The 54,366-nt window shown below is 63.2% G+C and carries 61 protein-coding genes and 1 pseudogene (2 of these 62 cut by a window edge); 23 read left to right on the plus strand and 39 right to left on the minus strand.

The features are described 5' to 3' along the window. From SVXhr_RS13270 to SVXhr_RS13300, 7 genes are all read right to left on the minus strand, one after another. Window positions 1–46, minus strand: partial view of a metal-dependent transcriptional regulator gene (locus SVXhr_RS13270; RefSeq protein WP_275737816.1) — the 5' portion only. Its footprint begins 434 nt before the window's first position; only the first 46 of its 480 coding nucleotides appear in the window; its start codon is at window positions 44–46; its stop codon lies beyond the left edge, outside the window. A gap of 173 nt (window positions 47–219) precedes the next feature. After that, a complete protein-coding gene (locus SVXhr_RS13275) occupies window positions 220–918 on the minus strand; it encodes a TMEM165/GDT1 family protein (protein ID WP_275737818.1) in 699 nt (232 codons plus the stop codon). Continuing rightward, window positions 915–1,613, minus strand: coding sequence for a metal-dependent transcriptional regulator (locus tag SVXhr_RS13280; protein ID WP_275737820.1), 699 nt, complete (start codon window positions 1,611–1,613; stop codon window positions 915–917). Before SVXhr_RS13280 ends, SVXhr_RS13275 begins: the two co-directional genes overlap by 4 nt. A gap of 75 nt (window positions 1,614–1,688) precedes the next feature. Continuing rightward, the gene (locus SVXhr_RS13285) at window positions 1,689–2,507 is read right to left on the minus strand and encodes a hypothetical protein (RefSeq protein WP_275737822.1); all 819 of its coding nucleotides are present in this window, start codon (window positions 2,505–2,507) and stop codon (window positions 1,689–1,691) included. A 97-nt stretch (window positions 2,508–2,604) separates the two neighbouring features. Continuing rightward, window positions 2,605–3,081, minus strand: coding sequence for a 6,7-dimethyl-8-ribityllumazine synthase (gene ribE, locus SVXhr_RS13290; RefSeq protein ID WP_275737824.1), 477 nt, complete (start codon window positions 3,079–3,081; stop codon window positions 2,605–2,607). Between the two features lie 51 nt (window positions 3,082–3,132). Continuing rightward, on the minus strand, window positions 3,133–4,371 hold the full coding sequence (gene ribB / locus SVXhr_RS13295; RefSeq protein ID WP_275737826.1) for a 3,4-dihydroxy-2-butanone-4-phosphate synthase: 1,239 nt from the start codon (window positions 4,369–4,371) through the stop codon (window positions 3,133–3,135). Continuing rightward, window positions 4,368–5,003 (minus strand): riboflavin synthase, encoded by a 636-nt coding sequence (locus tag SVXhr_RS13300; protein WP_275737827.1) that lies wholly within the window; start codon window positions 5,001–5,003, stop codon window positions 4,368–4,370. Before SVXhr_RS13300 ends, ribB begins: the two co-directional genes overlap by 4 nt. A 1,004-nt stretch (window positions 5,004–6,007) precedes the next feature. Here SVXhr_RS13300 and SVXhr_RS13305 point away from each other — a divergent pair. Next, the gene (locus SVXhr_RS13305; protein ID WP_275737830.1) at window positions 6,008–6,937 is read left to right on the plus strand and encodes an ArsR family transcriptional regulator; all 930 of its coding nucleotides are present in this window, start codon (window positions 6,008–6,010) and stop codon (window positions 6,935–6,937) included. Next, window positions 6,934–7,737 (plus strand): DUF6036 family nucleotidyltransferase, encoded by an 804-nt coding sequence (locus SVXhr_RS13310; protein ID WP_275737832.1) that lies wholly within the window; start codon window positions 6,934–6,936, stop codon window positions 7,735–7,737. Before SVXhr_RS13305 ends, SVXhr_RS13310 begins: the two co-directional genes overlap by 4 nt. 100 nt (window positions 7,738–7,837) lie before the next feature. On the opposite strand, the gene SVXhr_RS13315 is transcribed toward SVXhr_RS13310, so the two are convergent. Beyond that, window positions 7,838–8,656 (minus strand): aldo/keto reductase, encoded by an 819-nt coding sequence (locus tag SVXhr_RS13315; RefSeq protein WP_275737834.1) that lies wholly within the window; start codon window positions 8,654–8,656, stop codon window positions 7,838–7,840. A gap of 82 nt (window positions 8,657–8,738) precedes the next feature. Continuing rightward, on the minus strand, window positions 8,739–9,080 hold the full coding sequence (locus SVXhr_RS13320) for a DUF393 domain-containing protein (protein WP_275737835.1): 342 nt from the start codon (window positions 9,078–9,080) through the stop codon (window positions 8,739–8,741). A 109-nt stretch (window positions 9,081–9,189) separates the two neighbouring features. Here SVXhr_RS13320 and SVXhr_RS13325 point away from each other — a divergent pair, with 109 nt between their 5' ends. From SVXhr_RS13325 to SVXhr_RS13355, 7 genes are all read left to right on the plus strand, one after another. Beyond that, window positions 9,190–9,399 (plus strand): hypothetical protein, encoded by a 210-nt coding sequence (locus SVXhr_RS13325; RefSeq protein ID WP_275737837.1) that lies wholly within the window; start codon window positions 9,190–9,192, stop codon window positions 9,397–9,399. 66 nt (window positions 9,400–9,465) lie between these two features. Beyond that, window positions 9,466–9,834, plus strand: a complete 369-nt coding sequence (locus tag SVXhr_RS13330; protein WP_275737839.1) for a DUF5518 domain-containing protein — start codon at window positions 9,466–9,468, stop codon at window positions 9,832–9,834. A gap of 47 nt (window positions 9,835–9,881) precedes the next feature. After that, entirely contained in the window at window positions 9,882–10,874 is a 993-nt protein-coding gene (gene mvk / locus SVXhr_RS13335) for a mevalonate kinase (protein WP_275737841.1), read from the plus strand. A 31-nt stretch (window positions 10,875–10,905) separates the two neighbouring features. Next, window positions 10,906–11,640 (plus strand): isopentenyl phosphate kinase, encoded by a 735-nt coding sequence (locus SVXhr_RS13340; protein WP_275737843.1) that lies wholly within the window; start codon window positions 10,906–10,908, stop codon window positions 11,638–11,640. 66 nt (window positions 11,641–11,706) lie between these two features. Continuing rightward, window positions 11,707–12,813 (plus strand): hypothetical protein, encoded by a 1,107-nt coding sequence (locus SVXhr_RS13345; RefSeq protein ID WP_275737845.1) that lies wholly within the window; start codon window positions 11,707–11,709, stop codon window positions 12,811–12,813. A 303-nt stretch (window positions 12,814–13,116) separates the two neighbouring features. Next, window positions 13,117–14,460, plus strand: a complete 1,344-nt coding sequence (locus SVXhr_RS13350; RefSeq protein ID WP_275737847.1) for a ribonuclease J — start codon at window positions 13,117–13,119, stop codon at window positions 14,458–14,460. A 10-nt stretch (window positions 14,461–14,470) separates the two neighbouring features. Further along, the gene (locus SVXhr_RS13355) at window positions 14,471–15,511 is read left to right on the plus strand and encodes a polyprenyl synthetase family protein (RefSeq protein WP_275737849.1); all 1,041 of its coding nucleotides are present in this window, start codon (window positions 14,471–14,473) and stop codon (window positions 15,509–15,511) included. Between the two features lie 35 nt (window positions 15,512–15,546). Here the strand turns inward: SVXhr_RS13355 and SVXhr_RS13360 are convergent, their stop codons facing one another. After that, entirely contained in the window at window positions 15,547–15,960 is a 414-nt protein-coding gene (locus tag SVXhr_RS13360) for a universal stress protein (protein ID WP_275737851.1), read from the minus strand. A gap of 166 nt (window positions 15,961–16,126) precedes the next feature. On the opposite strand from SVXhr_RS13360, the gene SVXhr_RS13365 reads away from it, so the two are divergent. The 3 genes from SVXhr_RS13365 to SVXhr_RS13375 all read left to right on the plus strand — a co-directional run bounded on the left by SVXhr_RS13365 (window position 16,127) and on the right by SVXhr_RS13375 (window position 20,861). Further along, on the plus strand, window positions 16,127–16,771 hold the full coding sequence (locus SVXhr_RS13365; protein ID WP_275737853.1) for a hypothetical protein: 645 nt from the start codon (window positions 16,127–16,129) through the stop codon (window positions 16,769–16,771). Between the two features lie 625 nt (window positions 16,772–17,396). Further along, window positions 17,397–18,608, plus strand: coding sequence for a hypothetical protein (locus SVXhr_RS13370; protein WP_275737854.1), 1,212 nt, complete (start codon window positions 17,397–17,399; stop codon window positions 18,606–18,608). Window positions 18,609–18,677: 69 nt separating this feature from the next. Further along, the gene (locus tag SVXhr_RS13375; RefSeq protein WP_275737856.1) at window positions 18,678–20,861 is read left to right on the plus strand and encodes a pentapeptide repeat-containing protein; all 2,184 of its coding nucleotides are present in this window, start codon (window positions 18,678–18,680) and stop codon (window positions 20,859–20,861) included. A 567-nt stretch (window positions 20,862–21,428) separates the two neighbouring features. Here the strand turns inward: SVXhr_RS13375 and SVXhr_RS13380 are convergent. The 5 genes from SVXhr_RS13380 to SVXhr_RS13400 all read right to left on the minus strand — a co-directional run bounded on the left by SVXhr_RS13380 (window position 21,429) and on the right by SVXhr_RS13400 (window position 25,247). Continuing rightward, complete coding sequence (locus SVXhr_RS13380; RefSeq protein ID WP_275740952.1) at window positions 21,429–21,785, minus strand: hypothetical protein; 357 nt, start codon at window positions 21,783–21,785, stop codon at window positions 21,429–21,431. 377 nt (window positions 21,786–22,162) lie between these two features. Then, window positions 22,163–23,305: a hypothetical protein gene (locus tag SVXhr_RS13385; RefSeq protein ID WP_275737859.1), complete on the minus strand. Its 1,143-nt coding sequence runs from the start codon at window positions 23,303–23,305 to the stop codon at window positions 22,163–22,165. Window positions 23,306–23,393: 88 nt separating this feature from the next. Next, a complete protein-coding gene (locus SVXhr_RS13390) occupies window positions 23,394–23,672 on the minus strand; it encodes a hypothetical protein (RefSeq protein ID WP_275737861.1) in 279 nt (92 codons plus the stop codon). A 253-nt stretch (window positions 23,673–23,925) separates the two neighbouring features. Next, complete coding sequence (locus SVXhr_RS13395; protein ID WP_275737863.1) at window positions 23,926–24,981, minus strand: S8 family serine peptidase; 1,056 nt, start codon at window positions 24,979–24,981, stop codon at window positions 23,926–23,928. Beyond that, window positions 24,981–25,247 carry a hypothetical protein gene (locus tag SVXhr_RS13400; protein WP_275737864.1) on the minus strand — a complete coding sequence of 89 codons (267 nt, stop codon included), beginning with the start codon at window positions 25,245–25,247 and terminating at the stop codon, window positions 24,981–24,983. The genes SVXhr_RS13395 and SVXhr_RS13400 overlap by 1 nt, the downstream gene beginning before the upstream one ends. A gap of 1,010 nt (window positions 25,248–26,257) precedes the next feature. On the opposite strand from SVXhr_RS13400, the gene SVXhr_RS13405 reads away from it, so the two are divergent. After that, a complete protein-coding gene (locus SVXhr_RS13405; protein WP_275737865.1) occupies window positions 26,258–26,998 on the plus strand; it encodes a hypothetical protein in 741 nt (246 codons plus the stop codon). Between the two features lie 39 nt (window positions 26,999–27,037). Here SVXhr_RS13405 and SVXhr_RS13410 read toward each other — a convergent pair whose 3' ends face one another. From SVXhr_RS13410 to SVXhr_RS13430, 5 genes are all read right to left on the minus strand, one after another. Continuing rightward, window positions 27,038–28,045, minus strand: coding sequence for a hypothetical protein (locus tag SVXhr_RS13410; RefSeq protein ID WP_275737867.1), 1,008 nt, complete (start codon window positions 28,043–28,045; stop codon window positions 27,038–27,040). A gap of 113 nt (window positions 28,046–28,158) precedes the next feature. Continuing rightward, on the minus strand, window positions 28,159–29,310 hold the full coding sequence (locus SVXhr_RS13415) for a hypothetical protein (RefSeq protein WP_275737869.1): 1,152 nt from the start codon (window positions 29,308–29,310) through the stop codon (window positions 28,159–28,161). A 108-nt stretch (window positions 29,311–29,418) separates the two neighbouring features. Beyond that, a complete protein-coding gene (locus SVXhr_RS13420; RefSeq protein ID WP_275737871.1) occupies window positions 29,419–30,693 on the minus strand; it encodes a MarR family winged helix-turn-helix transcriptional regulator in 1,275 nt (424 codons plus the stop codon). Then, a complete protein-coding gene (locus tag SVXhr_RS13425; protein ID WP_275737873.1) occupies window positions 30,690–30,863 on the minus strand; it encodes a hypothetical protein in 174 nt (57 codons plus the stop codon). The genes SVXhr_RS13420 and SVXhr_RS13425 overlap by 4 nt, the downstream gene beginning before the upstream one ends. Window positions 30,864–31,053: 190 nt before the next feature. Further along, window positions 31,054–31,251, minus strand: coding sequence for a ribbon-helix-helix domain-containing protein (locus tag SVXhr_RS13430; protein ID WP_275737875.1), 198 nt, complete (start codon window positions 31,249–31,251; stop codon window positions 31,054–31,056). A 147-nt stretch (window positions 31,252–31,398) separates the two neighbouring features. On the opposite strand from SVXhr_RS13430, the gene SVXhr_RS13435 reads away from it, so the two are divergent. Together SVXhr_RS13435 and SVXhr_RS13440 are read left to right on the plus strand one after the other, a co-directional pair. After that, a complete protein-coding gene (locus tag SVXhr_RS13435) occupies window positions 31,399–31,593 on the plus strand; it encodes a hypothetical protein (protein ID WP_015789808.1) in 195 nt (64 codons plus the stop codon). A gap of 147 nt (window positions 31,594–31,740) precedes the next feature. Further along, entirely contained in the window at window positions 31,741–33,489 is a 1,749-nt protein-coding gene (locus SVXhr_RS13440) for a glutamate--tRNA ligase (RefSeq protein WP_275737878.1), read from the plus strand. A gap of 11 nt (window positions 33,490–33,500) precedes the next feature. Here SVXhr_RS13440 and SVXhr_RS13445 read toward each other — a convergent pair whose 3' ends face one another. The 6 genes and pseudogenes from SVXhr_RS13445 to SVXhr_RS13470 form a co-directional block, all read right to left on the minus strand. Beyond that, window positions 33,501–33,731, minus strand: a complete 231-nt coding sequence (locus SVXhr_RS13445; RefSeq protein ID WP_275737880.1) for a hypothetical protein — start codon at window positions 33,729–33,731, stop codon at window positions 33,501–33,503. Window positions 33,732–33,916: 185 nt separating this feature from the next. After that, window positions 33,917–34,054: pseudogene (locus SVXhr_RS13450) on the minus strand (peptide-methionine (S)-S-oxide reductase); the annotation flags it as partial. Between the two features lie 30 nt (window positions 34,055–34,084). Continuing rightward, a complete protein-coding gene (locus SVXhr_RS13455) occupies window positions 34,085–34,339 on the minus strand; it encodes a type II toxin-antitoxin system HicA family toxin (protein WP_275737882.1) in 255 nt (84 codons plus the stop codon). 10 nt (window positions 34,340–34,349) lie between these two features. Next, window positions 34,350–34,631 (minus strand): type II toxin-antitoxin system HicB family antitoxin, encoded by a 282-nt coding sequence (locus tag SVXhr_RS13460; protein WP_275737884.1) that lies wholly within the window; start codon window positions 34,629–34,631, stop codon window positions 34,350–34,352. Window positions 34,632–34,683: 52 nt separating this feature from the next. Next, the gene (msrA, locus tag SVXhr_RS13465) at window positions 34,684–35,208 is read right to left on the minus strand and encodes a peptide-methionine (S)-S-oxide reductase MsrA (RefSeq protein WP_275737886.1); all 525 of its coding nucleotides are present in this window, start codon (window positions 35,206–35,208) and stop codon (window positions 34,684–34,686) included. Window positions 35,209–35,311: 103 nt separating this feature from the next. Further along, window positions 35,312–36,364, minus strand: coding sequence for an FAD-dependent oxidoreductase (locus SVXhr_RS13470; protein ID WP_275737888.1), 1,053 nt, complete (start codon window positions 36,362–36,364; stop codon window positions 35,312–35,314). 185 nt (window positions 36,365–36,549) lie between these two features. Between SVXhr_RS13470 and SVXhr_RS13475 the strand changes: the two genes are divergently transcribed. Beyond that, window positions 36,550–37,728 carry an Ig-like domain-containing protein gene (locus SVXhr_RS13475; protein ID WP_275737889.1) on the plus strand — a complete coding sequence of 393 codons (1,179 nt, stop codon included), beginning with the start codon at window positions 36,550–36,552 and terminating at the stop codon, window positions 37,726–37,728. Here SVXhr_RS13475 and SVXhr_RS13480 read toward each other — a convergent pair. From SVXhr_RS13480 to SVXhr_RS13505, 6 genes are all read right to left on the minus strand, one after another. After that, window positions 37,676–38,836 carry a hypothetical protein gene (locus SVXhr_RS13480; RefSeq protein WP_275737891.1) on the minus strand — a complete coding sequence of 387 codons (1,161 nt, stop codon included), beginning with the start codon at window positions 38,834–38,836 and terminating at the stop codon, window positions 37,676–37,678. The two genes, SVXhr_RS13475 and SVXhr_RS13480, sit on opposite strands and share 53 nt — an antisense overlap. Before the next feature lie 243 nt (window positions 38,837–39,079). Then, a complete protein-coding gene (locus SVXhr_RS13485) occupies window positions 39,080–39,484 on the minus strand; it encodes a VOC family protein (RefSeq protein ID WP_275737893.1) in 405 nt (134 codons plus the stop codon). A gap of 62 nt (window positions 39,485–39,546) precedes the next feature. Next, on the minus strand, window positions 39,547–40,227 hold the full coding sequence (locus SVXhr_RS13490) for a DUF1641 domain-containing protein (RefSeq protein ID WP_275737895.1): 681 nt from the start codon (window positions 40,225–40,227) through the stop codon (window positions 39,547–39,549). Window positions 40,228–40,237: 10 nt separating this feature from the next. Further along, window positions 40,238–41,377 (minus strand): FAD/NAD(P)-binding oxidoreductase, encoded by a 1,140-nt coding sequence (locus tag SVXhr_RS13495; protein ID WP_275737897.1) that lies wholly within the window; start codon window positions 41,375–41,377, stop codon window positions 40,238–40,240. Then, window positions 41,374–41,613 (minus strand): sulfurtransferase TusA family protein, encoded by a 240-nt coding sequence (locus SVXhr_RS13500; RefSeq protein ID WP_275737899.1) that lies wholly within the window; start codon window positions 41,611–41,613, stop codon window positions 41,374–41,376. Before SVXhr_RS13500 ends, SVXhr_RS13495 begins: the two co-directional genes overlap by 4 nt. Before the next feature lie 10 nt (window positions 41,614–41,623). Next, window positions 41,624–42,025, minus strand: coding sequence for a DsrE/DsrF/DrsH-like family protein (locus tag SVXhr_RS13505; RefSeq protein WP_275737901.1), 402 nt, complete (start codon window positions 42,023–42,025; stop codon window positions 41,624–41,626). 158 nt (window positions 42,026–42,183) lie between these two features. On the opposite strand from SVXhr_RS13505, the gene SVXhr_RS13510 reads away from it, so the two are divergent. Next, window positions 42,184–42,759 carry a magnesium transporter gene (locus tag SVXhr_RS13510; protein WP_275737903.1) on the plus strand — a complete coding sequence of 192 codons (576 nt, stop codon included), beginning with the start codon at window positions 42,184–42,186 and terminating at the stop codon, window positions 42,757–42,759. Window positions 42,760–42,803: 44 nt separating this feature from the next. Further along, window positions 42,804–43,322 carry a magnesium transporter gene (locus tag SVXhr_RS13515; protein ID WP_275740954.1) on the plus strand — a complete coding sequence of 173 codons (519 nt, stop codon included), beginning with the start codon at window positions 42,804–42,806 and terminating at the stop codon, window positions 43,320–43,322. A 13-nt stretch (window positions 43,323–43,335) separates the two neighbouring features. Here the strand turns inward: SVXhr_RS13515 and SVXhr_RS13520 are convergent, their stop codons facing one another. Next, complete coding sequence (locus tag SVXhr_RS13520) at window positions 43,336–43,950, minus strand: HAD family hydrolase (protein ID WP_275737905.1); 615 nt, start codon at window positions 43,948–43,950, stop codon at window positions 43,336–43,338. Window positions 43,951–44,373: 423 nt separating this feature from the next. Between SVXhr_RS13520 and SVXhr_RS13525 the strand changes: the two genes are divergently transcribed. Then, window positions 44,374–44,877 carry a hypothetical protein gene (locus SVXhr_RS13525; RefSeq protein ID WP_275737907.1) on the plus strand — a complete coding sequence of 168 codons (504 nt, stop codon included), beginning with the start codon at window positions 44,374–44,376 and terminating at the stop codon, window positions 44,875–44,877. A gap of 93 nt (window positions 44,878–44,970) precedes the next feature. Here SVXhr_RS13525 and SVXhr_RS13530 read toward each other — a convergent pair whose 3' ends face one another. From SVXhr_RS13530 to SVXhr_RS13550, 5 genes are all read right to left on the minus strand, one after another. Then, window positions 44,971–45,393 carry an RNA-binding domain-containing protein gene (locus tag SVXhr_RS13530; protein ID WP_275737909.1) on the minus strand — a complete coding sequence of 141 codons (423 nt, stop codon included), beginning with the start codon at window positions 45,391–45,393 and terminating at the stop codon, window positions 44,971–44,973. Continuing rightward, on the minus strand, window positions 45,390–45,986 hold the full coding sequence (locus SVXhr_RS13535) for an AAA family ATPase (RefSeq protein ID WP_275737911.1): 597 nt from the start codon (window positions 45,984–45,986) through the stop codon (window positions 45,390–45,392). Before SVXhr_RS13535 ends, SVXhr_RS13530 begins: the two co-directional genes overlap by 4 nt. Before the next feature lie 516 nt (window positions 45,987–46,502). Continuing rightward, complete coding sequence (locus tag SVXhr_RS13540; RefSeq protein ID WP_275737913.1) at window positions 46,503–46,736, minus strand: hypothetical protein; 234 nt, start codon at window positions 46,734–46,736, stop codon at window positions 46,503–46,505. An 83-nt stretch (window positions 46,737–46,819) separates the two neighbouring features. Continuing rightward, a complete protein-coding gene (locus SVXhr_RS13545; RefSeq protein ID WP_275737915.1) occupies window positions 46,820–47,530 on the minus strand; it encodes a DUF47 family protein in 711 nt (236 codons plus the stop codon). 646 nt (window positions 47,531–48,176) lie between these two features. Further along, window positions 48,177–49,037, minus strand: a complete 861-nt coding sequence (locus tag SVXhr_RS13550; protein WP_275737917.1) for a sulfurtransferase — start codon at window positions 49,035–49,037, stop codon at window positions 48,177–48,179. Window positions 49,038–49,301: 264 nt separating this feature from the next. On the opposite strand from SVXhr_RS13550, the gene SVXhr_RS13555 reads away from it, so the two are divergent. Beyond that, a complete protein-coding gene (locus SVXhr_RS13555) occupies window positions 49,302–50,078 on the plus strand; it encodes a rhodanese-like domain-containing protein (RefSeq protein WP_275737919.1) in 777 nt (258 codons plus the stop codon). 22 nt (window positions 50,079–50,100) lie between these two features. Here SVXhr_RS13555 and SVXhr_RS13560 read toward each other — a convergent pair whose 3' ends face one another. After that, window positions 50,101–51,099, minus strand: a complete 999-nt coding sequence (locus SVXhr_RS13560; protein ID WP_275737921.1) for an AI-2E family transporter — start codon at window positions 51,097–51,099, stop codon at window positions 50,101–50,103. A 263-nt stretch (window positions 51,100–51,362) separates the two neighbouring features. Between SVXhr_RS13560 and SVXhr_RS13565 the strand changes: the two genes are divergently transcribed. The 3 genes in view from SVXhr_RS13565 to SVXhr_RS13575 are tightly spaced (at most 4 nt apart) and all read left to right on the plus strand, a layout consistent with a single transcriptional unit that may run on beyond the window. Continuing rightward, window positions 51,363–51,935, plus strand: a complete 573-nt coding sequence (locus tag SVXhr_RS13565; RefSeq protein WP_275737923.1) for an NAD(P)H-dependent oxidoreductase subunit E — start codon at window positions 51,363–51,365, stop codon at window positions 51,933–51,935. A gap of 2 nt (window positions 51,936–51,937) precedes the next feature. Then, entirely contained in the window at window positions 51,938–53,827 is a 1,890-nt protein-coding gene (locus SVXhr_RS13570) for an NADH-ubiquinone oxidoreductase-F iron-sulfur binding region domain-containing protein (protein WP_275737925.1), read from the plus strand. Between the two features lie 4 nt (window positions 53,828–53,831). Continuing rightward, on the plus strand, window positions 53,832–54,366 hold the 5' end (the start) of the coding sequence (locus SVXhr_RS13575) for a 2Fe-2S iron-sulfur cluster-binding protein (protein WP_275737927.1). The gene runs 1,316 nt beyond the window's last position; only the first 535 of its 1,851 coding nucleotides appear in the window; it begins with the start codon at window positions 53,832–53,834; its stop codon lies beyond the right edge, outside the window.

A 54,366-nucleotide genomic window follows, 5' to 3' on the forward strand; every position in this document is an offset into this window, starting at 1 on the left:
GTGCCGTGAGCGATACGTCGGTCGGGTCCATTCGATCCTGTGTCATGTGTCTCCCCTCACCGCCACTGTTTGTCCGCTCGATCGCAGTGCTCACCGTTGTCGAGCAGGTATCATGATACTTCGAAAGATAGATGCATAACGTTTCTGGGAAACGCCAGCTGGCGAGAACCGGTCACCGCAGCGAACCGGCTCGATCTCACTCCCTGGCACGCCGACGGATCAGATTGCCGCCAGCACGACCGAGGAGACCGTCGTGACGATCGCCTCCCACAGCGAGAAGTCGGCCACGATCTTCAGGACGTTGTCCGCGGCGAAAAAGCCAAACAGCGCCGCCCCGCCGAAGTGTGCCTTCCGGAGATTGACCATGTGGGAAAACCGGTGGAAGAAGTAGGCGTTCAGCAGGCTGATCGGGATGATCGCCAGCATCTCGCCGACCCAGATCGCCGAGGTCGCGCCGTAGTCGGCTGCCAGCCCGATGGTCACGAGCTGGGTCTTGTCGCCGAACTCGCCGGCGGCCATCATCGCGAAGATCGGAAGCCACCCGCCGAGCAACGCCGGTACCTTGTAACCGAAAAGCGAGACGTCGAGTTCACCGACCGGTTCTGTGACGCCACCGTCGGTCTCGGCCGTCGAGTCACTGGGGTCGGGGGCCGACCGGATCATCAGCGCAGCGAACAGCACGAACAGTCCGGCCGTGAACGCGGTGAGATATATCTCGGGAAGCGCGTTCTGGAGCGCGTTGCCGAAACCAATCTCCAGGGCGGTCCACCCGGCGAAGGCGGTCCCGGCGGCCGAGACCACGACCAGCGGATGGTATCGCGTCGAGAGGCCGGCGATGATGAACTGGACCTTCTCGCCCGGGAGCACCGCCAGTTGCATGCCGAACGCGACGACGAGAATCTCAAGGTACGCCGTCATAGCCCGGGCACCTCCTCCGGCACGGACTCCCCTTCCGCAGGCGGCGTCTCGACGTAGACGGACTCGGCGACCGCTGCCGAGAGATGCTGGGTCCCCTCGTCGTGTTCGAGGGCGTAGACGTCGACGGGGGTGACATCGGTCACCGCCACTTCCCGACCGGGGACGATCCCGCTCTCGGCCAGGTACTGCAGGGTCTCCTCGTCGCGGTCCCGGACGGTCGCGACCACGACTGTTTCGCCGGCTTCACACGCCGACAGCGGACGGGTGTCGGCGGCGGCCGGCGGTTCGAGATCCACGCCCGGGATCGGCTCGCCGTGGGGATCGACCGGTGGATGGCCCAGCAGGTCGGCGATGCGCTCCTCGAAGGATTCGCTGATGTGGTGTTCCAGCCGCTCGGCCTCGTCGTGGACTTCCTCCCACTCGTAGCCGAGGTGTTCGACGAGGTACGCCTCCAGCAGTCGGTGATGACGAACCGTTTCGAGTGCAATCGCCCGCCCGTGCTCGGTCAATTCGACGCCGCTGTACTTCTCGCGTTCGATCAACTCCTCGTCGGCCAGCTTTTCGAGCATCCGTGTGGCCGTCGGGGCCGTCACGTCCAGGGCGTCGGCGATGGCCGACGTGCCGACCGGCGTGCCATCCTCGCGCTCGAGCCGATAGATTACCTTGAGATAGTCCTCCATGACATCGGTCTGCATTGTTGTCGGATTTAGCCGCATCAAAGTATTAAGTCTGGCGGAGACAACTTCTTGGTTCGAGATCAGCAATACGTCTTAGCGCGTTCCCGGAATCCCGACGCGATCCCGGAACGCCCCGCCCGACAGATCGAAACACATGGCTGGTTTCCGGGTCAGTGCGACGGGATCGGCGTCGGGTGCACGCAGGTGCCACTCGTCGGCAATCTCCTCGCGGAGGTAATATCCGACGCGCTCGTTGCCCGGTTTGACGTAGCGCTCGCTGAGTCGGATCGGATCACGGTCGAACAGGCCGCCGGGCTCGCGGCCCGCGACGATGGCGACGTACTTGTCCTCGGCACCGACCCGATCGTAGTAGAGTGTGCCTTCGTGGGAACGCTTGGCGTGGGCGTTCTCGGGATGGTCGGCGAGGAGATCCCGTTTCTCCGCCGGGGAGCGTCCGGCGGTCGTGACGACTGATTCGACGGTGAAATACCCGATCAGGTATCGGTGTGGATGTCCCCCGGGCGGCGCGAGTCCGGCGTAGAACCCGACGACATCGCCGGGATCCAGCGCTTCGAGCAGCCGCACGTATCCCTGTCTCCGATCGGCGCTGCCGCGGTGTTCGCCGTAGGTGAGCGCGTCGAAGTTCGGATCCCGATGGAGCGGCCAATCGGCGATCCGGTCGGGGTCGGTGACCCACTCTTCCTCACGGCCCGGAGCCGGCCGGATCTTCGAGAGGAGATCTGCGGCGACGCCGCCGTTCCGAAGCGGCCAGGTCCCGAACGTCTCGGATTCGTCGGTTTCGGGCGTCTTCTCCGGGATCGGGATGTACTCGAAGGTCCCGTCGTCGTACAGCGGGAGGTTTCGGCCGACGTTTGACTGATCCGCGCCGACGCCTGCGAGAACGACTGTCATCACTCCCGGTTGGGGATTCCCGGACAAAAGCATCCGTGGGATGCACTATCGGGAACTCCTCTTGGCCGGCGGACTCCACGCTGAAAGCGTCGTCCGCTCAGAACTCGCCGAGGAGGTTCGCCATCTCGATGGCACTTTCGGCGGCCTCGCTCCCCTTGTTCCCCTGCTTGACGCCCGCGCGATTGATCGCTTGCTCGGTCGTGTCGGTCGTGAGCACGCCGAAGGAGATCGGAACGTCGGTGTCGAGAGTCGCCTTCGCGACCCCCTTGGTCGCCTCGTTGGAGACGTATTCGAAGTGTGGCGTCTCGCCGCGGATGACCGCGCCGAGTGCGATCACGGCGTCGTAGTCGCCGCTTTCGGCCATTCGCTTTGCGACGAGCGGGATCTCGAAGGAACCCGGGACCCGGGCCACGTCGATGTCGTCCTCACTTGCGCCGTGACGAGTGAGCGTATCGAGCGCGCCGTCGAGCAGCTTTCCGGTGATAAGGTCGTTGAAGCGGCTGAGGACGATACCGATGGTCAGTCCGCTCGCGTCCAGTTCGCCTTCCAGTTCGGTGACGTCGTAGTCTGTCATGGGTTGTAGAGTGTTGTGTCGGGTGGTAAGTGTGGCGTTGCGCGATCGTCTTCAGTCGGAGTTGAACACGTCGAGTTGGTGATCGAGCTTTTCGGCTTTGGTTTCGAGGTAAGCCTCGTTTTCGGGGTTGGGTTCGATCTGCAGGGCGTCGATCTCGACATCGAAGTCGAACCGCTCGAGCGCGGCGGCCTTCCGCGGGTTGTTCGTCAGCAGGCGCACGCGGTCCAGCCCGATGTCCCTGAGCATCTGGGCGGCAGCGTCGAATCGGCGTTCGTCGGGTTCGAACCCGAGTTCGACGTTAGCCTCGACGGTGTCGTAGCCGTGCTCCTGTAACTCGTAGGCTTTGAGCTTGTTGAGCAGGCCGATCCCGCGTCCCTCCTGATCGAGATACAGCAGGACGCCACCTTCCTCGCTGATACGCTGCATGGTCTCTTCGAGCTGGAACCCGCAATCGCACTTCAGGGAGTGCAAGGCGTCGCCGGTCAGACACTTCGAGTGGATCCGGACGAGCGGCCGGTCGGTCGCGGGATCGACGTCCTCGAAGTTGACCAGGGCGACGTGGGTCTCCCCGCGGTAGTCGTACCCGTACATGTCGAAGGTGCCGAACTCGGTCGGCAGGCGAGTGTCGACCTCCCGGGAGACGAGCGTCTCCGTCAGGTGGCGATATTCGAGGACGTCGGCGACGGTCACGATCGGCAACCCGTGTTCGTCTGCAAACTCCATGAGACGGTCCTCCCGGGCCATCGTGCCGTCGTCGTCAACGACCTCGCAGATCACGCCGCCCGGCCGATAGCCGGCGATTCTCGCGAGGTCGACGGCTGCCTCTGTGTGCCCCTCCCGGTCGAGGACGCCGTCGGATTTGGCCTCCAGGGGGAAGATGTGCCCCGGTTTGTCGAGATCAGCCGGCTCGGTCTCGGGATCGACCAGGGCCTGGATCGTCTCGGCGCGGTCGTACGCCGAGATCCCAGTCCCCGTCGAAGCAGCGTCGACCGAGACCGTGAAGCGCGTGGACATCTCTTCGGTGTTCTCCGAGGTAGGGACCATCTGTTCGAGGCTGAGGCGGTCGGTAATCTCCGGGGCGACCGGCGCACAGACCAGTCCGCGGCCGTGCTTGAGCATGAAGTTGATGTGCTCCGGTGTGACTGCTTCGGCCGGGACGTACAGATCGCCTTCGTCTTCACGGCTCTTTTCGTCGACCAGCAGGATCATCTCGCCGTCCTCGATGGCGTCGATCGCGGTCTCGATGTCGTCGAAGCGCGAGCGATCCCGATCCGATGCGATGACTGTCATTGATTGAGTTCTTCGAGTTTACGCATGAGGTCCGTCTCTCCTTCGCTTTCCCCGGCCAACCGCTCGACGTACCGCGCGATCACGTCGACTTCGAGGTTGACCTCGTCGCCGACGCCGGTCTCCGTGAGGACCGTCTCGTCTTCCGTGTAATCGGTGATCGAGACGCTGAAGGTCCGATCGACGTCGACGACCGTCAGACTGACGCCGTCGACCGCCACCGACCCCTTCTCGGCGAGGTAGGGCAACAATTTCTCCGGCGGTCGGATCGAATAGATCCGGGCCTTCTCCTCGCGGCGGAGATCGGTCACGACGCCGGTCCCGTCGATATGACCGGTCACCAGGTGGCCGTCGAGGCCGTCGTTCAACTGCAGCGCCGACTCGAGGTTGACCGGACTGCCCGGCTGTAGCTCCCGAAGGTTGGTCCGCCGGTAGGTCTCGGGCGTCACCTCGACGGTGAACGTCTCGGCCGACTCGTCGATTTCGACGACGGTGAGACACGGGCCGTTGACCGCGACGCTGTCGCCGAGTTCGAGGTCGGTCAGTTCCGCCGAGTGGACTGTCAGGACGAGCGCGTTCGCCCGCCGGTCGATGGCCTCGACGGATCCGACGTCCTCGATTATGCCCGTGAACATCGCTCCCCTCGTGTCGCAGGAATTCCGGTTTGAGCCCGGATCGATCGGTCCCGTGTGACGGGGCCGTTCGACGCCGGGAGTGTCGCGTTCGCGTCACCTCGATGCATTCCCATAACAGTTGGCCGCGCACCCGTATAAAATAATTGGAATCGGTCCCAATTGTGTATGGGCTATAGTCGAGGTTGGTCGGCCACCGGGTGCGTGTGACGAGTAGTCAGTAGCCGCTACATCGTGATATCTGGGATACGTGACCGTGACAGGTGTCTCGATTGCTGTCGGAAACAAGGGCACGAGTGCTGTCGTCAGTCGCCTCTCCTCGTCGAGTACACGGATCGGCAAAGCGATGCGGGCGCTGGAGGCTGCGAAAACGTCGCTGAAGGCCGGCATCTCGACGAAGACGATGGCGCTTGCGGGCCGGGTCAACGGCCGCCTTCCCGACGTGGATCTCGACACGGGTCAGATAGCCAACCGCTTGAGCGAGGTGTCCCAGCCCGTCCGGCTGCGGACGACTCAGCAGTTGCGCGAGATGGATACCGGGACCTTGCGCTGGATCGACGACAACGGGATTGTCTATAAGTCAGCGTCGAAGGCCACCCGCGTCGTGCGGGCGACCGGCGAGACGGGCAAGCAAGCGCTCGAATCGCTCGGAAGGGACGGCAGGGCCACAATCCTGGAACTCTCCGAAGCGACTGCGACCGTGCGAACGTCGCTTCGTGCCTGGAATCGCAGCGATCTCTCGGATACTGAACTCTCGACGGTCCTGCGACGGACTGATCCGATGGGCACCGCGGAGCGACGCGCCGCCGACGATGTCCTCGAAGCGACCGGCGACGACGCGGTCGAAGTGATGGCAAAGAGCGACGGGCCCGCTCGAAACGCGATGACAGGCGGCGGAACGAATATTGACTTCCAAACTCCGGATCTGGTCGCGTCGGCTCCGATACCCGCCAACCGTAACATTACTCGAAACTTTTTTATATATACGTTTCGTACTATGTTACACCGTGCTTCGACGCATCGAACTCGCGGTCCTCGCCACGGTCGACCGCGGCGACACGATATCCGAACTCGCCTCAAAGCTCGACCACAGCGAGAGTTACCTCTCGCGTGCCGTTGGCGACCTCGCCCAGAATGGGCTCGTCTACACGGAACGCGACGGTCGCCGGAAGCGTGTTGTCCCGTCAGATGCCCGCGCCGTTGAGATCTATCAGGACCTCGTTCGCCAGCACTCCCACATCGACTTTGCCGAGTTGCTGACCGGCAAGGCGATCGAGGTACTGTACTACCTCGATCAGCCGCGGACGGTCTCCGAGATCGCGACCCGGAGCGATAACTACCGCAACACGGTCAACCGAGTTCTCAAGCGGTTTCGCGATCGCGGTCTCGTCGGGACGGACGACGGCCGGTATGACTTCAACGCCGACTTCGACCGCCTTCAGGAGTTCGCCCGTGAACTCGTACACCATCTGCATCGCCAACGCCTGGAATCCGTCGCCCCACAGGGCACGATTCTCTGGGAAGATTACGACGAATTCCTCGCCCAGGCAGAGACGGAGATCGACGCAGAGGGATTCCAGGAAACCGGCCTCGCCCGATTCGCGGCCTTCGACCTCCAGTTCCTGCTCACGAGCCACCGGTACTACCGATTCTCCACGGAACTCGACGAAGTCTCGCCGGCGGAGCTCTGCTGCCACACTCTCTTGATCGATGACGGCAGCCGGCACCGCTCGTACTGTCTCCTCCTGCTCAGCCACGTCGACGTCGACGAAGAGGATCTCCGAGACCAGGCGGCGAAGTATGATCTTGAAGCCGAAATCGACGCTTTGCTCCGCTACATCGAGACACAGGGGGAGGTCAAGGACGACGACCGGCTCCCGGAGTGGGACGAGTTCCAGGAACTGGCGGCTGACTACGAGGTGGATCTCTCACAATGAGACCAACATTCGGACGAGAATATATCGAGAACGAATTCCAGCGAGTCACGGACGGGCTTTCAGCCCCGCTCACGGTCTACCTGATCGGCGGTGGCGCGATGGCACTGCGCAACCTCAAGGGGGCGACGAAGGACATCGATCTGGTCGTCTCGGATGGCGACGCGTACGGTCAGCTGTGGGCCGTCCTGATGGACCTCGGGTACGCGGAGATCCAGTCGTTGGGTCCAGAGTACCGGGTGCTGGGGGCAACGAGCTGTGTCGAGAACGACGATGGGTGTCGCCTCGACATCTTTAACCAGCAGGTCGCGAACAAGCTCGTCCTCACCGACGGCATGCAAGAGCGCAGCGAGCCGTTCCGCAACACGGATCAGCTGACGGTCCGGCTGGTCAGCAGCGAGGATATCTTCCTGTTCAAACTGATCGCAGGCCGCGACGACGACATCGAGGATATGAATATGCTGGTGCAGGCCGGTCTCGACTACGATATCGTGGAGGAGGAACTCGAAGCGCAGATCGATCGGGTCGGCGACGATCAGTTCGTCACGTTCGCGAACGAGGCTCTGGTCGAACTTGAAGAGCAGTACGGAGTGGCCACACCGATCGAGGACCGCATTCAGGAGCTGACGACCCGATACTACCGCGGGCTCGAAGTCCTCCAGGCACTCGACGAGCCGATGTCCGTCGACGAACTGGCCGCTGAACTGGAGCTGGATACCGACGAGATTCACGACCGGATCACGTCTCTCTCAAGATTCGACCGAGTCTATCGGGATGGCAACACAGTCCGTCCGAAGGAGTAGTTCGTCCCCACGTGGATGGAGGACGGCCATCTGGTCGGGTAACACGGCCTCGTTTGAGTGCGTGGTCGACGCGACTCGCGACGACGCGGTCGAACGGCGTTTACCCGCTGAGCATGCCGCCGAACAGCGCCTTCCCCGTCTGCAAGTACGATGGCCGCGTCACGCGGTCGTGTTCCGCGCGCGTGAGTTTGAAGTCGAAAATGTCGAGGTTCTCGGCGATGTGGGCCCGGGAGGTCGACATCGGAATCGTGGCGACGTTCTCGTGTTGGGTCGCCCACCGGATCGCGACCTGTGGGCCGGTCTTGCCGTAGCGCTCGCCGATCTCTTCGAGCAACGCGTCGTCCAGCAAGGCGCCGTTGGCCAGCGGGCTGTAGGCCGTCAGCATGACGTCCTCGCGCTGGCAGTAGGCGAGCAACTCCCGCTGTGGCCACCAGGGGTGAAACAGGACCTGGTTAGTCAGGATCGGCGCGTCGGAGAGTTCACGCGCACGGTCGAGTCGGTCTTTCCCGAAGTTACTCACGCCGATGTGGCGCGTCATCTCGCGGTCGACGGTTTCGTTCAGGCCGTCCATCACCGTCTCCAGATCGGCCAGGGGGTTCGGCCAGTGGATCAGCAGTAGATCGACGTACTCGGTTCCGAGCGCTGCGAGGCTGTCCGCGACGCTGTCGACGATCGACTCGACCGATCGGTGGCGGGGATTGACCTTCGTCGTGAGGAAGACGTCCTCGCGATCGACGTCGGCGTCGGCGATCGCTCGGCCGACACCGGCTTCGTTCTCGTAGAGCTGGGCGGTGTCGACGTGTCGATAGCCGATGTCGAGCGCGTCGCTGACAGCGTCGTAGGCGGTCTCGGGCTCCATCTGCCAGGTACCGATGCCGAGAGCGGGAACCTCGGTGCCGGCGACGGTTACGTGTTCCATGCTCGAAGCAAGGGGGCCGACGGCCAAGAAGGTACGGGCGGGCACCTGCTCGTCGACAGTGTTTCCCCTAGCCACGTCGGCACTACGGCAACAACCGACCGATCGGCCCGCGATTTTCCGCGATCCGGCGGTAGCCCCACTCCCGGAGGGAGGGGTATCCCGGAAGCGCCCGGAAGACGCCAAACAGCGGGGCCGGGACGAGTTCCGTTTCGGCCAGCGCGCGCTCGATCGATTCGCCACACGAGTAGACGGCGTCCTCAGTCACGAGGTGTGCACACGTCCGGTAGTCCGGCGGAAGCCGGTCGCGAAGCGACGGCGACAGCTCGGAGAAGCCGACGATCTCGACGGCCCCGTGGCGAGCGACAAACCTCGCGGACCGCGTACAGAAGCCACAGTCGTCGTCGTAAACGAGCGTCGGTGCCATACGGAGTTTACGGGCGCGACCACTATATGGATGTGGCCACACGGATGCTACGACGGGACCGTCGGTACAAGCCGACACCTATACGGACGCGGTCGGCATACGTGGGGGTATGGAAACCTGGAAAGCAATGGCGTGGACGGCTGTCGTCGTTGTCCTTTTCGGAGCCGTCGTCTCCGTCGTCGACATTTCGGTGTCGGGGCCGACTGTGCTGGCGATACTGGCCGGGGTTGCCGTCGGGAGCGTCATTTTCTACGCGATTTCGAAAAAGGGGTACCAGTTCGGTCGCCGGCTTGGCGAACAGATGAGCGAGGACGAGTAAGGCCACCGCGGGCGGCCAACGCCGTCCGGGGGAAGTTTCTTGTCGACAGCCGGCAATCCCGAACGCATGGCTGAAGGTAATACGTTGCTCAATGCGGTCATTGGGGCGGTCGCTACCGTCGTCTTCACGTTCGTACCGTTCTCACCGCTGGTCGGCGGGGCCGTCGCGGGATATCTTCAGGGCGGTGACGAGTCGGCCGGAATCCGGGTCGGAGCACTGTCGGGGCTCATCGCTGCGATCCCGCTGGTGTTCGCGCTGACGCTGCTGGCGACGATCATTCCGTTCCTGCCGGCGTTCGGAACGGCCGGCTCGATCACGGCTCTGTTTGGCATCTTGGGGATCATCGTGCTCATGTTTGCCCTGGTGTACAGCGTCGGGCTCAGTGCCCTCGGTGGACTTCTCGGCCGTTATCTCGCTCGGGAGACAGATATCTGAGCGGGGACTCCGGAACGCCCTTGGCAGTCGCTGTTCCAACCCCTACCATGGTCACTTCGAGCGCCCCGGGCAAGGTGTATCTCTTCGGCGAGCACGCCGTCGTCTACGGCGAACCCGCCGTCCCCTGCGCGATCGAGCGCCGCGCGTCGGTGACGGCGACACTTCGAGACGACGAAGCGCTCCGGGTCGATGCCGGCGACCTCACACTCGATGGCTTCACTGTCGAGTACAGCGGGGACACGGCGGGAACGCCGGACGTCGACGTCCAGCAACCGCTGCTGGAGGCGGCGATGGGCTACGTCAACGAGGCGATCGAGCAGGCCCGCGACGCGACCGGCCGGCCCGACGCGGGCTTCGACGTCCACATCGACAGTGCGATCCCGCTCGGTGCTGGACTCGGCTCCTCGGCGGCGGTTGTGGTCGCCGCGATCGATGCCGCGACCCGTGAGCTCGGCGTTACCTTGGACTCCGAGGAGATCGCCGATCGGGCCTACCAGGTCGAACGTGCCGTCCAGGACGGGGAGGCCTCGCGGGCCGACACCTTCTGCTCGGCGATGGGTGGTGCCGTTCGCGTCGAGGGCGAGGACTGCCGGCGACTCGATGCCGTCCCGAACCTGCCGTTCGTGATCGGCTACGACGGGGGATCCGGCGATACGGGCGCGCTCGTCTCGGGCGTTCGCGGGTTGCGCGAGGAGTACGACTTCGCGGCCGATACTGTCGAAGCGATCGGTGACGTGGTCCGTCGCGGCGAGGACGCACTTGCCGACGAAGATTTGGACGAACTCGGTCGACTCATGGATTTCAACCACGGACTACTCGCGGCGCTTGGGGTCTCCTCGCGGTCGCTCGACGCGATGGTCTGGGCCGCCCGCGACGCCGACGCCCGCGGCGCGAAACTCACCGGTGCGGGCGGTGGCGGCTGCATCGTCGCGCTCGACGACACCGACGGCACGGAGACCGCCCTCCGGTACACGCCAGGCTGTGAAGACGCCTTCCGGGCGGAACTCGACACCGAGGGGGTCCAGGTGGAGGACCGATGACCGCTTGTGGCGTTCCGGGGGGTGAGTCCGCATGACGACGATCCTCAAACTCGGTGGCAGCGTCATCACGGCGAAGGACACGCCCGAGACCGTCGATAGCGAGGCGCTCGCGGCGGCAGCCGAGGCCATCGGGGCGGCCGACCTCGAGGACCTCGTGGTCGTCCACGGCGGCGGGAGTTTCGGCCACCACCACGCCGAGGCTCACGGCGTCACCACGACGGATGGCACCCACGACGCGGCGGGCGTCTACGCCATCCACGACGCCATGCGCCGGCTCGACGATCACGTGGTCGAGGCCCTCCAGGCAGCCGGCGTGTCCGCCCTTCCGGTCGACCCGTTCTCGGTGGCTTCCCGGGACGAAACCGGCGGGACGACCCTGCCGACTGCTGTGGTCGAGCGCCTGCAAGCCGAGGGGTTCGTGCCCGTCCTCTTCGGCGACGTGGTCGTCCAGGCCGGCGCGGGCGCGACGATCCTGAGCGGCGACGAGATCGTCGTCTCTCTCGCCCGCTCGCTCGGGGCCGACCGGATCGGGCTCTGTTCGGGCGTGCCGGGCGTCCTCGATTCGTCCGGGGCGGTGATCGACCGGATCGCGGACGTCGGGGCCGTTGGCGACGCCCTCGGGGAGAGCGAGGCGACCGACGTCACCGGCGGTATGGCCGGGAAAGTGCGTGCCTTGCTCGACCTGGAGACCCCGGCGTCGATCTTCGGTCCCGCGGACCTGGCGTCGTTTCTCGCTGGCGAGGATCCCGGCACATTGATCGAGTGACCGATCGCGTCGCTCGCTGTGCAACTCCCCGAAATTTACTTCCCTCCGGTTTGCGTTGGGCCCGACATGGTCGCACTCACCTTCAAAGCAAGTTTGCGCCACTGGGCGCGACTGTTCGGGTACTTTCTAGCGGTCGCCGTCGCCGGCGGTGCCGTCGCCGGTGGTGGGCTTGTCCTCCTCCGTGACGTTCCCGGGTGGATGCCCGGCGGGCGGGCACCCGATGTCGGCGTGAAACTGCTCGCCGGCGCGGGGCTTCTCGCCGTCGGCGCACTCGTCTTGCTCGCCGGATTTTTCATGATCGTCCTCGCGATCGTCGCCGATGGCGTCCGGGTCGGCATCGAGGCCGCAAGCCTCGAACCGGCCGGCGAAGACGGGACTGACGACGGCCCAGCCGAACAACCCGTTTCCGACCCAGCCGAGCGGAACCGTGCCCGGCGACGGGCCGGGCGTGCGCCGGTGGGCGGTCAGCCACACCGACCCCAGCGAGACCGCACGCGGGCGCAACCGACTGCGGAATCGACATCGGAACGACGTGCGCCCACGGAACCCGACGAGGAGCACTGGATTCGTGAAGTCGAACGCGACCTGGAGGGCGAGGAGGGGCCCGAAGAAGCCCGGAGGGCGTCCTCAGGTGCGCCCCCGGCCGAGGGGGCCGAACCGACGAGCCAGCCACCGGATCGACGAGCCACTTCCGAGGAGGAACCCGTCGAATCGCCAGCCAGCGAACGGGACCGGTCGAGGACCGAAACCGACGGGGCCCCGCCAGCGGATCGTGACGAGTCGGGTGACGACGAGTGGGTGAGTGGCAGTGCGATCGATGCGTCCGAGTCGACCCGCGAGGTCGAATCGGCGGACACGACAGGGGCTGTCGAGACGGACGTGTCTCCGCCAACGGATACCGCCGCGGTCGATGCGCCCGTCACCGACGTGACTGGCGATACCGACACCTCCGAGGACGACAATGCCATCCCGGAGTCGGCTGACGGTTCCGATCCGGCTCCGGAAGCGGATGACCCGCTTGCCCCGGACGATTTCGAGCCCGAGGCCCCCGCCGACGAACCGGCGGACACGGCCGAGGAGCGCGATGAGACGACTGGTGCGTCCTCGGACGCGGCGGTGGAAAGCGCGGATTCAGTGCCCGATTCCACGGATAGCGACGACGAACAGGGGTAATTTCGGCGTTGGCCCCAACCCGCACGGTTTTTACCGCCGCGCCACATACCGGGTAGTAACCGAGCGCTCGGCCGCCCGTACGGACCGGCGGCCGACGGATGGACGTCGAATGCGATCGTCGCGACGGCGTCGGGCACTGCTTGCCCACGTCGTCGCCGGGTCGCGGGCCAGTGAGGAACGCTGGCTCGCGCCCCAGTCAGTCCGGTCGATCCGGATGGCGGTCGACGCTGCCGACACACTCGATAGCACCGTGCTGTCGGACGTTGGGAACCTCCGTCGGGTGGCCCACTCGGAGGCACAACTATGGAAATCGAGATTGCCACCATTGGCGGTTACGAGGAAGTGGGACGACAGATGACTGCGGTGCGGGCGGGCGAAGACGTCGTGATCTTCGACATGGGCCTGAACCTCTCGAAGGTCCTGATCCACGACAACGTCGAGACCGAGCGGATGCACAGCCTGGACCTGATCGACATGGGTGCGATCCCGGACGATCGCGTCATGAGCGAGATCGAGGGCGACGTCAAGGCCATCGTGCCGACACACGGCCACCTCGATCACATCGGCGCGATCAGCAAGCTGGCCCACCGCTACGACGCCCCGATCATGGCGACGCCCTTTACGATCGAACTCGTCAAACAGCAGATCCAGGGCGAGGAGAAGTTTGGCGTCGAGAACGACCTGGTGAAGATGGACGCCGGCGCGACGACGTCGATCGGCGACGACGGCGTCGAACTCGAGTTCGTCAACGTGACTCACTCGATCATCGACGCGATCAACCCGGTCCTCCACACGCCCGAAGGCGCGGTCGTCTACGGACTGGACAAGCGCATGGACCACGATCCGGTCGTCGGCGACCCGATCGACATGGAGCGCTTCGGCGAACTCGGCGACGAAGGCGTCCTCTGTTACATCGAGGACTGTACGAACGCCGGCAAGAAGGGGCGAACGCCGAGTGAGTCCGTCGCCCGTCGCCACCTCAAGGACGTCATGTACAGCATGGAGGACTACGACGGCGGCATCGTCGCGACGACGTTCTCCAGTCACATCGCCCGCGTGAAGAGTCTCGTCGAGTTCGCCGACGACATCGGTCGCCAGCCCGTTCTTCTCGGTCGCTCGATGGAGAAGTACTCCGGGACGGCCGAACGGCTGGACTTCGTCGAGTTCCCCGAGGACCTGGGGATGTACGGTCACCGCAAGTCCGTCGACCGCACGTTCAAGCGGATCATGAGCGAGGGCAAGGAGAACTTCCTGCCGATCGTCACCGGCCACCAGGGCGAACCCCGTGCGATGCTCACCCGGATGGGCCGTGGCGACACGCCCTACGAACTCGAAGAAGGCGACAAGGTCATCTTCTCGGCCCGGGTCATCCCGGAGCCGACCAACGAGGGCCAGCGCTACCAGAGCGAGACGCTGCTGAAGATGCAGGGGGCCCGCATCTACGACGAGGTCCACGTCTCGGGTCACCTCAACCGCGAGGGCCACTACGAGATGCTCAACACACTCGAACCCGAACACATCATCCCGGCCCACCAGAGCATGGGTGGGTTCGCGCCGTACGTCGAACTCGCCGAGAGCGAGGGCTACGAGCTCGGCGAGGACCTGCACGTCACGCGAAACGGTAACGTGATCACCCTGGTCGAATAATCCGTTGCCGATGACGGACACTGTCGACTCGACGGCGGTCATGGAGGCCATCGAGTGGCGACGCGGGCAGGTCAACGACGCGATCCCCGAGAATCTCCCGGTCGTCGAGCCCAAGAAGCTCTATGAAGCCTCGCGATACCTGCTCGACGCCGGCGGGAAACGACTCCGGCCGACGATCCTGCTGCTTGCGGCCGAGTCGATCGCCGACGTCGCTCCCCGGAGCGAGCCGTATCGGGAGTTTCCGACCGCGGAGGGCCCGATCGACATGATGTCGGCTGCGGTGAGCATCGAGATCATCCAGTCGTTTACGCTCATCCACGACGACATCATGGACGACGACGACATGCGCCGCGGGGTCCCGGCCGTCCACCGGGAGTTCGACCTCTCGACGGCGATTCTCGCGGGCGACACCCTCTACGCGAAGGCCTTCGAGAACATGCTCGAAACCGGGTCGACCGGCGACCGGTCGGTCCGGGCGCTGTCGGAACTCGCGACGACCTGTACCCAGATCTGTGAGGGCCAGTCGATGGACATCGAGTTCGAGACCGACGAGACGGTCACGACCGAGGACTATCTGGAGATGGTCGAACTCAAAACCGCGGTGCTGTACGCCGCCGCGGCGTCGATCCCCGCGATCCTGATGGGCGAGGACGACTACGTCGATCCGCTCTATCAGTACGGGCTCAACATCGGGCGTGGCTTCCAGATCCAGGACGACCTGCTGGATCTGACGACGCCGAGCGAGAAACTCGGCAAGCAACGGGGCAGCGACCTCGTCGAGAACAAGCGGACGATCATCACCGTCCACGCCCGCAATCAGGGCGTCGACGTCGAAAATCTCGTCCCGACCGACGACGTCGACGCCGTCGACGAGGCGACCATCGACGAGGCCGTTGCCGAGCTAGAGGAAGCCGGCAGCATCGACTTCGCCCGCGAGACGGCCGAGGGACTCATCAGGGACGGCAAGCGGAACCTCGAAGTGCTCCCCGACAACGAGTCCCGGGATCTGCTGGAAGGCATCGCCGACTTCCTGATCGAACGCGAGTACTGAGTGGCCGTGCGATCCAGCAGTTTTGTCCGCGCCAGTCACTTTACGACCGTCACTGACACGGGCGAGCGGTAGACCACGCCCTTCGTCACGTTATCGAAGAGGAACCGAGCCAGACCGGTCCGCTTGCAGTTCCCGATGACGATGTGATCGGTGTCGGACTTCTCCGCGTACGCGACGATCTCCCGGACCGGACAGCCGACGGCGGTGATCGTCGTCAGCAGGCGACCGTGAGCACTCGCCGTTCCGTTCGCCATCTCGAACAGCTGGTCGGTGTACTCCCGTTCCGCCTCGACCGGTGGTCCGTGGACGTACATGCCGCCCATGCCATGCGTTCCGCTCCGCGGTGTCACGTGTATCACCGTGATCGACGCATCGGGGTACTCGCGAAGGGCGTATTCCACCGTCTCCCGGGCCGAATCTCGACTGTTGATGGGGACGAGAACCTCCATGGAGAACAGTCGCTACTGTTCGCTCATGAACGACGGAGGTACCCGAGGGCATCTAGCGTATCTACCCGTCCTATTCCCTGATTCGGCGATTTGCGTGGATCGTCCGGCTACTCGAACATCGGGGTGGGCTATCCCTTCGGCCACCGTTTCCCACTCAACGATGGTCATGGACGCACTGGCAAACCTGGGACTGGTCGCCACCGGCACCGCCGCCGCCGGATTGATCGCACGGTACGGCATCCAGCGGTTCTCCACTCTCGTCGAGGACGGAATCGACCGCTCCGCCGAGGTCGCAGAACAGGGGATCGACCGGTCCGCAGCGGTGGTCGAAGACGGGATCGAGCAGTTCTTCGAGACGAAACTCGCCGGCCAGCGGGCCGAGATCGAGGCACGGCGCGTCGCCTCCTCACGGATTCACGAGAAGCGGGTGAGTGTCGTCCGCGAACTGTACCGGCGATTCGTCCAGTTCGACCGGGACGTCCGAGCGCTGGAGACGAGAGCCTCGAACGAGCAACGCCGCCGGCAGGCCACCGAGTCCCGCAACGATCTCGAAACCTACTACGCGGAACACAAGATCTACTTCCCCTCCGAGACGTGCGAGGTCGTCGAAGCGCTCCTGGACGCGATGACCCACGTCGTCGACGGGGCCCGTGACACTGGGTCTCAGGACGGTCGTTCCGAGGGGGCAACGACCGTCGGAAGCGGCCTCGGCGGGCGGCGCGACCTGGCTGGGGCGGACATCGACGAACTCACGGACACCCTCGAGAACCACTGCAGAGCACTGCTCGGGGTCGACCGTGACGGACCTTGACCGAGTGATCGCTGACAGCCTGGGGAGGGTCGCTGGCAGATACTGGTCACCGTGTGCCGGGTCGCTGGCAGATACTGGTCACCGCGTGCCGGGTCACTGGCGTCAGTCAATGACCCGTCGCCACCCAGCCGGCGTCTGCCGGCGTCCCATCGCTACCGGCATCTGCCGGCGATCCGGTCGCCATCGCGCCGGCGGATACCGGGTTAGCGTGCTCCGAAGGTACTGCGACAGCACCCCGAGAGCCCCCGAACCCTCGAATCGCGGGTCTCCACCCGTTCGGCGACGACGCTCGTTCATGAGCGTTCGGGCGTAGTGTGCTCCCGTGGCCAAGCAGGATCGTTCAGCGCGGGGCTCCCACCTCGGGGGAGGCCAGTTCGCGTCGCGTGTCGACGTGGCGACATCGTACTGGCTGAAGGGGGCAATCGAACTCGAGGTCCGGAGCGACACCCCGTGGGAACGATCCCCTGGCGGCCATCCCGACTGCACGGAATACCGTCGAAACTGCCGTACTTCGATGCGTTCGACGGCGATCGGGACGACAGACAGTGCCGGGTGTACAGTGCGCGGCCGGGCGACGGTCGACGGAACGAGAGACGACAACCAATGACATGACGGACTCACACGAATGACGGACGAACGAACGAGATTACGCAGAAAACGCGAGGAGCTCGACGCCGAGCTGTCGGCACTGGGCGCTGTCCTCGACGGAATGGAGGTCAGCACGGACGCGATGGACGACGCCATCGCGGCGGCGACCGAGGCACGCGATACGGCGACGGACGCGTTCCTCCCGGCCGATCGACTCCCGGAGACAGTGACCGCCGACACCCGTGGCGTCGTTGCCTCGTACCTCGATTCGATCGGGGAGTTGCAGGACGTGCGATCCGACGAGGTGGAGCTGACAGACGACCGGCTGCAAGCCGAGGCCAAGCGGGCGACGGACGCTCGTGCCGATATCGAGGAGATCTCGGCGGCCCTCGATCGCATCGGCGATCGGATCGACGAGGCCGAGACGACGGTCGCGGACGCCCGCGAGGACCTCGACGACACCCGGTCCCGGTTTACGGACGACCTGGCCGTGCTCGCGGCACGATTCGAGACATTCGACATCGCACTCTCCCCGGAGACCCTCGGCGCAGTCATCGACGACCGGCTCCCGGAACGCAGGAGTGAGATGCGGGCGTCGGTCGAGCGTATCGAGGAACGCGTCGTGGACCTCACGACGCGGCAGTCCACCCTGGCGACCGAGCGCGACGAACTCCAGTCGATCGACGGTGGGGGGAGCTGTCCCACGTGCAACCAGACCGTCGGGTCCGATCGCACGGCCAGCGAGTTGGAGGCGATCGAGGAGGAACTGGGCCAGATCGAACACCGGCTCGAGACGGCAAGGCGGGAACGCGAGGAGTTGCTCGCCGGCATCGAGGAACTGGAGGAGCTCCGGGGCACGGCGATCAGCCTCCGCTCGCTCAAATCCGAGACCGTCGCGTCGGCGGCGGGCCGCGTCGAGGATCGCGAGGCCAACCTCGCGGACCTTCGGGCCGATCACCGGGAGGCACGTTCGGAACGCGCCGAGGCGAAAGCGGAACGCACGCGGGCGGACGCCACGGTGGCGACCCTCGAGATCGAGCGTGCCGGTCTCGAGGCCGACATCGACAGATTGGGGGCCAAAACGGACGCGGGAGCGACCTGTCTCGACGCGTTCGAACTCGTCGAGGACCTCCAGGCAGAGCTCGAAACACGGGTCGAGGAACGCTCAGCGCAAGAGGCGGCCTACGAGGAGACTGAAGCGGAACGTGCGTCGATCGACGTGGAACTCGAGGCGCTCACAGATGAGTGACTGTTCCCCCACGCGGGCCACCCCGGCTTCGGGCATCGTGGGTCCCAATCCACGACGGACGGTGAACGAGTGACCCCCTCATCCAACGACAGCACATGTGCGTTCGTCCTCAAGGACACGTCGACGGCCGCGCTGGCGGGCCCCTGGCACTGTCCACACGACGCACTCGCTGACCAGAAGCGGTGCGTGTTTCACCACACGGCCGCCGAGCGAGCAGAACTCGACATCGCTGACGAGGCGGTTCGCGAGCATTTCGAGGCGGCACTCGGGAGCGGCGACCCCGAGCGGCGGGCCTTCGTCGGTGCGACGCTGCCGAGCCTGGACTTCGATCATCTCGACTTCGACCACGACGATCAACACCTGCTCGATCTTCGCCACGCATGTATTCACGGCGACTTCGTGGCGAGTTACGCCCGGTTCGAGGAGGCTGTCGATCTCCGCGACGCGAAACTCGGGACGCTCGAACTCGACGGCGGCACTTTCCATGACGGATTTTTCTGCAAGCGAACGACCTTCGAGGGGGACGTCGACTGTGACCGCGCGAGCTTCAGCGGCCACGTGGCCTTCGACGGCGCGACCTTCGAGGGTCCCGTGCGATTCGACCAGGCCACCTTCGGCGATCCCGCCACCTTCGACGACGCGACGTTCCGCGAGCGCGCGACGTTCCTCGGATCGGCGTTCCGCGGCCGGGGGATCGACGTCGACGACTACACCTCCTTCGAGGGTGCCACGTTCGAGGACGTCGTCCGGTTCGATTACAGCCGATTCGAGGCTGCCAGTTTCGAAGCGACGCGGTTTTCGGACGCAGTACACTTCGAGGAAGCGACGACGACCGCGCCCGTCAGGTTCGACCGGGCCACCTTCGAATCGGCAGCCACCTTCGACGGGTCGACCTTCGAGGACGACGCGTCCTTCGCGGCGGCCACCTTCGACGGCGAGACGAACTTCCGGGGCGTCACGTTCGAGGGTGGCGGGACGGTCCTGCACCGCGACGCCGACTTCTCCGGCGTTCACTTCGCGCGGGCAGTCAGCTTCGCATCGGGGGAGATCGGCGCGGTGACCTTCGAAGACGCGACGTTCGACGGCGACGCTCGCTTCCATGACGTCCTGTTTCAGGAACGGGCGAGTTTCCAGGCCACGACTTTCGCCGGTGAGGCCGTCTTCGACGCGGCCACCTTCGACGACGAAGTCACCTTCGAGGGGGCGACCTTCGAGGGGCCCGCGAACTTCCCCGGCGTCGAGTTCGAGGGCTCGAACAATTACGACAGCGCCAGCGTGACCTTCGACGAGGTCCGCTTTTCGGGTAACGCGAACTTCCATCACGCCTGGTGTACCTCCGCGAGCTTCTGGGAGGTCCACTTCGAGCACGCGGCGTGCTTCACCGAGGCCAAGTTCACGAAGCACCTCGACCTGAAGGTGAGCGAAAACGGGGGCGATACCGTCGTCAACTTCACCGACGCCGTCCTCGCGGACGGGGAGATCGTCCAGCCGGACGGTGTGGGAATCCGATATGACCTCACCATCGCGACGCTCGGCAGTGTCGGCTTCAGCGTCGAGAGTGGTGCCCACCGGGATCTTTTCCAGTATGTCCGCTTCTGTGACACCACCTTCGAGAACTTCGACTTCACCGCCCACGCCCACTTTCTCACCCGATCGGACTGGCGACTCCACGACTTCGACGACGACGGCCTCGCCTACGAGTACGCCGTCGAGATGACGTCACTGAACGTCGAGAAGACCTACCAGCGGGCCAAGACAAGCGCCTCGACGGCGGGGAACGTCGAAGCCTCCGGGAAGTTCCGGTTCAAGCGCCAGCAGTTCGCCCGCCGGAACTACAAGGACATCGCCCGCGATCCCGCGGAACCGTTCCGGACCCGGATCCGCAACGGCCAGCGCGTGGCCGAGAACCTGTTTCTGGGACTCACCTGTGGCCACGGGATGCGACTGTACCGGATCGCCGCGATGTTCATCTTCTTCCCCGTCGTCCCAGCGTTGCTGTACACGTTCGGCGGCCCCCCGTTCCGGACCGGGGCCGGCCAGGTCCACTCGATCACCGATTTCATCTCAATGGGCGGCATCGAGACGTTCGCCGCAAACCTGCACTTCAGCTACATCACGTTTCTGACGATCGGGTACGGGAACGTCGTCGCCGAGGGCAACCTCGGACTCGTCCTGGTCAGCATGGAGGCCTACGCCAGCGTCGTACTGGGTGGCCTGTTCATCTACGTCCTCATCAAGCGGAGTGAACTCTAAGCCCCCATCTTTTTCCGCCTTGGGTTCGCGCTTCGCGCGAACCACTCGGCGCAAAAACATGGTCCACGCGAACGGAGTGAGTGTGGGCTCGGGAGCGCTTGCGCTCCCGGTGGTGAAAACGGCCGCCTCCGCCGTCTTCGACGGCTCCGGCGGTGAAACGCCTCGCTTCGCTCGGCGTATGCTTGTGGCCCCAACACGCAACACCCAATCATACTTACCGGCTGTTTCACTGTAGATGGTGTCTGACCAATCGAATTTCAACAGAGCCGCGCGTGTCTGTCAGAGGAAAATCAATCGGCCAGCGTATCTGCAGGGACGACACTGATGGAATGTTCGTCCGTTCCAGAAAGCCGACGCCGGGAGTCGAACCCGGATAGCTGTCCAGGGAGCACGTTCTCGGTTCTTTCTCGTGCGCCGTATCCATACTCGGCACGCCGGCTCGTGGCGGGACTGTATTCGGCCGCCCTGGTCGGTCTCTCAGGCTGCCGCCGAATTATCGTCGGGGCCATACTCCCATAAACCACGTTCTCGAATGTCCGAACGCGCCCGTTCGACGGAGTCGAATGCTCAGCGGAGCCGACGCAGGACGAGGCCACAGACGAACCCCACGGCGAGGAGAACCAGCGATCGCCGTCGGTCGACGGGGCGGACGAACCGCGCTCCGCGGTCGGTCACTTCGAGGGCACCCGCCGGTCGTGCGGAGAGCCCGCCACCGAGTCCGCCGCCTTCGGTGTCATCGTCGTCGCCGCTGGTGCCGCCACCGCCGCCGACGCCGTCCGCACCGCCGCCACCGCCCCCGCCACCCCCACCGAGGCCGTACTCGACGCGCGTCATCGGCACGACTGTCCGATTGCCGCACTCGATGGGCGTACCGTAGACCGTCTCGGCGGTCGTACCCGCTTCGATGGCCTCACTCAAGGACACAAACTCTTCGGGGAAATCCACGTCAGTCACCCACGTTCGTGACGGTTGGCGTCCGCCCCGGGGCAATTCCCTGCGGTGGTCTCTGGCTGATCGATTCCTCGCCGTGGTCACGCCCCGCCTCTCGACGAGGCTGTGCTCCAATCATCGACGTGACGTTCGATCGGCGGACGCATAGTGACGGCTGGTAGTCCAAGCGCACGATGCCGTTCTTCGACGAGAACGCGGTTTATGGACGCCTGGACGTGACAACATCTATTCTGAGCGCGAACAGGATCAGCAGCATCTCTCTGGCTGGTCTCGTGCAAGAATACCCGAATCGGTAGATCCCGATTGTGCGTTCAGCAATACCGGTGGGTGAAACCGACGAAGGTGGGCCGTCAGAGTAAGTCTTCGAACTTGCTCGACCGTGATTTCAGATTCCTGGAAACGTCACGGTGCAACTGCTGGAAGTCCATCTTCTGTGAGTAGAAGTTCGGGAAGTAATGACCGGAATCCGACTCATCGATAAACAGGACGCCCGCAATCCGATCGAACGTCCGATCTGCGAAAAGCCCCTCATCGCCACGACAGATACATTGGTCACCCTCGTAGTTCGGATCACCAGTCTCAACCTGCGTCAAATACGTCGTCTTTCCTGCTTCGGGGATATACCCACTGTCCCGTAGATAGTCGCCCCACACGTTTCGATGCTGATACACCCTCTCGGAAACCTCCCGATCCTGGCCGCCCGTCCTCGTTCCATGCAGTAACTGCCGCATATCCTTCGGTTCAAGGAACGAGACATCCGCATCATAGACCAGAAGAATCGGACGCCCTCCACGCTGCTTTGTTGCATCAGTTTCAATCTGGTCTACGATACTCCCCATCGGATCCAACGGGATTCGCTCAGCATCCTCCCACCGAACGACCGGGCTATCACCGCCTGTATCCTCAAACTCGATTCGAAGCCCGTCGTTACTGATCGAAGACGGTAGGTTTGACGTATCAAGATTGTGACTCTCGGCGACGATATCACTGACCAGTTGTTCATTGTGCGCAATCCCCCGTTCCGTGCCAGGATTTTTGATGAAATTGTCTTTCAGCATGACATGGGCGGTGTACGGCGTCCCGTTCAGCTTCTCCTGTAACGCCACACTCACGTTGTCCACCTGGTCCCACGAAGTTCTGGTGAGGACCTCGACATCGAGATCGCCGATTCTGGACTCGTAATCCGGCTCACCGTGGGTGCCTTGGACATCGGCAGGATTCGGTGCGAATACCCAGTGTTTCACCGCGAGATATGCTTTCATCTCGGAAACAAACGACTGAAATCCGGTTTTACTGGTCAATCTATGTGGATCTTTCCGCATTTCCTGTGACGGAGTTTTCCTGGCGAGCGTCTCGAGGACGTCGAGGTACTCAGTGCGGTCCCCTAGTACAGCTAGCCGAAGCTTGTTTTCGGTATCCGCAGCGGCTATGAAGTTCCGCGGCAGCAGCGCTGCTATGTTGGGGTAGTCGGATTTGAATTGGCTGTCTTGCATGGGCATTTCCCATATTGAAGATAGGATACAATGATCATAAACAAGAACGGTAGCCGAATCCTAGATCAGCCGTCTACCCGCGGTCTCGCTATGATTTGCTCACGATCGAGGCTCGGCATGTGCTGACTGTCCAACAGAGTCCGAACAGCCGGCTACAAAGCCCACAACCCAGGCCGTGATTGCTGTCGTCTGTCCCGCCACCGTCACCGATATCGCTCCTGCTGAGTCCGAAATCGACCCGTATGATCGGAACGACCGCCCGGTCGCCGCGCTCGATGGGCGTGCTGTAGACCGTCTCGGCACTCGTGCCCGTTTCGATGGCTTCGCTCAACGACGCGAATTCCTCGGGGATATCCACGTCAGTCACCCGCGTTCGTGACGGCTGGAGTCCGCCCCGGGGCAGTTCCCTGCGGAGGTCTCTGGCCGATCGATTCCTCGCCGTGGTCACGCCCTGTCCTTCGACGAGGCTGTTCTCCAATCATCGACGTGACGTTCGATCGGCGGACGCATAGTGACGACTGGTAGTCCAAGCGCCATTGGAAGTTCGACGAGCAGAATATACGTGATATTCCCTGAATGTGGCTCTGTTCGACGGGAATGTTCTACCGGAGAGCGGGGAGCTAAGTCTGTACCGGCAGCTCAAACAATCTGTTCCGGAGATCTAGTGCGTTCAATTTCCCTGCCGGACTATCCGTGTCTATCGGAGTAGTGGCCTTCGCAACTATTTCCCGGGCTATTGACGGAGCAGGGAGCGAATGACCGTTTGCACGCAATTCTCCAAAAATCGAACCTAACGCCCCAGAAACGACAGGTGCTGCATAACTGGTCCCCGTATTGATCTTACATCTCTCACTTATCTCTCCAATTGGATACAACACTGGTGCTAACACATCGGGTTTACCATCCGTGGGAATCGGGTTATGTTCCCATACTTTCTCAGTCCGGTGTTCAATGCAGTCATCGCCATTAACACACTCTTGATAACCGCAAAATGGTCGGTCTGTTGTTCCAAGATACTCCTCATCTTCGTCAGGGAAAATATAATAGGGCCCAGTTTTTGGATCCGTATCCTTAGCTGGCTTGGGATCTGCAGGACATTCAGCCACCAGTCCCCCTACTGAGATAACATCTTCATGAGCGCTCGGGCAATGAATAGGTAGATCATCTGACCTTTCCTTCTGATTTCCGGCAGCAGCTACCACTGTAATATCATTCCGAATCGCTCTTTTAGTTTGTCTCACGTATGCGTTCGCGTCGATCGGTCCTCTCCACGCTTCTCCTGCGGAAACATTAAGCAGATCTATATCGTCGCTAATCGCTTCATCAATCGCATCAGTATACGCCTCTATCGGGACCTGCCGATTTTCGTTAACAGCTTGATATAAATAGAACTGTGCACCACCTGAATATGCTGATAATATACTGAATACTCTTACCCCATGATCATCGGTCCAGTCTTCTGCTCTCTCCTCATTATTGAGTGCAGAGTATCTTCTGTTGATAGTGTATTCATTCTCGAAACTATCTGTCAGGCTTCGAGCTGAATCGATGATGCCGATTTTAACGCCCTCACCAGAGTGTCCAGTGTGTGGATGGTTGACGCAGTGACCATGTGCACGGATTGCTACACTCTGTAGTTCGCTAATAGAATCTGCCCACTGTGGCACTGTACTCATTATGTGAGTACTTGCATACCTTCATCAGGCGAGATGGACACCAAACCCGAGTATTCACATACTGTTCCCATCCCGGTTTCAGGGATAGTCGCAACTAGCGAATTGTCGGGCAGGTGTTTCACAACGTCACCGTCTGCTGCGTCGATGATTTCCGAAATCTGAGATTCATCCACCCTCTCTTCATACACCACCACCACCTGTTGCAGTTCCCCAGGCTCGGGAGAATCGCGGAACTCCTCAATCTTAGGGTGGATGTATCCTGGCATCACAGTAAAACCGTACACACAACTTACTAATTAACTTGTTGTCCGAGGTATTCCCGTCTTGAAATGGGGGGTGAAAAGTACATACTAGATCCACTCGTTTGACTGCCTTTTATTAACCTTGATAATATACACATACGTTATTAATCGGTTTTTGGGCGCTGCGCCCAGAGCGCGCGTCATCGTACATTCCGGAATATTGCCCAATTTTCATCAGTAGCCACCCCTCATCCCGAGTTTGATATTCATGACAAAGAGACGCCGACAGGTGTCCGGGTGGAGATCGGATACGTCAAAGAGTTCGCGAACGGCAGCGGCGCTGTTTCAGAAGGACTCTCCTGGGGTTGATTTCGTGTGATCACATTCTTCGACGCTCTTGTGTAGTACATTGTTGGTAGATTTTCCTCTTGCGATTCGTCGGGTATTAAGAACTAGACGAAACTGGGTCAAATCGCGGTTGCCACCGACTGAATATGGGGTCGAACGGGCACAGGACGAGGGTCGGCAGTGATACCAACAACCTGCTTCCCAAGAGCGTTCCCTTTTTATTGTACGCCGTATCCATACTCGGCACGCCGGCTCGTGGCGGGACTGAATTGTGGCCGCCCTAGTTCACCATTTATGCTGCCGCCGGATTGTCTTCCGACTTTCGCATCAGGAAACACGTCTTAGCATGTTAGTGCGCTATCGTTCGGTGGATTCCGACCGCTCACCGAAGCCTGCCCAGAACGAACCCACAGACGAATCCCACAACAAGGAGCGCCAGCGCTCGCCGTCGGTCGATAGTCCGGCAGATCGCGTGCCCTGATCGGTCCTTCGAGGCCCTGCCGGTCGCGCCGAGAGCCCGCCGTCTTCGGTGTCGTCGTTGGCGCCCGTGTTCGCTTTGATGGCTTCGCTCAACGACGTGCACTTCGATCGGTGACGGTATAGCGACGACTGGTAATCGAAGTGCACGATAACGGTCTTCGAGGAGAACGCGGTTTATTGACGTCCGCACCTGATAGACAAATTATATGTCGGGCGCGACCGGGACCAGCAATATTGGTCTCCTGTGTAAGCGAAACAAGCCAGTGTTCACGGAGGTCGCCGGACGTCTCCGCAACGCGGGCCACCGGGTCAGGTTCTTCCATCCACAATCCGGACTCAGTCCACGCCAGGCTGCCGACCTCTCGTTGATCGTCAACAAGAAGACACTCCCGGTCGCCCTGCCGGCCCTTTGGTGTGCTCGACGAAGCGCGACGCCGCTGTGGAACAATCTCCAGGCGACGATCGTTCTCAGTTCACGGCTGGTCGGGCTTCGAGCAGCGTCGAAGATGGGTCTGCACACACCCGACATCAGTTTCGAGAAGCCCACGGGCGAGTACGTCGCGAAGGGGGCCTATGTCTGGGGCAGCGACCCCGAACTCAACGGTGCGGGGGACTTCTATCAGGAACTGATCCCGACGGAGCCGGTCGATTACAAGTATTACGCTGTCAACGATGGGGACCGAACGCACGTCGAGGGGCGACGCGTCACCTCGAAGCTGTACGGTCGGAAACGATTCCTTGGCCGAGTACAGCGTGAACCGACCATCACCGCCGCGCTTCGGAACCTCCTCGAGCGGTTCGACCTCCGGGGTATCGGCGTCGACTTCGTCAAAGGCGAGGCTGGCCAGTACTGGGCCGTCGACGTCAACCTCGCCGCAGGATACCGGGATACGGACCTCGAAGCCGCTCTCACCGACTCGATCATCGGGAGTCTGCCGGGGGAATGAGGCGTCGGCTGTCCCCCCGAACGAACGCGTCCAGCGTTCTCAGGACTGGCGCGGGATCAGCGGATCGATCGCGAGCGTGCGCTTTGCGACCGTGAAGATGCGGAAGATGTAGGAGATAAAGATCATGAACGGGAGCAGCGACAGCGAGAAGGCAGCACCAGTCACGGGAATGACGTGCTCGACGCCCATCGTCTCGGAGGGGAACGTCTTCCCGTCGAGGGAGACAAGCATCGTGCCTGCGATGATCAACGCCGGCACCGCTGTCGTGAGAATGACCTGCGAGAGCACGATCAGCGACCACTGGAAGTACAGCGTCTTGACGTACTCCCGCGCCGGTCCGTACAACATTAGTGCGTCTTTTAGCTCTTCGAGAGACTCGATCTGCTCGCTCGTGAGGTCATCACTGTGTTCGTGGATGATGCGCTCGACCTGAAACACCTTCCAGCTGTAATCGAAGTCCAGCGCGGCTGATACCACGTCGAACGTCCCGAACTCGGCGGGTTCCAGTTGCGCCCTGACGTTCTCTGCGTTCTCGAAAATTCCTTCCGAAAGGTCCTGAAGGTCCGTCTCAAGTTGTTTGTTGCCAGTGTCCTCGATGTCGTGAATCCGATCGGCCCGCTTCGAGGTGGCTCTGAGGATGTTGCTGAGAAAGATAGATGGTTTCGTCGAACAAGGTGCGCCGATCAGCACCGAGGCGCGTTCCCGAAACTCCATCGCACCGTCCAACCGTTCGAACTGGTCGCCGAGCGGACCGTTCTCCTGCGTTAGGATGAGCTGTCCGAACGTGACGACGATGGTCGTCCCTGTCACGATAACGATGATCATCGTCGAGAACAGCCGCTCGGCTAGGTCACCTTCCGCATCCACCTGGTACAGCGACGGACGGATGATGAAGACACCGGTGGTGAATATGATGAAAAAGGTGAGCGCTATGAGCCCGGCGATGACCAGCCGGTTCCCGGACAACAGCAGCCACGACACGACCCGACTTGTGTCGGCCCGTTCTCTGACCGTGTCGTGTGTATTGACCTCGGTCTCTGGACACATACTACGTCACCTCCAAGTCTCCGTCTGAATCGATCGTGTGCCTGAATCCGGAGTGGGACCCATTGTATCCCGCGAACGAATGGACCATGCGGACCCGACGGCCGTACTGTCCGTCACGACTGGATCGGCCCCCCGTGTCTCCCCCCGTCGCGGACGTCGTACTGGATGCTGACAGTCGCGTCGCCATCGACGGAGAGCGATTCGAGGTTTCCCCGGAACCAGTACGCCTCGACGGTATCGTCGACGACACCCTGGACGGCCCGGTGCCCGCCATAGCCGTCGCTGATCCGTGCGTCGTGGTGACCCGCCGTGACGACTGCGTCGGCCTCGAAGGCGTAAGCACTCGGCTCGCCGGACCCCCCGGCCGCGAACACGATGCTGTGGGGGAGGTCCACGTCGGTGTCGACTCGCCGCCGATCCGATGGGCGGCCGAACCCACCCGACGCCGCCTTCGCCGAAGTCGGGACGCCGTCGGGGATCGAGAGGTCGGCGTCGTCGGACACCGCCGGACTCACGTCGACGGTGGACCCGCACGTCCGCTGGATGGGGCCCCGGTAGCCGCCGCTCTCGAAGCTGATCCGACCGGGGGCGTCGTTCGCGCCGGCGACGACGGCGTTGGGGTAGGGGCCGTCGGCGAAATGCGAGTCCCTGATCGTCACGGTGCCGCCGTTCCAGACCCAGACCGGCCGGCCGTTGGTTTCGAGGTACTCGTCATCGTCGTGGCCGTAGTCCGTCCCGTCGGTGTAGGCGACGCAGTGCTCGATCAGGTCCTCGCCACCGCCACAGCGAAACGTCGCGACGCCGTTGTTCTTCCCGAAACAGCGATCGAAGTGCACGCTGCCCGCCCCGGCGGCGGTGTTCGAACAGTGAAACCCGTTGTTCGGGAACCCCTGGACGTTACACCGGTGTAAGCGGACGTCCGCCTCGTTGCCGTGGTGCAAAAAGACCCCGCCGGGGCCGCGGACGCTCGTCCCGTCCCGCCTGGCGCCGTCGCCCATGTAGACGTTCTCGACGAGGACGTCACCGGGATCGCCGTCGATCCAGAGCAGGAACCGACCGCCCCGGTAGCACCCCTCGAACCCGACGTTTCGGATCACCGAGTTTGATCCGGTGACGCGGAGGCAGATGCTGTCACCGGTCGAGAGGTCGATCAGTTTGTTTGCGAACGTTTCCCCACGATCGACGTGGATCTCCTGGCCCCTGGCAGGGATGACGCCGTACTCCTCGCTGCCGTTGGTCTCCGATGCTGACGGTTCGATTGCCATGTTTCCACGAGCGTGTTCAGGATGATAAACGACCCAACCGAGAGAACAGGCGAATCCGTGAACGTCGTCGGATCGAGGGTTCTCGAATGGCAATACGGCTCCCCGACCCTACGTGGGCGGGACGTGTTCGTGAACCACCGATTTCGCGCGGTCGAGCGATACGTGTCCGCCGCCGTCGAGGGTCTCGAAGACGCCCAGGTCCCGGAGCAGGGCCTCGGTCTCGTCGCGGGGGAGTGTGAGATCGCGCTGGACGTGATAGATCGCCGTCGCCGCGTCAAGCGCTTCGATGACTGCCTCGCGGTCGAGGTCGTTGCGGTCGCAGAGTTCCGCGGCCATGGAGACATCGTCTGCGTCGGCTTTCTCTTCATCGGACCCGTCCTCGTCAGTATCTTCATCGCGCTCCTTTTCGTCTTCGTCGTGGTCGCTCGTCCGATCCCCGGAGACGCAGTCGGCACAGGGATCGAAGTCCCGCACGGTCTCCCCATCCACGACAGTGATGTCGGTCGCCGACGCGAGTCGGGGGCAGTCCGCCCGCTTGTGGTAGGTCCCGGTCGGTGAGTTCGAGATCGCGACGAGCCCGTCCGCGAGATCCGTCGAGACGCACGTCCCGCACGGGCGATGGTGGGGGACGACCGAGCGGTCCTTCTCGACGAAGTCCTTCGCTCGCCGCAACTGCGGACAGTCCGGGCGGACGTGAAACACCTGTGAGGGGCTGCCGCCACCGGTCGCAACGTACACCGTCCCCGCCACGTCGGTGGTCTCCTCCACCGTGTCGTCTTCGGATCGGTCGACCGGATTGTCTTCGGACCGGTCGACCGGATTGTCTTCGGATCGGTCGATCGTGTCGTCCTCGTCCGCCGATTCTTCGTCGGTGGCCGACTCCTCGGAGACGACCGGCGAGTACAGCTTCCGCCGGCCGTCCGTGGGGTCAGGGACGGTCTCGATGAGGCCGGCCCCGGCGAGTTTCGGCAGCCAGGACCGCACACTCTGGATCGTGGCGTCGACCTGGTCCGCGATGTCACCCGACGCCCTGGGGCCACCCAGCGTCCGGAGTGCGTCGAGCGTCTCACGCTCGCCGTCCGTGAGCTCTTGCCCGGCGACGCTGGGGTATCCGTCCTCCGATGGGTCGGGATCAGTTTCGTGATCCGACTCATTGGGTTCACTCTGCTTCTCGAGCTCCCTGATTCGGGCTTCGAGGGTCCCCGTGGGATCGGTGGCTTTCTGCCTGATCGGGTCGAAGTCCGGCGGGAGTCCGAGCGTCAGGGTGAGACGGAGCGTGCCGTCGTCAGTGGTCCGCTCGTCCACCGTGGCGTCGATCCCCATCCGTTCGAGCGGTTCGAGGATGTCGGCGATCTGCCGGTGTCGCTCGGCGAGATCACTCATGACTCGCCTCCGGTTCGTTCGACGTCCACGCCCAGCGCTCCGTGGCCGGTCAGTCCCCGGAAGCGGTCTGTCCCCATGCTCCCGTCGGTCACGTCTCTCGGTTGCTCCACCTGGCGCGTGTCCCCGCTGGCCGTGCCGGTCGCGCTCGCACTGCCTGTTCCCCCAGCCACGCGTCGAAACGAAACGCCCCTGCTGTCCCACGCCAGGGTCGGCCGGTCGCCGCTTTCCCGCCGGGACTGCTGACTGTTCGTCGGACGATTCCTCGGGTCGGACGTGGAGTATTGCATCTTGGATGCCTCGTGTTCTCTCCGCCGCCGAGTTGACCACAGCCGCCTGGAACGGTCCACTCGGCCGACGGCGTCAGTCGGCCGGATCTCCGTCCGTCGAACCGGAGATTGTCCCGAACAGCACGCTGTCGTCGATATCGTCGATATCCTGCAGCCCGAGTCTGACTAGCCGATTGATCACTTCGGATTCGGGTAATCCGGTTCTGTCGGCGATCTCGTCGACATCGGCGGCAACCGAATCTTGACACTGGAATGTGAGTCTGTCTGTCATACGTATTCAACATATTAGATAATGTACTGGTGCATGATAAACCTGTTCTACTGTTCTACTGATGCAGTAAATAGATGTGTCTAAGTACCACCTCTCTAACGCTCCGATGACCCAGAGTTTTTGTGCACCTGCAACCTTCCATTGGGTATGGAGCGAACTGAAAAAATCAGTACAAGTGTCACGGAGGACGAGAAGAGCCGATTTCGCGTCCTCGCTGCGGAACGGGACATGACCATGGCCGAGTTGCTCCGAGAACTCGTTTATGAGGAGATCAAGGGGGATGACGAGCGGACATTGGGGCCAGAAGAGAATCCGAATCCAGAGGCGAAAACGACCGATTGAGAAGGCTCCGCTCACTCCGCAATCGCCGTCCTTGGCGGGATTTCAGCGATGTCAACCGGGGGCCTGCTGTCCTCCTCGCCATCGCGTGAGTCTCGGGTAACATCGAACCCGACGACGTTTTGACGACCGCCCTGCAACCGCCAGGTAATGAACGAAGACCTTCGCGAGCGCGTCGAGGCGGCCGCCGAGGCCGACGCACTGTTCAACGCGCTCAAACACGACAGCGATGCCCAGGTCGGAGCGATCATGGGGCCGTTGATGGGCGAGAACCCCGAATTCCGGGAGTATGGCGACGAGATCCCGGGCGTCCTCGCACCGGTCGTCGAACGCGTCAACGGGCTTTCGACCGAGGAAAAACGCGAGCGACTCGCCGAACTCGCGCCCGAACGGGTCGAAGAACTCGACGCCGAGGAGGACGAAGACGAGCAGGCACTGCCGGACCTGCCCAACGTCGATGCGTACGACGAGGTTCGGATGCGGGTCGCGCCGAATCCAAACGGTCCCTGGCACGTCGGCCACGCCCGGATGGCCGCAGTCGTGGGCTCGTACAAGGACCGCTACGACGGCTACTTCGTCTGCCGGTTCGACGACACCGATCCCGAGACCAAACGCCCGGATCTGGACGCTTACGACGAGATCCTCGATGCGATCGAGTACCTCGGGTTCACGCCGAATCGCGTCCTGAAAGCCAGCGACCGACTGGAGACCTACTACGCCTACGCGCGGGACCTCATCGATCTCGGCGGGGCCTACACCTGCTCGTGTCCCGGCGAGACGTTCTCCGAGTTGAAAAACAACGGCGAGGCCTGCCCGCACCGCGAGAAGGACGCCGCGACCGTCCACGAGGAGTTCGACGCGATGGTCGACGGCGAGTACGATCCCGGCGAGATGGTGCTTCGCGTGAAGACCGACATCGAGCACAAGAACCCCGCGCTGCGGGACTGGGTCGCCTTCCGCCTCATCGACACCCCGCATCCTCGCCCGGAAGCCGAAGACTATCGCTGCTGGCCGATGCTCGACTTCCAGAGTGGGATCGACGACCATCTCACGGGCATCACCCACATCATCCGCGGGATCGACCTCCAGGACTCCGCCAAGCGCCAGGGATTCGTCTATGACTATTTCGACTGGGAGTACCCCGAGGTCATCCACTGGGGCCACGTCCAGGTCGAGGAGTACGACGTTCCCATGTCGACCTCGACCATCAAGGAACTCATCGAGGCCGGCGACCTCGATGGCTGGGACGACCCCCGCGCCCCGACGATCGCCAGCCTCCGGCGACGGGGCATTCGCGGCGAGGCCATCGTCGACGCGATGACCGAACTCGGCACCTCGACCAGCAACGTCGACCTGGCGATGTCGTCGATCTACGCGGCCAACCGCGAACGCATCGACGACGACGCCGACCGGGCCTTCTTCGTCCGGGACGGCGTCGAGATGGACCTCTCGGGTGGGCCCGAGCGCGGCCAGCCGCCGATCCACCCCGACCACGAGGAGCGCGGCAAGCGGACGATCCCGGTCGGCGGGGCGGTCCTGGTCGAGGAAGAGGACCTGCCGCCGGAGGGAGAGCGTGTCTGGCTGAAAGGATACGGCTGTGTCCGCCGGACGGGCGAGCGAGCGTTCGAATACACCGACGACGACATCGACGTGGTCCGGGAGGGTGACGTGGACGTGATCCACTGGGTGCCGGCGGCGACGGGCGTCTCTGCCCGACTCCGGACGACCGAGGGCGACGTCACCGGCCACGTCGAACCGGGGCTGCTTACTCACGGGGCCGACGAGATGGTCCAGTTCGTCCGCATCGGCTTTGCGCGTCTCGACGCGGTTCCCGAGGCGAGTGATCCGATGGACGTCGGCGAGGACGACGAGCTAGTCGCGTATTTCTCCCATCCCTGAGTGCGGGTGCGTCACTGGAGGAGAAAGCCAATGACGATCACGGAGCTGTAGACGACCAGCACGACGCCGACTGATTTCACGAGCCCGACGTGCCAGTCGGCCGGTTCGACTCGTCCGGCGCGTTTCCGGCCGATCGCGTCGATGATCTCTCGCCACCTGGCGATCGTGTAGCCCCACCTGATCAGGACCAGTCCTACGACCAGTCCGATCACGGCTACCGCGACGGTACCAGCATTTGCCATGTTCGCCACTGTTCAACTACCGGGAGTATATAGCTATCGTCGAAAAAGGTATTTTCGCAAATACCATCCGCTATCACGTCACCCGTCGATCGAGAGAAAATCTCTCGTGCTTATGGGCAGAAGCAGGACTGACGTCGGTCACGACTTCGTCCTCACGGTCGGTCGTAAGTACGGAACCAGAGCTCTCAGACCTCTGCAACCAGTTCCTCGAACCGTTCGCGGACTTTCTCGACTTTCGGCGCGGCGTGCATCTGACAGTAGGCGTCTGAGGGGTTCCTCTCGGAGTAGTCCTGGTGTTTCTCCTCGATGCGGTAGAAATACTCACCACGGTCGAACACAAAGAAATTGCTCGATTACCGATTCCGATCGATCCACTCACAGAACTTCTCGAAGTCCTTCGCACCTGCCTGCTCCGCGATACTCCGAAGGGTTCCAGTATCGATTTCATCGTGCAGTGGCACGGGCACGGTCCGGGCGTCCGTATCGTGGTTTTCTGGCGGTTCCCACCGGAGAATGGCGTGGTCGCCATTTGTCCGATCCCACACGTAGATCCCACTGTTTACCATCACTTTCACCACTGCTTCACCGGAGAACGGTCCTCGGGACATGTTCACCGACTTACTCAAAAACGTCAGAATCGTCGAGAGAACCGGGTTCGTTTTGCTCCGGTTTGATACCGAGATCCCGCAGCTCTCCGTCGGTCGGTGCATCGCCTGCACCGTGATAGCCCGCCACTGCTTCGTCTAGATTTTCGAGCGCGGACTGTCGGGTCTGTCCCTGTGAGGTGACGCCAGTGTCCTCATCGCGTGCGATCCACCGGTCATCATCTTCCCCGAGAAACAGCGAGATGTTCACCGGCGGCGTCCGTTCGTCGCCGGGATTGTCCACGTCTGTACTCATACTATGGAAAACGTTCGGTTGATAAATAAAGCTATTGTGAATATGGCAGGCATCAGTCGGCCAGTAATTGTTCGAAGCGTTCACGGACTTTTTCGACCTTCGGCGCGGCGTGCATCTGACAGTAGGCGTCAGTCGGGTTCTTCTCGAAGTAGTCCTGGTGTTTCTCCTCGGCGCGGTAGAACGTCTCCAACTCGGTGAGTTCCGTCACGACCTCGTCGTCGTACTCGGCGTCGAGCGCGTCGATGTAGGCGGCGGCCGTCTCGCGCTGGGTCTCGTCGTGATAGAGGACGATCGAGCGATACTGCGTCCCTACGTCGGGCCCCTGGCGGTTGAGTTGCGTTGGGTCGTGTGTGGCGAAGAACACCTCCAGCAACTCGTCGTAGGCGATCACGTCGGGATCGTATTCGACCTGCACCACCTCGGCGTGGCCGGTGTCGCCCGAACAGACTGCCCGGTAGCTGGGGTTCTCGGCGTGCCCGCCGGCGTACCCGGATGTCACCGAGGCGACTCCGTCGAGTTCCTTCATCGCGGCCTCGGTACACCAGAAACACCCGCCGCCGAACGTCGCAGATTCCATACCACCTGGTAGGGTCGCGACGCGTATCAGGGTGACGAGCGCGGCGAAAGCCGCGGAGACCGAGCGCGGCGAAAGCCGTGGAAAATATCGACTCGGATCGGCTTCAGTCGTCGGTCTCGGCGACGCTTGTTTCGGCGGTCTCGGCCGGTTCGAGGTCATCCAGGTAGTCGTCGGCGTCCAGTGCGGCCTGGCTGCCCATCCCGGCGGCTGTGACGGCCTGCTGGTAGTGGTAGTCGACGACGTCGCCTGCCCCGAAGATGCCGGGGACGTCCGTTTTCGTCTGACCGCCGCCGTGGCCGCCCACGGTCCGGATGTACCCCGTCTCGTCGAGTTCGACGTCGGTGTCCTCCAGATAGCCGGTGTTGGGCGTGTGGCCGATCGCGAGGAAGACCGCGCCGACGTCGTGCTCGAAGTGCTCGACCTCCTCTGCCTGTTCGGAGTCGAGTTTCTCCTTGGGGTGGCCATCGGGATGGCGGATCAACGAGACGCCTTCGATCCCATCTTCGCGGGAGCCGTGGATCTCGGTCGCCTCGGTGTTGCGCATGATCTCGACGTCGCCCGCGTCGACGTGTTCCATGATTCGGTCGACCCAGTAGTCCTCGGCGCGGAACTCCTCGCGACGGTGGGCGATGTAGACCGTGTCCGCGAACTTCGTCAGGAAGGAGGCCTCCTCCATCGCGGCGTCGCCCCCACCGATGACGAGCATGTCCTCGTCGCGGAAGAACGCGCCGTCGCAGGTCGCACACGTCGAGACGCCATAGCCCATCAGATCGCCCTCGCCGGGGATGCCCAGTGTGCGCGCGCTCGCGCCGCTGGCGGCGATGAAGGCGTCACAGGTGTAGACCGTCCCGTCGGCGAGTTCGACTCGAAACGGCCGCGAGGAATCGTCGATCGACTCGACGAATCCCGTCTCGACGTCGGCCCCGAATCGCTTGGCCTGCTCTTTCATGCGGTTGATCAGCTCCGTGCCGTTGATCCCCTCCGGGAACCCGGGGAAGTTCGCAACGTCCGTTGTCAAGGTGAGCTGGCCGCCGGGTTCGTCGCCTTCCAGCACGAGCGGGTCGTTGTTCGCCCGCCCGGCGTAGACCGCGGCTGTCAGCCCGGCGGTGCCCGAGCCGGCGATGATGAGTCGACGGTGTTCGATCTCGTCAGTCATGACCGTTCCTATCGGTGGCGAGCGTTTGTAGCTTGCGTCCCAGGGAAGGCTCGCGGGATCGATCGCTGGCCCGGCCGGCACCCGATCCCCCCGCTCCGATCCGATTTCGGGACGCTGCGATCGTCTAAAATCAACTCGTTTCAGCCGAAATTGATTTGTGAGTGCTCTTTGATTGTTCGATCATTGTGCAACGGGGTGCCTTCATCGCCGTGGCCGTCCTCTGTGTCCTCGGTGGGGCCATTGCGGTCGGTCCGGGCGCAGCCATAAGTTGTTTTCCCGAGCCTGCTGTCGGCATCCACGTCGACGACGGGGGCGGGTGGTGGATTCCCGTGGAGCGATACGACGCCAACGTGACGATCTACCACCTTCCGGATCGGCGATCAGTCGCCGACAGCCATACCGTCTCCGTGCCCGCAAACCACTCGGAGCCGTCAATACTCGGTCTCGAACGCGGGGACGACGATCAGTGGTACGTACTCACGACCGACCGCGTCCACGTGTTCGGAGCGGATTGGGAGCCGACAAATCGCTCGATCGATCTGCCGTCGTCCACTGGAGTACGGAACGGAGAGGGAGGTATTGCTAGAGACGATGCGGGACGATGGTGGGTTGCCCTGGGCGATATCCTCTACCGGTATAGCGACACCTGGGAACGCACGGCGACGCTGCACGTCTCGGCCGACGGCGTGAGTGCGATCGACGGCGACGTCCAGGTTCTCCAGGGAAAGACGGTTGCCCGTATCGAGGATCCGGACGGCGATCCGTCCGTTCGGTCGACCTGGTCGATGGGTAGCGAGCTTTCCGACCCGGCGGCGATCACCCAGCCCGACGGTGGCTGGAACGTGCTCGACTCGGACGGAACGGTCTATCGGTACACACCCTATGGACAGTACACCGGGGCTGCAACCGAATTACCGATCGACGCCGGCGACTGTCGCTGGTCGTTCGCGCTGTTCGGTGTGTTGTATTTCCTGTCGCCAGTCCTCATCGCGATCTGGGTGCTCCTCCCGCTCGCAGTGGTCACATTTTTCCGTCCCGAGCGGTGGCTCGAAGTACTCGGTACGTCCGCGGTCGGTCTCGTGGGCGCGTTGGCCGTCAGCAACTACTGGCTTCCCTGGCCGTTCGCAGTGATCTACTGGCTGCCGGATCTGCTCATCGGGACGCTGGTAGTACTCACAGTGATCTTTCTCGTTACCCGGTTTATCGACGACGCGCGCCTATCGGTGGTGGCTCTCGTCCTCGTCTCGCCGCTCGTCCTCGTCGCGTTTACTACCTCCCCGTTCGCCCTGCTGGTCGGACCGGCGATTGCACTCACGGTATTCCATTTGCTGGACCGCCGCCGAACGCCACCACAAGCAGGATGAACAGCCCCAGGAGCGCGCCGGCGGCGAACTGCTGTCGCGCTCGCTCGTCCAGTGGTCCCAAACTCGTCCGCGAAAGGAGGCTTCGTCCCCATCCCGCGAACGGCAGCGTCGTCACGACGGTTGCGACACCCAGCCCGACCGCGACGATCGTCGCATACCCGACGAGCACCGTCGGCCCCGCCCCTTTCGGCTCGCCGAGGAGTGCCGCCGGAACCAGCGCGAGCCAGGGGACAGCGCCGGCCCCGATCCGGAGTGCCTGCTCGCGGAGCGACGCCATTGTCTCCTCGGCGCTGGCGTCCGTGCCACCGGCAGTCGCCTGGTCGACCGTCATTTCAAGGGCCGTATCGACCACCGACTGGACATCGAAGAACGCCGACACTCGATCGACCGCGACGACGATCACGACCACGACGAGCGCACCCGTCCCAGCTGCGCCCAGTGCCCTGCCGAGGTGTGCGAGCACGGCGAGTGGATCGCCGCCGACCGCGACCGCCAGCCCGGGCGACCAGGAAAAGAGCCCGACGACGGATAGCAATCCCCCGCCGTAGCGGATAAGGAGCCACCCGGCCAGCAGACTCACTGCAAGCCACCCGAACAGCACCCCTTCGAGTACGACGCGCAACGGTGGAGTGACGAGTAGAACGCCGATCATTGCGCCGGTTACCCATCCAAGGGCAGTCACGCGCCAGTCGCTATGCAGGAGTCGCCCTTCGATCGGCGCGGGTCGGTGATCCCGTCGCAGCCGGGCGAGGCTTCGGGCGACCGCATAGACCAGCACGGTGAAGCCGATCCAGTGCGAACTGAACAGGTAGATCGGCGCACTCAGCCTGTAGAGAAACACGAGCACGGAGAATCCAGTGTCGGCGGCGGTAACCGGGACCACGATCGCCGCGTAGACGACGAGCAAGCCGCGGTTCCGGTACGCGATGAGCAGCGCTGCGGGGACCGCCACTGCGAGGTATGCGCCCGTCACGCGGATCGGCGGATAGCTGATCTCGAGAACGTTTTCACCCGCAACTACCCCGAGCAACACCACGACGAGGAGGTAGATCGCCGATTCCCCGACGCGATCGCCCAGTAACTCCGAGAAGACGGCTTCATTCTCCATGGATCCGTTCACCCCCTTCGAGCAGTATCTCGCGTCGCCGGCCGTCCGTGGTCGCCATTTGGACACCCGGTGTCGTCGGACGGAATCGCGGGTCCGCGACCGGATCAGATTCCATGGCGGCCCCGAATCCGTCCATTGTTCTTACTGTTCACCCCTGTTATATTAATCATAGGGGTGAATCCGCAGGATCTATCTCGTCACCAGCAAACCCGCCCCGGTGACGGGCTGCGATCGGTCACACTCTCAGACGAAGCGCTCGAACACTTCGGCACCCGTCGCGACCTCCCAGAGGTGACCATCCGGGTCGGTGAAATACGCCGAGTACCCGCCCCACTCGGTCTCGGCTGGCGGCTTCGTGATCGTCGCCCCGGCCGCCGCCGCTTCGTCGATGAGTGCCTCGACTTCCCCGCGCGTCTCGACGTTGTGTGCCAACGAGACGTCACCGGTGCCGGTCTCCGCGGGATCGAGGTTCGCTCCCGTGGCGTGGTCGTCGCGTGGATACAGCGCGAGCGCAAAGCCGTTCAGTTCGAACGCGACGAACTCGCCCATCCGTTCGAGGACCGGGAATCCCAGTCCGTCGCGGTAGAATTCGACCGACCGGTCGAGGTTCTCGACGCCGAGCGTGATGACCGTCAATCGTGGCTCCATGCCCGCCACTCTCGTGGCGTTGCAGTAAATTTTGCCGTTACCCGCCGGCCGAACCGCGCGAGTCAGGCCTCGGTTCGATCGCGCGTCTGCTGTCCGAGCGCCCGAGCGAGGGCGATCACGACGCCTAGTCCGGCCTGGACGTCCGGGTCCCGGACGGCCTTCACCAGCCCGATCGCGCCGACTCGCTCGGGGTCGTCGCTGCTCGCCTCGCCGAGTGCAGCCAGCACGTCTTCCAGCCCACGGGCGACGTCGTCGTCCGCGGCGGTGTCGGCGACCTCTCCGAGCCGGGAACCGGTCGAGGCCAGGGACATCACCATCTCGTCGTCCATGGCTGCGCTTGCGAGCGAGGCCAACTCGGCCAGTTCCAGCAGATCGTCGAGCGTCCCCGTCCGCTGGAGCTGTGCGACCGTCTCGACGCCCTCGGCGAGGTCGTCGGCATTTTCGCCGACCGCTTCGCCGAGCTGAACGGTTTCGTCGGTCGCCATGCCGTCGGCGGCCATCGCGAGATTGGTGCCCGTGCCGGCCAGCGATTGGACCATCTCGTCGTCCATCGCCGACGTGGCGACGTCGGCGGCGTCCAGCAGGTCGTTGACCAGCCCGAGGCGTTCGAGCAACCGGGCGACTTCTTCGGGATTGTCTGCAACCAGGGATTCGAGATCCGCAGGCTGGTCGGTGCCAGCCTCGGTCGCGTCGTCCGTCCGCTCGGTTGCGCCATCCGTCGGTTCCGATTCGGAATCACTCATGCGAACCACCTCACAGGAGTCCCCTGGCGGTCAGCCAGTAGGACTCGTTGTACCCCAGTTTCGCCCAGTGGACGGGTTTCGAGGGTTCGCGCATCGTCGGCTCGCTACCGTATCCGAACTCGACGAAGGTGGCCTCGTCCATCCCGGTCTCGATGAAGCAGACCGTCTTGCCCTCGTAGACCGAGGTTGGCGTCTCCCCGCGAACCCGGCTGGCGATGCGGTCGGCGACGACGCCCGCCTCGTAGTGGGCGACACTACCGGCCTTGCTCGTCGGGACGTCGGCGACGTCACCGATGGCGTAGACGTCCTCGGCGTGTTCGGCTTCCAGCGTCGCGCGGTCGACCTCGACCCAGGTATCGCCCAGGCCCGCCTCACTCACGAGATCGCTGGCCGTGTGTGGCGGGATGGCGACGAGGAGATCGTAGTCGAGTTCGGTGCCCTCCATCGTCTCTAAGACTCCTTCGTCGGGATCGACCGCCTCGGCGTTGAAGAACGTCTCGAGGGTGATGTCCCGCTCGTCGAGTTTGGGCGTCGCCCAGTCGGCGATGGATTCGAGGCCGTGGGCCCGCTGAATGGGATAGGTGTAGGTTATCTCGACGTCCTCCCGGAGCCCGCGCTTGCGGAGCCAGTCGTCGGCCATGAAGACGAACTCCAGGGGGGCCGCCGGACACATGTGCGGGACGCCGATGACCGACAGCACGAGGTGACCTTCCTCGAACTCGGCGAGTTCGTCCCGCAGGGACTCGGCACCCTCGGGGCCGTAGAAGTGATGCCCGCCTTCCGCGAGACCCGGGACTGCCTCGGGATCGAGGTTCGCGCCTGTAGCGAGCACCAGGTGGTCGTAGGCGAGTGACTCGCCGCCTTCGAGCGCGACGGCCTTGTCGTCGGTGTCGATCTCCGTCACGCGGTCGACGCGCAGATCGACGCGTCGATCGAGGAGATCCGAAAGCGGTCGTTTGGCCTCCTCGACGGTCTTCTTCCCGAAGGGGACGTAGAGGTAGGCGGGTTTGTAGTGCTGGTGCTCGCCGTCGTTGATCACGGTCACGCTGGCGTCGCCGGCGTCGATCGCCGAACCGAGTTTCTCGGCGAGGCGGTTCGCCAGGACGGTGCCGCCGGTGCCGCCACCGACGACGACGATGTCTTCGGTCATGTGGTCTCGATGTAGATGGCCCAGTAGTCGTCTTCCGCTTGTACTTCGAGCAACTCGTGGCCGGCCTCCTCGAGCCACTCGGGTACGTCGTTCTTCGAGCCCTCGTCGCTCGTGAGCAACTCGATCGTCGTCCCTGCTTCGACCTCTTTGACTTTCCCGATCAAGTCCATCAGCGGACCGGGGCAGGCCGCACCGCGGGAATCGATCTCGACGTCGGGGGTTGGTGTGTCACTCATGATAGTCACCTCAGACGAACAGCACCTGTTTGTCGGACGCACGATTCAGGAAGCCGGCGACGCCCAGCGTGTCGTCGAAGATGTCGACGTAATCGTCGAGATCAGTCCCCATGAGATCCATGATCATCTCACAGGCATAGACCTCCAGCGGACCGATCCCCTTGGCGCGCTCGAGTTGTTCGGTGAACAGCGGGACCTCGTCGCCACCGCCTTCGAGCATCGCCTCGCCGGCCGGCCCGGCGACCTGGAAGTCGCCGCTCTCGACGCGGTCTTTCTCGAAGGCCGAAAGGCCGTTCATCGTCACGAACACCTGAACCGGCATGTCAGAGGACGCTGCGATCGAACTGATCATGCTGACCGCCTGTACGCGCTCTAACTCGCCGGATGCAAGCACGACTGCATATCCTGTCATTGGTATCTCACAGGTCATGATTGGGCCGGCGAGTTTATAGTATTTCGCAATCTTTCCAAGATAGTGAGAACGGTGGGTGAGAGACACACAGAGTTGCTCGCTACTGTGGCGCCAATCCACTCGGTCGTTTTTTGAGGTGGCCGACCGTCTGTCCGGCAATGACTGTCCGCGAGGTCGCCGTCAGGGCCTACAGAGAGGGGCTGCCGGCGTTGTCTGCGAGTCTCGTGGGCGGCTTGCTCGCGGGGGTCGTCCTCGGCGGCATGCGGGCGGAACTCACTGCCATCGACGGATTGCTCGTCCTGGTTCCGGCGTTGCTCGCCACCCGGGGGAACGTCTATGGCTCGCTTGGGGCGCGGATCGCGACCGCGCTCCACCAGGGGTTTCTCGAACCGCGATTGGGCGATGCTGACGACCGACTCCTCCGGGCAGTGGCGGCGGCGATCGGAAACGGCCTGCTCGCCAGCGCCTTCGCGGCGGTCGTCGCGACGGCGGCGCTCGCCTGGCTGGCCCGGCCTGCCGCCGGCCTGCCAGTCCTCGTGACTGTCGCCGTCATCTCCGGGTTGCTCTCCGGCATCGCGCTGGCGACGACCGTCGTCGTGGTCGTCTTCGCGGGCTTCCGGCGCGGATATAACCCCGATACGCTGGTCGGCCCGCTGGTCACGACCGCGGGCGACGTCTTCGGGATGGCCGCCCTGCTGATCGCCGCCAGGCTGGTCATCTGGGGGGTGGGCTAACCGTGGCCCGCACGGCCTGGACGGTGCGGGCGATCACGCGGGCGATGTTACCGGTCTTGCTCGTGTTGACCACGATCGAGATCGGTAGCGGACTCGTCCTGGAAACCTTCGAGGCCGATCTGCTGGCCTATCCATCCCTCCTGATTCTCGTGCCCGTCACCATCGGCACGGCGGGCAACCTCGGATCGATCCTCGCCGCGCGACTCTCGACGGCGTTTCACCTCGGGACGCTCTCCTTTGCCGTCGACGACGATCGATTGCTGGGCAACGCCCTCGCCACGGTCGCGCTCGCGCTGACGGTCTTTCCGGTGATCGGCGTCGGTGCCTGGGGACTGGGCGTCCTCACCGGCGGCCCCTCGCTCCCGGTGACGACGGTGCTGGCTGTCGCCGTCACCAGCGGCGCGGTGCTGTCGGTGCTGGCCGTCGCGGTGACCGTCGTGGCGACGTACGTCGCCTACCGGCTGGAACTCGACCCCGACGACGTGGTGATCCCCGTCGTCACGAACGTCTGTGACGTGCTGGGGGTGGTGGTGCTGTTCGTCGTCGTCCAGGTGCTGGTGTAGCTTTCGACATCGCTCAGGCCAGCGCCCGCAATGTCGTCCAGAAGTCCGGCACGTCCTCGCCACGCTCGACACGGACGGGCGTGAACCCGGCCGCGCGGGCACCTTCGATATCGGCGTCGCTGTCCCCGACCATGACGTAGCGCTCGGCCTCGATCGCCTCGCGTGCGCGGTCGAACATCGCCGCGTCGGGCTTGTGCGCGCCGATGTCGTACGAGGCGATGACGGTCTCGAAGTGATCGAGCAAACCGTGATGGTCCAGCTTGGCGCGCTGAAAGTCGGCGACGCCGTCAGTCAACACGCCCAGCGCGTTCGCTTCGCCGAGCGCATCGAGGCTTGCGCGAGCGTCCTCGCTGACCTGCGTGCGCTCACACTCGGCCTCGCGGAGGGCCTCGACCAGCTCGTCCGCTTGGGCGTCGACTTCCGCGTGCTCACAGACGGTCGCCATCCCGGCCCGATAGGGGTCGGCTTCGAGTGCGTCGAAGTGCTCGCCGAACGTCGCGAGGAACCGCTCGCTCGCGGCGGCGGGATCGGGAACGTGCCCGGCCAAGACATCTTCGACGATCGTCTCGTATGGCTCTTCGAACGTGAGCAAGGTGCCGTCCAGATCGAAGTAGATGGCCGTCGACATGCGGCGTCGTACGATGCCACTCACAATCGTTCTTTGCTTCTTCGATCCCCTCCACGACGCGATAGGGACGTCCTGCTGTCCGGATTCAGGTATTCTGAATGGAATCGTCACCATATTGGTAGTGTTCAGATAAGCACTGGCCGCTGGAGTGCAGACACCGAAAGCCCTCGTGCAGTTCCGGTCCCGCGGCTCGTTGCGGTCCTCACTACGTTGCGGTCCTTACTTCGCCGGGGTTCCCGGAACTGCACTCGCCCTTTCATCCGCCAGGAGTCGGACTGTGAGACCGTCCACGTGCCTGGTGGATGAAAGGTCGAGCCCCGCGAGGGCTTTCGGTGCGTTGTCTCCAGTTTGGACTCTTATCTGAACACCATCACCATATTCGACCAAAAAAAAACATGTGACAGCCGATTCAAGACCGACGTAATGAACCGTCGACACGTTCTCGGGAGTCTACCGGCAGTGGGTAGTCTGGCGCTTGCGGGATGTTCGTCGATTCTCGGATCCGGCGACAAGGGAACCGTCTTGGGGAAAATCACAGTTATGAACTCCTCGCGCGTCCCGAACCGGGTTCGCGTCGTCGTGGAACGTGACGGTGAAACACTCGTCACCGAGGACGTCTCTCTAGGTGCGCTCGATTCGGAAGACGACTCAGATTGGACGATGATCGACCCGTCGTGGTCACACACGCAGTCCCAGTACACAGTCCGGGCGGCCCACATCGACGAATCGGGCGATCTCGAAGCCGAGTATCGCGAGTATACGTTCTCCCAGGAGGACTACGCCACCTACTATGAGGACAGACAGGCAGACCCCGGCTGTCTCGGTGCCGAAGTACGGGTCGGAAGTCTGTCGGAGGACCCGAACGCCCGGATCTCGGTCTCGCCGACCAAGGTGGAAAACCCCTGTGGGAACGGCGATTCACGCTGAACGCCCGGTGGCGACGGATCAACTGCACGGGGATAGTTTCAATCGACGACAACTCCCTTGCGAATTCTGCGATAACACTCTCGACCGCGTGCTTCACTCACTCTCGGGATCGATCGGCCGGCCGTCCTGGGTCGGCGGTGCGATGTGGTCGATGAACGACTCCACGTCTGGCTCTGCCACCCGGACGCTGACGTGGATCTCGCCGAGTTCGTCGGGTTCGCCGACCGAGAACGTCACGACGCCCTCGAAAGCGGCCTGTTTCTTCAGGGTGAAGCTGAATCGATCGCCCTGCAGCGTGTCGAAGAACACGCCCCGAGCGGTGTCGAGGATTTCCCGCCGGTGGAGGAGTTCCGAAAAGTGCGCTAGATCGTGGGTCTCAGCGTGGAGTTCGCCGGGTCGCTGCTCGACGTCGGCGTTCGGGAAGACGTTCGTGATCGCGTCGGCGACCCGGTCGGTCACCTCGGTGTCGTAGACCGGGGCCGTGATCTCGACGTCGACGCTGTAGACTTCGCTCATGCGTTTCCCTCCGCGAGTTCGATACGCTCGTCGTCGGCCAGCGCCGACGGGCCGTCGGTCAATAGTGTCTCAATGCGCTCCTGGAAGTCCGCGAGGCTTCCGGTGTTCGTGATCGTGACGTCGGCCATCTCCATCGCCTCGCCCATACCGAAACCAAGTTCGCGCTCGTCGCGGTCTTGCAGGCTCTCGCCGCCGTCCTCGACGCTCGCATCCCGGCCGCGGAGGTCGAGCCGGTTGGCCCGGATTTCGTAGGGCGCTTCGACGCTGACGAGCAGGAACTCCTCGCCGAAGGCCGCCTGGAAGCGTTCGACTTCGACGTCCGACCGGATCCCGTCGACGACGACGTGCTCGCTGTCTTCGAGTCCGTCCTCGATGTGGGGGAGCGACGCCTCGGCGATGGCGGCGGGGCCGTTCTCCGCCCGGAGTGCCTTCGCCACCTCGCCGTGGTGGGTCGCCGGGTCGAGTCCGCGGTCGCGACACGCCCCCCGGATCACGTCGCCCATCGTGACGACCGGCACGTCCAGCTCGCGGGCCACCGCCGCGGCCTCGCTCTTCCCGCTGCCCGGCAGCCCCACGATTCCGAAGACTGTCATTGGGAATGATTGGCCGAGGCCGGCTATAAGAACTATCATCTCCAGCTTCGACGCCAGCGTCGAGTCGACGGTGATCCCGGACACAAATACAATCAAACGAACGTGGGGTTTTCTGAGGAGATAGTCCAGCCTCTATCGAAATTCGTGAATTTCTCGCTGGTCACGACATATTGTGACTGGATACCATGACGTATGTGCATCGGTAACAAACCTACATAAACAATTATTACGGTTCCACTCTCACTGTTGTGTATGGCGACAAGCCAGCAATCCCAGTCGGGGTATCACACCTGTAGCTGTGGTGCGTCCTTCGAGACGACGGAGGACCTTCTCGAACACGGACGAGAAGCACACGGCTTGCACGTATTCTAGGAGTGCTGGCAACCCGCGGTTTTCAGCGAGTTCCCGGTGAGCGAACCGCCGATTCGATGCTCGATTGGGTCTGCAGCTCTCTTCGCAGTCGCAACTGAGTGCGTTCTCACGCGGCTCGACGCCGAGCGCGAGTAGTGTCGGCAGTCACGTCGAGAAGCCGTATTCGTCAGCCGCTTCTTCGCTTTCGTCCTCAGCGTTCTCGACTGCCAACCCAAGGATGTACGGCGTCACGATCGCGTCGAGGACGGCGATCCCGAGGACGACCCACCGGATCGTCCCGTCGAGGAAGAAGATCGCGATGGCCGCGAGTGCGAAAGCACCGGAGAGGCCGATCAGCCTGCGAACGCGTGCATCCGCCAGCGGGTTGTCGTCGGTCATGCGGCTGGCAGTTTTTGTGCATGACTGATAAAAACCGATGGTCGCGGCCGTTCGTGCCGAAAGTCGCCCTCGGTCTCGGTGTGCTATTCCTCGCTCGGATCGACTTCGGTGACCAGCCCCGGCTCGTCGCTCGCGATGACGATAATCTGATCGGTGACGTCCTCCATCGTGTTGGCGAGGTCGTCGAAGAGAATGGCGAGTTCACGGTACATCAGCGCCTCCGCGGTCCCCTCGTCGGCGAAGGCCGTCCGGATGACGTCGTTTTTGATCGAATCGCATCGGCTCTCCATGTCCCGGATCGCCTTGATCTCGTCGTAGAGGGTGTCCGAGCCGCTGGTCGTCCCGAGGCCGTGGACGAAGCGCTCGACGACCTCCTCTAAGGTTTCGGTCATGTCGGCGACGTGTTCGGCCATCTCGCGCAGTCCCTGGTAACACTCCGTGTCAGTCGGCGGCTGCATCATGGCGATCTCGTCGGCGATGCGCTCGGTGACGTTCGCCAGCGAGTCGACCTGCTTGTAGAACTCGATGAGTCCCGACTGGTTGTAGTTGATCCGCGTGTTGAGCAGCCCCATGTCCTCGGGGTCGGAGTTCGTGATCGAACTGATGATCGAGCGGATCATCGTATCGCCCTCGCTCTCCAGTTCGCCGATGCGCTCGACGGTCGCCTCGAAATCCTCACCGGCCTCGTACTCTTCGAGTAACTGTGGGAGCAACCCGAGACAGTCCTTGAGGGTATCGAGGTACGCGTCCGTCTGCGTTTCGAGCTCTTGCCCGAAGTCGGATTTTCCGGCCATGCGAGAGCCCAGGTTCCCCGAATGGAAAGAGTATTCGTTCCACTTCCGGCACGAAGCTGTCCGATACAGTTGTTTTCCCCTCTCTCACGTCAAAAACGGTCGATTTTCGATCGAATATCCACTGGACTCACTGCTCGTAGATGTAGACGGCTTGTTCCTCGGAATGTGTGTCCACGACGATCCATGTCCCGTCCGTCGTCCTAACGTGTCGCTGAATTATCTTGACGCATTCGGACGGTATGAAGTGACCAAAAACGAAGTGTCTCATCTGCTCTACCCTGCTTGATCTCCGAATCACCGGCTGCGTCTTGGATTGGACAATGGCGAATCGACGCAGATACTCCCCGTCCCACTTAGAGGTGGACTCCTTCACTTCGTTGCTCGCGGGCCAAAAGCCCGCTCGCTCCTACCGAGACGCTCCCTGCGGTCGCGTCTCGCGTCAGTCGTCTGCCTTGCCCTGTTCGGCGGGTCACTTCGTTCCCTGCCTCACTTCGAGGCGGAGTTCACTGCGTTCACTCGCGGTTCTCTTCGTTCACCGCTCGTGCATACCGAGACCTCACTTCGTTCGGCCTCGCGTCACTCAGCCTCGCCCTGTTCGGCGGGTCACTTCGTTCCCCGCCTCACTTCGAGGCGGAGTTCACTGCGTTCACTCAGCCTCGCCCTTCTCTATCGGGGCACCAACCAAATTACCCCACTCGGTCCAGGAGCCGTCGTAGTTGATGGCGTCCTCGTAGCCCAGCAGCTCGTGCAGGGCGAACCAGGCGACCGAGGAGCGCTCGCCGATCCGGCAGTAGGCGACCGTCGTGGAGTCGCCGTCGATGCCGTAGTCGCTATAGAGCTCTGCCAGCTCGTCGAAGTCCTTGAACGTGCCGTCGTCGTTCGTGACGGCCGCCCAGGAGATGTTCTGGGCACCCGGGACGTGACCGCCGCGCTGGGCGGTCTCCTGGAGGCCCGGCGGCGCGAGGATGTCGCCGCGGAACTCCTCGGGGCTTCGAACGTCGACCAGCGGCAGGCCACGCTCGATGGCGTTCTCGACGTCCTCGCGATACGCACGGATGGATTCTCGCGGCCCACTTGCGTCGTACTCGACGGCCGAGAAGTCAGGCTCCTCGTCCGTCGTCGGATAGTCGTTCTCGACCCAGTACTCGCGACCGCCGTCGAGCAGCTTCACGTCGTCGTGGCCGTAGTACTTGAACTGCCAGTAGGTGTAGGCGGCAAACCAGTTGGAGTTGTCGCCGTAGAGGACGACCGTCGAGTCCTCGCTGATGCCGTGGGAACCCAGCAGGTCCTCGAAGTCTTCCTTGCTCAGGATGTCCCGAGTCGTCTGATCCTGGAGCTGACTCTCCCAGTTGAACCCGATCGCGCCGGGGGCGTGAGCCTCGTCGTATGCTTCGGTGTCGACGTCTACTTCCACCAGTCGATGCGCCGGATCGTCACTTTCGAATTCCGAAAGGTTGTCCTCGACCCATTCCGCGGAGACGAGAACGTCGTTTGCGTACTCAGTCATGATGCATCCTACCCTACACACGGGACTAATAAAGCTGCTGACGTATCGGCAGGTACGGCCACTCCTCGCCCGTAGTGGCAGGTCTTGCCGTCTGGCGGCAGTACTCGATACGTCGGTCGAACACGAACCCATGCCCGCCCGTCGAACCCGCGCTGGGACGGCTGGGGCGTCCCCCCGACATGCAAATGTTTCCGCTATCTCCGAGCACTGGCAGGTGGGGGTGGCGTCCATACGTTCAAATCACGCGCGAGTGAATGGCCAGTAATGACCGATATCGTCGCCACAGACTGGCTTGCCGATCGACTGTCGGATGTCCGCCTCGTCGACGTCCGGGACGCCTGGGAGTACGAGGGCATCGGCCACTTCCCCGGTGCAGTGTCGATTCCTTTCGGCTCGTTCCGGGCCAGCGAGGGCGACGACGGCATGTTGCCCGGCGAGGACGTCTTCGCCAACCTGCTGTCGGATGCGGGGATCGCACCCGAGGACGACATCGTCGCCTACGACGACACCCACGGCGTCTTCGCCGCGCGGTTTCTCGTGACTGCGGAGCTGTACGGCCACGATCCCGACCGGCTGCATCTGCTCGACGGGGACTTCAGCGCCTGGCAGCGCGACCACCCGACGACCGACGAGGTGCCCGATGTAACTCCTACCGAGTACAAAGTCGATCGACCGGCCGAGTCGACGCTGGTCGGTCGCGAAGCCGTCGCGGCGGCGATCGACACCGACGCGGTGATCGTCGACACGCGGGAACGCTGGGAGTACGAGGAGGGACACATCCCCGGCGCTGTCCAGCTCGACTGGCGGGACCTCGTCGACGACGAGACGCGCGGGATCAAACCACGCGAGGAGATCGAGGCGATCCTCGAACCGAAGGGGATCACGCCCGACAGCCGGATCGTCCTCTACTGCAATACTGCCCGGCGGATCAGCCACACCTACGTCGTTCTCCAGCACCTTGGCTATGGGAACCTTGCCTTCTACGAGGGAAGTTTGACGGAGTGGGAGGCTGCGGGCGAACCGATCGAGACTGTCGAGTAGGTCACTCTCGATCCTGCGGCCGTCAGGCCTCGGCGTCGGGGTGTTGTTCCGATGCCAGCAGTTCCACCGATTCCGCGAGCAGCGCCACCACGACCGGTCCGGCGATGATCCCGATCGCCCCCGTCGAGAGGATCCCGCCGGTGAACCCGATGAAGTAGAGGCTCCCCGGCAGATCGGCGGCGACTTCCGAGAGCCGCGGCCTGATGAGCACGTCCGGCAAACCGGCGACGAACACGAGCCCGACCGTCCCCACGAGGATCGCCCCTGTGACGTTCTCTGCGAGGACTTCGGTGACGACGAGCACGCCGATCAACACGCTCGGCCCGATGATCGGCACGAACTGCAGCACGCCGCTCAGAACGGCGAGCGTGAGCGTCGCGTCGTACCCGAGGACGAAAAACACTGGCAGCGCAATCAGAAACGTCCCCACACCGGTTGCCCCCTGGAGGACGTATAGCCCGAAGAGCGTGTCCTGGAGTCGTTCGTGGAGCGCTTCGACGATATCGTGATACTCGACGGGAACGGTTCGACGGAGTGCCCGTGCGGGCATGGTCGGTTTGAGCAACAGCGCGTACACCAGCAGAACGAACAGGAAGAACTTCAACGCGAGCGCTGGTGCCGCACTCGCCGCGCTGATCGCCACGTCCTCGGCCAGTTGCTGTGCCGTCTGGATCATCGTCGACAGGTCGACCGTATACGTCGTTTCCAGCGCTGTCACGGAGAATTCCTCGGGAAGGTTTTCGATCAGCTCGAAGAAGACGGACCGCCGAACGTATACCGCGTATCCGAGGGGTGTGAGCACGCCCAGGGCCACCACAAAGGCGACAGCCGTACTCAGGCCTGCGGCGACTCGGGGGCCGACCCCCCTGGCCGACAGTCGACGCCGCACCGGATACAGGACGTACGCCACCGTGATGGCAAAAAAGACCGTCCAGAAGACACTCCACAGCGTCAGTACCGCAAGCGTGACTATCGCTCCGAACAGACCCACCAACACGAGAACGCGGCGAGACGGCGGCATGTCCCTCCTTCTCGGGGCACCCGCTTAATCTTTTTTGGGTCCGGACCGTATCCCCCGACCGGTGGCTATGTTTGCCAATATTCTTCAATCCTGGGAGCTGTTCACATAACAAATATCCGTGTGCCCTCTGAATAGCTTCTCTCGTCCAACATCCCGGATGGATCTTGAATCGCGACCAGTCCATCACATTCTACCATATATGTTTTCATGGAGTGAGAATACGGTGCATTCCTTTACAGGATGTACCGGTAAGACTCTCCTATATGGCAACGCTAGAACGCGTCAAGCAATCGTTGCAGTCGGAGGAGTCCGAAATCGGGGCCGATTCGGACATCATTCCGGCCGACGCCGGGGTCGAGGACGTCTGTGACGAGGAGATCGAGACGGTCGAGGAGATACTCACGGACGTTCGCCCGGAGAAACGCGGTGTCATCCCGGCACTCCAACAGGTTCAGGACGAATACGGCTACCTGCCGAAGTTCGCGTTCGAACTGATCGCCCATCACTGCGAGAAGTCACTCGCCGACATTTACAGTACGGCCTCGTTCTACTCGCAGTTCCACCTCGAGCCACGGGGCGACTACAGCATCAGGGTGTGTACCGGCACAGCCTGTCACGTGGCGGGGGCCGATGCGGTGTCCGACGAGTTGCAGGACGAACTCGGCGTCGGCCTCGACGAGGTCACCGACGACGGGAAGTTCACGATCGAGCACGTCCGGTGTGTCGGGGCGTGTGGGCTCGCGCCGGTCGTCACCGTCGACGACGACGTCCACGGACCGATCGAGCCTGACGACGCCGAGACGATCATCGAGGAATACAGCGAGCGAGGTGAGTGATCATGGCTGAAGTACTCCAGCGACCGACCGATATCGACACTGTCGACGGACAGATCCGCGTCGTCGTCTGTCAGGGAACCGGGTGTATGTCCTCTGGCTCCGACGAAGTGTACGAGGCACTCCGGGCGGAGATCGACGCGCTCGCCGGGGCCGACAACGTCGCTCTTTCCTGGAGCGAGGGCGATATCGATCACGAGGAACTCGGTGTCGAACCGAAGAAGAGTGGCTGTCACGGGTTCTGTGAGCTCGGCCCGCTCGTCCGGATCGACCCGATGAACGTCCTCTACACGCAGGTCGACGTCGACGACGTCGAAGAGATCGTCGAGAAGACGATCCGGAACGGCGAGGTCATCGAGGACCTCTGTTTCGAGGACGAGACCGGCAAACGCCAGTCCCGGACCGACGACATCCCGTTCTATTCCGAGCAGCGCCGTCTGGCGTTGGGCAACTGTGGGCGCATCGACCCCGAGAGCGTCGAGGAGTACGAGGCCACCGGCGGCTACGAGGCGATGCAGACGGTCCTCACCGAGATGGACCCCGAAGACGTCTACGCGGAAGTTCAGGACGCCGGCCTCCGTGGTCGTGGTGGCGGCGGGTTCCCGGCGGGCAACAAGTGGATGTTTGCCCACCAGGAAGACGCCAGCGAGAAATACGTCATCGCCAACTGTGACGAGGGCGACCCCGGGGCGTTCATGGACCGGTGTCTGGTCGAGGGCGATCCCCACCGCGTCATCGAGGGCATGGTTATCGCCGGCTACGCCACCGGTGCCAACGACGGGATCATCTACCTCCGCGCGGAGTACCCGCTTGCGGTCGAGCGCATCCAGCAGGCCATCGAGGACGCCTACGAGGAAGGCTACCTCGGGACGAACATCATGGGCACCGGCTTCGACTTCGACTTCGAGGTCGAGAAGGGAGCCGGCGCGTTCGTCTGTGGCGAGGAGACGGCGCTGATGGCCTCCATCGAGGGCGGGGCCGGCCGGCCGTCCCCGCGTCCACCCTACCCCGCCCAGTCCGGACTCGAGGACAAGCCCACGACGATCAACAACGTCGAGACCCTGGCTAACGTCCCGCTGATCATCACCAACGGTGCCGAGTGGTTCAAACAGTACGGTAGCGAGGACAGCCCCGGTACCAAGACCTTCGCGGTCTCCGGGGACTGCTCGGCGACGGGGCTGATGGAGATCCCGATGGGACTGACCCTCCAGGAGATCCTCGACGTCGCCGGCGGTATCGAGGGCGACAAGGAGTTCAAGGCGGTACAGATCGGGGGGCCCTCCGGCGGGTGTCTCGCGGAGAAACACCTGGACATGCCGGTCACCTTCGACTCCCTCCAGGAGGTCGGCGCGATGCTGGGCTCGGGTGGTCTCGTAGTGATGGACGACGAGACCTGTATGGTCGACGTCGCGCGCTTTTTCCTCGATTTCACCCAGGACGAGTCCTGTGGCAAGTGTCCGCCCTGCCGGATCGGGACCCACAAGATGTTGCGCATTCTCGAGCGCATCACCAACGGCGAGGGCGAACCCGGCGACATCGATCGCTTAGAGGAACTCGGCGAGACGATCGCCGAGAGTTCCCTGTGTGGGCTGGGCCAGACGGCGCCCAACCCGGTGTTGAGCACGCTCGAACACTTCCGGGACGAGTACGAGGCCCACATCTACGACGACGAGTGTCCCGCCGGCGAGTGCGAGATCGGCGGCGGGGATCACGCGGGCACGTACAAGATCGCCGCCCAGGAGTGTGTCGGCTGTGGACAGTGTGTCGACGTCTGTCCGGTCGACGCCATCTCCGGGGAGACCGGCGAGGCACACACGATCGATCCGGAAACCTGCGTCGGCTGTGGACAGTGTGTCGAGGCGTGTCCGACCGACGCCATCGACATGAGGACGTGATAGCATGAGCAAGGCAACCCAGAGTGAGGCCGAGACGGGCGTCACTCTCGAAATCGACGGCCGGGAGGTACAGGCACGCGATGGACAGACGATTCTGGAGGCGGCCCGGGAGGCCGGTATCGACATTCCGACACTGTGTGAGCACGCGAACCTCTCGAACGTTGGGGCCTGCCGGATGTGCCTCGTCGAGGTCGACGGCGAGCGCAACGAGACCGCGTGTACGACCGCCGTCCAGGACGGCATGGACATCTCCGTCGACACCGACGAGCTATGGAACCACCGGCGAACGATGCTGGAGATGATGTTCGCCGACCAGAACCACTACTGCATGTACTGCGAGATGGAGGGCGACTGCGAACTCGAGGACATGTTCAACCGCGCCGGCCTCGACAGCAGTCGCGTTCCCCTGGAGTACCCCGATATCGAGCCGGACACCTCCAACGAGTACGTCACGATGGATCTGGATCGGTGCATCGGATGTGGACGGTGTATCCGGACCTGTGACGAGATCGTCGGCAACGGGACGCTGAACTTCGGCA

It is taken from the genome of Halorhabdus sp. SVX81 (assembly GCF_029207715.1).
Taxonomy (GTDB): Archaea; Halobacteriota; Halobacteria; order Halobacteriales; family Haloarculaceae; genus Halorhabdus.

Excerpts from the sequence above, each read along its gene's own strand:
- SVXhr_RS13275 (WP_275737818.1), bottom strand. The coding sequence starts at position 918 with ATGACGGCGTACCTTGAGATTCTCGTCGTCGCGTTCGGCATGCAACTG.
- SVXhr_RS13280 (WP_275737820.1), bottom strand. The coding sequence starts at position 1,613 with ATGCAGACCGATGTCATGGAGGACTATCTCAAGGTAATCTATCGGCTC.
- SVXhr_RS13285 (WP_275737822.1), bottom strand. The coding sequence starts at position 2,507 with ATGACAGTCGTTCTCGCAGGCGTCGGCGCGGATCAGTCAAACGTCGGC.
- ribE (WP_275737824.1), bottom strand. The coding sequence starts at position 3,081 with ATGACAGACTACGACGTCACCGAACTGGAAGGCGAACTGGACGCGAGC.
- ribB (WP_275737826.1), bottom strand. The coding sequence starts at position 4,371 with ATGACAGTCATCGCATCGGATCGGGATCGCTCGCGCTTCGACGACATC.
- SVXhr_RS13300 (WP_275737827.1), bottom strand. The coding sequence starts at position 5,003 with ATGTTCACGGGCATAATCGAGGACGTCGGATCCGTCGAGGCCATCGAC.
- SVXhr_RS13310 (WP_275737832.1), top strand. The coding sequence starts at position 6,934 with ATGAGACCAACATTCGGACGAGAATATATCGAGAACGAATTCCAGCGA.
- SVXhr_RS13315 (WP_275737834.1), bottom strand. The coding sequence starts at position 8,656 with ATGGAACACGTAACCGTCGCCGGCACCGAGGTTCCCGCTCTCGGCATC.
- SVXhr_RS13320 (WP_275737835.1), bottom strand. The coding sequence starts at position 9,080 with ATGGCACCGACGCTCGTTTACGACGACGACTGTGGCTTCTGTACGCGG.
- SVXhr_RS13325 (WP_275737837.1), top strand. The coding sequence starts at position 9,190 with ATGGAAACCTGGAAAGCAATGGCGTGGACGGCTGTCGTCGTTGTCCTT.
- SVXhr_RS13330 (WP_275737839.1), top strand. The coding sequence starts at position 9,466 with ATGGCTGAAGGTAATACGTTGCTCAATGCGGTCATTGGGGCGGTCGCT.
- mvk (WP_275737841.1), top strand. The coding sequence starts at position 9,882 with ATGGTCACTTCGAGCGCCCCGGGCAAGGTGTATCTCTTCGGCGAGCAC.
- SVXhr_RS13340 (WP_275737843.1), top strand. The coding sequence starts at position 10,906 with ATGACGACGATCCTCAAACTCGGTGGCAGCGTCATCACGGCGAAGGAC.
- SVXhr_RS13345 (WP_275737845.1), top strand. The coding sequence starts at position 11,707 with ATGGTCGCACTCACCTTCAAAGCAAGTTTGCGCCACTGGGCGCGACTG.
- SVXhr_RS13350 (WP_275737847.1), top strand. The coding sequence starts at position 13,117 with ATGGAAATCGAGATTGCCACCATTGGCGGTTACGAGGAAGTGGGACGA.
- SVXhr_RS13355 (WP_275737849.1), top strand. The coding sequence starts at position 14,471 with ATGACGGACACTGTCGACTCGACGGCGGTCATGGAGGCCATCGAGTGG.
- SVXhr_RS13360 (WP_275737851.1), bottom strand. The coding sequence starts at position 15,960 with ATGGAGGTTCTCGTCCCCATCAACAGTCGAGATTCGGCCCGGGAGACG.
- SVXhr_RS13365 (WP_275737853.1), top strand. The coding sequence starts at position 16,127 with ATGGACGCACTGGCAAACCTGGGACTGGTCGCCACCGGCACCGCCGCC.
- SVXhr_RS13370 (WP_275737854.1), top strand. The coding sequence starts at position 17,397 with ATGACGGACGAACGAACGAGATTACGCAGAAAACGCGAGGAGCTCGAC.
- SVXhr_RS13385 (WP_275737859.1), bottom strand. The coding sequence starts at position 23,305 with ATGCAAGACAGCCAATTCAAATCCGACTACCCCAACATAGCAGCGCTG.
- SVXhr_RS13395 (WP_275737863.1), bottom strand. The coding sequence starts at position 24,981 with ATGAGTACAGTGCCACAGTGGGCAGATTCTATTAGCGAACTACAGAGT.
- SVXhr_RS13400 (WP_275737864.1), bottom strand. The coding sequence starts at position 25,247 with ATGCCAGGATACATCCACCCTAAGATTGAGGAGTTCCGCGATTCTCCC.
- SVXhr_RS13405 (WP_275737865.1), top strand. The coding sequence starts at position 26,258 with ATGTCGGGCGCGACCGGGACCAGCAATATTGGTCTCCTGTGTAAGCGA.
- SVXhr_RS13410 (WP_275737867.1), bottom strand. The coding sequence starts at position 28,045 with ATGTGTCCAGAGACCGAGGTCAATACACACGACACGGTCAGAGAACGG.
- SVXhr_RS13415 (WP_275737869.1), bottom strand. The coding sequence starts at position 29,310 with ATGGCAATCGAACCGTCAGCATCGGAGACCAACGGCAGCGAGGAGTAC.
- SVXhr_RS13420 (WP_275737871.1), bottom strand. The coding sequence starts at position 30,693 with ATGAGTGATCTCGCCGAGCGACACCGGCAGATCGCCGACATCCTCGAA.
- SVXhr_RS13430 (WP_275737875.1), bottom strand. The coding sequence starts at position 31,251 with ATGACAGACAGACTCACATTCCAGTGTCAAGATTCGGTTGCCGCCGAT.
- SVXhr_RS13435 (WP_015789808.1), top strand. The coding sequence starts at position 31,399 with ATGGAGCGAACTGAAAAAATCAGTACAAGTGTCACGGAGGACGAGAAG.
- SVXhr_RS13440 (WP_275737878.1), top strand. The coding sequence starts at position 31,741 with ATGAACGAAGACCTTCGCGAGCGCGTCGAGGCGGCCGCCGAGGCCGAC.
- SVXhr_RS13445 (WP_275737880.1), bottom strand. The coding sequence starts at position 33,731 with ATGGCAAATGCTGGTACCGTCGCGGTAGCCGTGATCGGACTGGTCGTA.
- SVXhr_RS13455 (WP_275737882.1), bottom strand. The coding sequence starts at position 34,339 with ATGTCCCGAGGACCGTTCTCCGGTGAAGCAGTGGTGAAAGTGATGGTA.
- SVXhr_RS13460 (WP_275737884.1), bottom strand. The coding sequence starts at position 34,631 with ATGAGTACAGACGTGGACAATCCCGGCGACGAACGGACGCCGCCGGTG.
- msrA (WP_275737886.1), bottom strand. The coding sequence starts at position 35,208 with ATGGAATCTGCGACGTTCGGCGGCGGGTGTTTCTGGTGTACCGAGGCC.
- SVXhr_RS13470 (WP_275737888.1), bottom strand. The coding sequence starts at position 36,364 with ATGACTGACGAGATCGAACACCGTCGACTCATCATCGCCGGCTCGGGC.
- SVXhr_RS13480 (WP_275737891.1), bottom strand. The coding sequence starts at position 38,836 with ATGGAGAATGAAGCCGTCTTCTCGGAGTTACTGGGCGATCGCGTCGGG.
- SVXhr_RS13485 (WP_275737893.1), bottom strand. The coding sequence starts at position 39,484 with ATGGAGCCACGATTGACGGTCATCACGCTCGGCGTCGAGAACCTCGAC.
- SVXhr_RS13490 (WP_275737895.1), bottom strand. The coding sequence starts at position 40,227 with ATGAGTGATTCCGAATCGGAACCGACGGATGGCGCAACCGAGCGGACG.
- SVXhr_RS13495 (WP_275737897.1), bottom strand. The coding sequence starts at position 41,377 with ATGACCGAAGACATCGTCGTCGTCGGTGGCGGCACCGGCGGCACCGTC.
- SVXhr_RS13500 (WP_275737899.1), bottom strand. The coding sequence starts at position 41,613 with ATGAGTGACACACCAACCCCCGACGTCGAGATCGATTCCCGCGGTGCG.
- SVXhr_RS13505 (WP_275737901.1), bottom strand. The coding sequence starts at position 42,025 with ATGACAGGATATGCAGTCGTGCTTGCATCCGGCGAGTTAGAGCGCGTA.
- SVXhr_RS13510 (WP_275737903.1), top strand. The coding sequence starts at position 42,184 with ATGACTGTCCGCGAGGTCGCCGTCAGGGCCTACAGAGAGGGGCTGCCG.
- SVXhr_RS13515 (WP_275740954.1), top strand. The coding sequence starts at position 42,804 with ATGTTACCGGTCTTGCTCGTGTTGACCACGATCGAGATCGGTAGCGGA.
- SVXhr_RS13520 (WP_275737905.1), bottom strand. The coding sequence starts at position 43,950 with ATGTCGACGGCCATCTACTTCGATCTGGACGGCACCTTGCTCACGTTC.
- SVXhr_RS13525 (WP_275737907.1), top strand. The coding sequence starts at position 44,374 with ATGAACCGTCGACACGTTCTCGGGAGTCTACCGGCAGTGGGTAGTCTG.
- SVXhr_RS13530 (WP_275737909.1), bottom strand. The coding sequence starts at position 45,393 with ATGAGCGAAGTCTACAGCGTCGACGTCGAGATCACGGCCCCGGTCTAC.
- SVXhr_RS13535 (WP_275737911.1), bottom strand. The coding sequence starts at position 45,986 with ATGACAGTCTTCGGAATCGTGGGGCTGCCGGGCAGCGGGAAGAGCGAG.
- SVXhr_RS13540 (WP_275737913.1), bottom strand. The coding sequence starts at position 46,736 with ATGACCGACGACAACCCGCTGGCGGATGCACGCGTTCGCAGGCTGATC.
- SVXhr_RS13545 (WP_275737915.1), bottom strand. The coding sequence starts at position 47,530 with ATGGCCGGAAAATCCGACTTCGGGCAAGAGCTCGAAACGCAGACGGAC.
- SVXhr_RS13550 (WP_275737917.1), bottom strand. The coding sequence starts at position 49,037 with ATGACTGAGTACGCAAACGACGTTCTCGTCTCCGCGGAATGGGTCGAG.
- SVXhr_RS13555 (WP_275737919.1), top strand. The coding sequence starts at position 49,302 with ATGACCGATATCGTCGCCACAGACTGGCTTGCCGATCGACTGTCGGAT.
- SVXhr_RS13560 (WP_275737921.1), bottom strand. The coding sequence starts at position 51,099 with ATGCCGCCGTCTCGCCGCGTTCTCGTGTTGGTGGGTCTGTTCGGAGCG.
- SVXhr_RS13565 (WP_275737923.1), top strand. The coding sequence starts at position 51,363 with ATGGCAACGCTAGAACGCGTCAAGCAATCGTTGCAGTCGGAGGAGTCC.
- SVXhr_RS13570 (WP_275737925.1), top strand. The coding sequence starts at position 51,938 with ATGGCTGAAGTACTCCAGCGACCGACCGATATCGACACTGTCGACGGA.